The sequence below is a fragment of the Isoptericola hypogeus genome (genome assembly GCF_039531145.1).
Classification (GTDB): Bacteria; Actinomycetota; Actinomycetes; order Actinomycetales; family Cellulomonadaceae; genus Isoptericola; species Isoptericola hypogeus.
Genome location: NZ_BAAAPM010000003.1, coordinates 160,174 through 215,151, shown reverse-complemented (window position 1 = coordinate 215,151; position 54,978 = coordinate 160,174). Strand labels below are relative to the sequence as shown.

The 54,978-nt window shown below is 74.6% G+C and carries 57 protein-coding genes (2 of these 57 cut by a window edge); 34 read left to right on the top strand and 23 right to left on the bottom strand.

Annotated elements, in window-relative coordinates:
* Positions 1-763, top strand: partial view of a molybdopterin-dependent oxidoreductase gene (locus ABD254_RS03340; protein ID WP_344245650.1) — the 3' portion only. Its footprint begins 2,255 nt before the window's first position; the window shows 763 of its 3,018 coding nt (coding positions 2,256-3,018); the start codon falls outside the window, past its left edge; it ends in the stop codon at positions 761-763.
* Positions 764-841: 78 nt separating this feature from the next.
* Here the strand turns inward: ABD254_RS03340 and ABD254_RS03335 are convergent, their stop codons facing one another.
* Together ABD254_RS03335 and ABD254_RS03330 are read right to left on the bottom strand one after the other, a co-directional pair.
* On the bottom strand, positions 842-1,576 hold the full coding sequence (locus ABD254_RS03335; protein WP_344245648.1) for a nucleotidyltransferase family protein: 735 nt from the start codon (positions 1,574-1,576) through the stop codon (positions 842-844).
* On the bottom strand, positions 1,573-2,001 hold the full coding sequence (locus tag ABD254_RS03330; protein ID WP_344245646.1) for a winged helix-turn-helix transcriptional regulator: 429 nt from the start codon (positions 1,999-2,001) through the stop codon (positions 1,573-1,575). Before ABD254_RS03330 ends, ABD254_RS03335 begins: the two co-directional genes overlap by 4 nt.
* A 143-nt stretch (positions 2,002-2,144) precedes the next feature.
* On the opposite strand from ABD254_RS03330, the gene ABD254_RS03325 reads away from it, so the two are divergent.
* Positions 2,145-3,017, top strand: coding sequence for an SDR family oxidoreductase (locus ABD254_RS03325; protein ID WP_344245644.1), 873 nt, complete (start codon positions 2,145-2,147; stop codon positions 3,015-3,017).
* Between the two features lie 117 nt (positions 3,018-3,134).
* Positions 3,135-3,431, top strand: a complete 297-nt coding sequence (locus ABD254_RS03320; RefSeq protein WP_344245642.1) for a DUF3175 domain-containing protein — start codon at positions 3,135-3,137, stop codon at positions 3,429-3,431.
* An 89-nt stretch (positions 3,432-3,520) separates the two neighbouring features.
* On the opposite strand, the gene ABD254_RS03315 is transcribed toward ABD254_RS03320, so the two are convergent.
* The gene (locus ABD254_RS03315; RefSeq protein ID WP_344245640.1) at positions 3,521-3,886 is read right to left on the bottom strand and encodes a DoxX family protein; all 366 of its coding nucleotides are present in this window, start codon (positions 3,884-3,886) and stop codon (positions 3,521-3,523) included.
* A gap of 139 nt (positions 3,887-4,025) precedes the next feature.
* Between ABD254_RS03315 and ABD254_RS03310 the strand changes: the two genes are divergently transcribed.
* The gene (locus ABD254_RS03310; RefSeq protein ID WP_344245638.1) at positions 4,026-4,478 is read left to right on the top strand and encodes a winged helix-turn-helix transcriptional regulator; all 453 of its coding nucleotides are present in this window, start codon (positions 4,026-4,028) and stop codon (positions 4,476-4,478) included.
* A 12-nt stretch (positions 4,479-4,490) separates the two neighbouring features.
* Here the strand turns inward: ABD254_RS03310 and ABD254_RS03305 are convergent, their stop codons facing one another.
* Positions 4,491-4,856: a DoxX family protein gene (locus tag ABD254_RS03305; RefSeq protein ID WP_344245636.1), complete on the bottom strand. Its 366-nt coding sequence runs from the start codon at positions 4,854-4,856 to the stop codon at positions 4,491-4,493.
* Positions 4,857-5,093: 237 nt separating this feature from the next.
* On the opposite strand from ABD254_RS03305, the gene ABD254_RS03300 reads away from it, so the two are divergent.
* The gene (locus ABD254_RS03300) at positions 5,094-6,077 is read left to right on the top strand and encodes a hypothetical protein (RefSeq protein WP_344245634.1); all 984 of its coding nucleotides are present in this window, start codon (positions 5,094-5,096) and stop codon (positions 6,075-6,077) included.
* 28 nt (positions 6,078-6,105) lie between these two features.
* Here ABD254_RS03300 and ABD254_RS03295 read toward each other — a convergent pair whose 3' ends face one another.
* Complete coding sequence (locus ABD254_RS03295; RefSeq protein WP_344245632.1) at positions 6,106-6,594, bottom strand: HNH endonuclease; 489 nt, start codon at positions 6,592-6,594, stop codon at positions 6,106-6,108.
* Positions 6,595-6,813: 219 nt separating this feature from the next.
* Between ABD254_RS03295 and ABD254_RS03290 the strand changes: the two genes are divergently transcribed.
* Positions 6,814-7,458, top strand: a complete 645-nt coding sequence (locus tag ABD254_RS03290) for a dihydrofolate reductase family protein (RefSeq protein WP_344245630.1) — start codon at positions 6,814-6,816, stop codon at positions 7,456-7,458.
* Positions 7,459-7,558: 100 nt separating this feature from the next.
* Here ABD254_RS03290 and ABD254_RS03285 read toward each other — a convergent pair whose 3' ends face one another.
* Positions 7,559-8,662, bottom strand: a complete 1,104-nt coding sequence (locus ABD254_RS03285; protein WP_344245628.1) for a class I SAM-dependent methyltransferase — start codon at positions 8,660-8,662, stop codon at positions 7,559-7,561.
* Positions 8,663-8,788: 126 nt separating this feature from the next.
* Between ABD254_RS03285 and ABD254_RS03280 the strand changes: the two genes are divergently transcribed.
* Positions 8,789-11,599 carry an ATP-binding protein gene (locus ABD254_RS03280; protein ID WP_344245626.1) on the top strand — a complete coding sequence of 937 codons (2,811 nt, stop codon included), beginning with the start codon at positions 8,789-8,791 and terminating at the stop codon, positions 11,597-11,599.
* A gap of 15 nt (positions 11,600-11,614) precedes the next feature.
* Here the strand turns inward: ABD254_RS03280 and ABD254_RS03275 are convergent, their stop codons facing one another.
* The 3 genes from ABD254_RS03275 to aceA form a co-directional block, all read right to left on the bottom strand.
* Entirely contained in the window at positions 11,615-12,031 is a 417-nt protein-coding gene (locus ABD254_RS03275) for a hypothetical protein (RefSeq protein ID WP_344245624.1), read from the bottom strand.
* 115 nt (positions 12,032-12,146) lie between these two features.
* Positions 12,147-13,901, bottom strand: coding sequence for a malate synthase A (gene aceB / locus ABD254_RS03270; protein ID WP_344245622.1), 1,755 nt, complete (start codon positions 13,899-13,901; stop codon positions 12,147-12,149).
* Positions 13,902-14,027: 126 nt separating this feature from the next.
* The gene (aceA, locus tag ABD254_RS03265; protein ID WP_344245620.1) at positions 14,028-15,347 is read right to left on the bottom strand and encodes an isocitrate lyase; all 1,320 of its coding nucleotides are present in this window, start codon (positions 15,345-15,347) and stop codon (positions 14,028-14,030) included.
* A gap of 152 nt (positions 15,348-15,499) precedes the next feature.
* Here aceA and ABD254_RS03260 point away from each other — a divergent pair, with 152 nt between their 5' ends.
* Positions 15,500-17,008 (top strand): helix-turn-helix domain-containing protein, encoded by a 1,509-nt coding sequence (locus tag ABD254_RS03260; RefSeq protein WP_344245618.1) that lies wholly within the window; start codon positions 15,500-15,502, stop codon positions 17,006-17,008.
* A 180-nt stretch (positions 17,009-17,188) separates the two neighbouring features.
* Complete coding sequence (locus tag ABD254_RS03255) at positions 17,189-17,917, top strand: DedA family protein (RefSeq protein WP_344245616.1); 729 nt, start codon at positions 17,189-17,191, stop codon at positions 17,915-17,917.
* Positions 17,918-17,921: 4 nt separating this feature from the next.
* Here the strand turns inward: ABD254_RS03255 and nhaA are convergent, their stop codons facing one another.
* Complete coding sequence (nhaA, locus tag ABD254_RS03250) at positions 17,922-19,280, bottom strand: Na+/H+ antiporter NhaA (protein WP_344245614.1); 1,359 nt, start codon at positions 19,278-19,280, stop codon at positions 17,922-17,924.
* A 55-nt stretch (positions 19,281-19,335) separates the two neighbouring features.
* Positions 19,336-19,896, bottom strand: coding sequence for a DUF1697 domain-containing protein (locus ABD254_RS03245; RefSeq protein WP_344245612.1), 561 nt, complete (start codon positions 19,894-19,896; stop codon positions 19,336-19,338).
* A 298-nt stretch (positions 19,897-20,194) separates the two neighbouring features.
* Between ABD254_RS03245 and phoH2 the strand changes: the two genes are divergently transcribed.
* A complete protein-coding gene (gene phoH2 / locus ABD254_RS03240) occupies positions 20,195-21,595 on the top strand; it encodes an RNA 5'-3' helicase PhoH2 (protein WP_425553723.1) in 1,401 nt (466 codons plus the stop codon).
* Here the strand turns inward: phoH2 and ABD254_RS03235 are convergent.
* Positions 21,564-22,913: an FUSC family protein gene (locus ABD254_RS03235; RefSeq protein ID WP_344245610.1), complete on the bottom strand. Its 1,350-nt coding sequence runs from the start codon at positions 22,911-22,913 to the stop codon at positions 21,564-21,566. The two genes, phoH2 and ABD254_RS03235, sit on opposite strands and share 32 nt — an antisense overlap.
* A gap of 69 nt (positions 22,914-22,982) precedes the next feature.
* On the opposite strand from ABD254_RS03235, the gene ABD254_RS03230 reads away from it, so the two are divergent.
* Positions 22,983-23,471: a MarR family winged helix-turn-helix transcriptional regulator gene (locus ABD254_RS03230; RefSeq protein ID WP_344245608.1), complete on the top strand. Its 489-nt coding sequence runs from the start codon at positions 22,983-22,985 to the stop codon at positions 23,469-23,471.
* A gap of 294 nt (positions 23,472-23,765) precedes the next feature.
* Here the strand turns inward: ABD254_RS03230 and ABD254_RS03225 are convergent, their stop codons facing one another.
* Positions 23,766-25,208 (bottom strand): class II fumarate hydratase, encoded by a 1,443-nt coding sequence (locus ABD254_RS03225; RefSeq protein ID WP_344245606.1) that lies wholly within the window; start codon positions 25,206-25,208, stop codon positions 23,766-23,768.
* 71 nt (positions 25,209-25,279) lie between these two features.
* Here ABD254_RS03225 and ABD254_RS03220 point away from each other — a divergent pair, with 71 nt between their 5' ends.
* Positions 25,280-25,831 carry a DUF1697 domain-containing protein gene (locus ABD254_RS03220; RefSeq protein ID WP_344245604.1) on the top strand — a complete coding sequence of 184 codons (552 nt, stop codon included), beginning with the start codon at positions 25,280-25,282 and terminating at the stop codon, positions 25,829-25,831.
* Positions 25,832-25,916: 85 nt separating this feature from the next.
* On the opposite strand, the gene ABD254_RS03215 is transcribed toward ABD254_RS03220, so the two are convergent.
* The 3 genes from ABD254_RS03215 to ABD254_RS03205 are packed head-to-tail and all read right to left on the bottom strand — an operon-like array spanning position 25,917 to position 27,807.
* Entirely contained in the window at positions 25,917-26,552 is a 636-nt protein-coding gene (locus ABD254_RS03215) for a carbonic anhydrase (protein ID WP_344245602.1), read from the bottom strand.
* Complete coding sequence (locus tag ABD254_RS03210; protein WP_344245600.1) at positions 26,549-27,520, bottom strand: carbohydrate kinase family protein; 972 nt, start codon at positions 27,518-27,520, stop codon at positions 26,549-26,551. Before ABD254_RS03210 ends, ABD254_RS03215 begins: the two co-directional genes overlap by 4 nt.
* Positions 27,517-27,807, bottom strand: coding sequence for an exodeoxyribonuclease VII small subunit (locus ABD254_RS03205; protein WP_344245598.1), 291 nt, complete (start codon positions 27,805-27,807; stop codon positions 27,517-27,519). The genes ABD254_RS03210 and ABD254_RS03205 overlap by 4 nt, the downstream gene beginning before the upstream one ends.
* 116 nt (positions 27,808-27,923) lie before the next feature.
* Here ABD254_RS03205 and ABD254_RS03200 point away from each other — a divergent pair, with 116 nt between their 5' ends.
* On the top strand, positions 27,924-29,543 hold the full coding sequence (locus ABD254_RS03200) for an ATP-binding cassette domain-containing protein (protein ID WP_344245596.1): 1,620 nt from the start codon (positions 27,924-27,926) through the stop codon (positions 29,541-29,543).
* 59 nt (positions 29,544-29,602) lie between these two features.
* Here the strand turns inward: ABD254_RS03200 and ABD254_RS03195 are convergent, their stop codons facing one another.
* Complete coding sequence (locus ABD254_RS03195; protein WP_344245595.1) at positions 29,603-30,745, bottom strand: epoxide hydrolase family protein; 1,143 nt, start codon at positions 30,743-30,745, stop codon at positions 29,603-29,605.
* A gap of 62 nt (positions 30,746-30,807) precedes the next feature.
* Between ABD254_RS03195 and ABD254_RS03190 the strand changes: the two genes are divergently transcribed.
* The gene (locus ABD254_RS03190; protein ID WP_344245593.1) at positions 30,808-31,770 is read left to right on the top strand and encodes a helix-turn-helix transcriptional regulator; all 963 of its coding nucleotides are present in this window, start codon (positions 30,808-30,810) and stop codon (positions 31,768-31,770) included.
* On the opposite strand, the gene xseA is transcribed toward ABD254_RS03190, so the two are convergent.
* Entirely contained in the window at positions 31,736-33,034 is a 1,299-nt protein-coding gene (xseA, locus tag ABD254_RS03185) for an exodeoxyribonuclease VII large subunit (protein ID WP_344248476.1), read from the bottom strand. The genes ABD254_RS03190 and xseA overlap by 35 nt on opposite strands.
* Positions 33,035-33,142: 108 nt before the next feature.
* Between xseA and ABD254_RS03180 the strand changes: the two genes are divergently transcribed.
* Positions 33,143-34,198: a 4-hydroxy-3-methylbut-2-enyl diphosphate reductase gene (locus tag ABD254_RS03180; RefSeq protein WP_344245591.1), complete on the top strand. Its 1,056-nt coding sequence runs from the start codon at positions 33,143-33,145 to the stop codon at positions 34,196-34,198.
* A 130-nt stretch (positions 34,199-34,328) separates the two neighbouring features.
* On the opposite strand, the gene ABD254_RS03175 is transcribed toward ABD254_RS03180, so the two are convergent.
* Complete coding sequence (locus tag ABD254_RS03175) at positions 34,329-35,948, bottom strand: DNA recombination protein RmuC (protein WP_344245589.1); 1,620 nt, start codon at positions 35,946-35,948, stop codon at positions 34,329-34,331.
* Between the two features lie 79 nt (positions 35,949-36,027).
* Between ABD254_RS03175 and ABD254_RS03170 the strand changes: the two genes are divergently transcribed.
* From ABD254_RS03170 to ABD254_RS03125, 10 genes are all read left to right on the top strand, one after another.
* The gene (locus ABD254_RS03170) at positions 36,028-36,858 is read left to right on the top strand and encodes an ABC transporter ATP-binding protein (protein ID WP_425553631.1); all 831 of its coding nucleotides are present in this window, start codon (positions 36,028-36,030) and stop codon (positions 36,856-36,858) included.
* Positions 36,828-38,453: a hypothetical protein gene (locus ABD254_RS03165; RefSeq protein ID WP_344245587.1), complete on the top strand. Its 1,626-nt coding sequence runs from the start codon at positions 36,828-36,830 to the stop codon at positions 38,451-38,453. Before ABD254_RS03170 ends, ABD254_RS03165 begins: the two co-directional genes overlap by 31 nt.
* 60 nt (positions 38,454-38,513) lie before the next feature.
* Positions 38,514-39,560, top strand: a complete 1,047-nt coding sequence (locus tag ABD254_RS03160; protein WP_425553630.1) for a GNAT family N-acetyltransferase — start codon at positions 38,514-38,516, stop codon at positions 39,558-39,560.
* Positions 39,561-39,607: 47 nt separating this feature from the next.
* Positions 39,608-40,399 carry a DinB family protein gene (locus ABD254_RS03155; protein WP_344245583.1) on the top strand — a complete coding sequence of 264 codons (792 nt, stop codon included), beginning with the start codon at positions 39,608-39,610 and terminating at the stop codon, positions 40,397-40,399.
* A 25-nt stretch (positions 40,400-40,424) separates the two neighbouring features.
* The gene (gene ychF, locus ABD254_RS03150) at positions 40,425-41,510 is read left to right on the top strand and encodes a redox-regulated ATPase YchF (RefSeq protein WP_344245581.1); all 1,086 of its coding nucleotides are present in this window, start codon (positions 40,425-40,427) and stop codon (positions 41,508-41,510) included.
* 33 nt (positions 41,511-41,543) lie between these two features.
* Positions 41,544-41,825, top strand: coding sequence for a type II toxin-antitoxin system RelE/ParE family toxin (locus ABD254_RS03145; protein ID WP_344245579.1), 282 nt, complete (start codon positions 41,544-41,546; stop codon positions 41,823-41,825).
* Entirely contained in the window at positions 41,800-42,120 is a 321-nt protein-coding gene (locus tag ABD254_RS03140) for a HigA family addiction module antitoxin (protein WP_344245577.1), read from the top strand. Before ABD254_RS03145 ends, ABD254_RS03140 begins: the two co-directional genes overlap by 26 nt.
* A complete protein-coding gene (locus ABD254_RS03135) occupies positions 42,117-42,611 on the top strand; it encodes an HIT family protein (RefSeq protein WP_344245575.1) in 495 nt (164 codons plus the stop codon). The genes ABD254_RS03140 and ABD254_RS03135 overlap by 4 nt, the downstream gene beginning before the upstream one ends.
* A gap of 119 nt (positions 42,612-42,730) precedes the next feature.
* On the top strand, positions 42,731-43,348 hold the full coding sequence (locus tag ABD254_RS03130; RefSeq protein ID WP_344245573.1) for an AraC family transcriptional regulator: 618 nt from the start codon (positions 42,731-42,733) through the stop codon (positions 43,346-43,348).
* 78 nt (positions 43,349-43,426) lie between these two features.
* On the top strand, positions 43,427-43,957 hold the full coding sequence (locus ABD254_RS03125) for a VOC family protein (protein WP_344245571.1): 531 nt from the start codon (positions 43,427-43,429) through the stop codon (positions 43,955-43,957).
* Positions 43,958-44,089: 132 nt separating this feature from the next.
* Here the strand turns inward: ABD254_RS03125 and ABD254_RS03120 are convergent, their stop codons facing one another.
* Positions 44,090-44,686, bottom strand: a complete 597-nt coding sequence (locus ABD254_RS03120; RefSeq protein WP_344245569.1) for a PadR family transcriptional regulator — start codon at positions 44,684-44,686, stop codon at positions 44,090-44,092.
* Between the two features lie 74 nt (positions 44,687-44,760).
* On the opposite strand from ABD254_RS03120, the gene ABD254_RS03115 reads away from it, so the two are divergent.
* Both ABD254_RS03115 and ABD254_RS03110 read left to right on the top strand, forming a co-directional pair.
* Positions 44,761-45,414, top strand: a complete 654-nt coding sequence (locus ABD254_RS03115) for an NAD(P)-dependent oxidoreductase (RefSeq protein WP_344245567.1) — start codon at positions 44,761-44,763, stop codon at positions 45,412-45,414.
* Entirely contained in the window at positions 45,411-45,836 is a 426-nt protein-coding gene (locus ABD254_RS03110; RefSeq protein WP_344245565.1) for a hypothetical protein, read from the top strand. Before ABD254_RS03115 ends, ABD254_RS03110 begins: the two co-directional genes overlap by 4 nt.
* A gap of 139 nt (positions 45,837-45,975) precedes the next feature.
* Here ABD254_RS03110 and ABD254_RS03105 read toward each other — a convergent pair whose 3' ends face one another.
* Positions 45,976-47,091, bottom strand: a complete 1,116-nt coding sequence (locus ABD254_RS03105) for a N(5)-(carboxyethyl)ornithine synthase (protein ID WP_425553722.1) — start codon at positions 47,089-47,091, stop codon at positions 45,976-45,978.
* Positions 47,092-47,394: 303 nt separating this feature from the next.
* Here ABD254_RS03105 and ABD254_RS03100 point away from each other — a divergent pair, with 303 nt between their 5' ends.
* The gene (locus ABD254_RS03100; protein WP_344245561.1) at positions 47,395-47,853 is read left to right on the top strand and encodes an SRPBCC family protein; all 459 of its coding nucleotides are present in this window, start codon (positions 47,395-47,397) and stop codon (positions 47,851-47,853) included.
* Positions 47,854-48,014: 161 nt separating this feature from the next.
* Entirely contained in the window at positions 48,015-48,812 is a 798-nt protein-coding gene (locus ABD254_RS03095; RefSeq protein WP_344245559.1) for a phosphatase PAP2 family protein, read from the top strand.
* On the opposite strand, the gene ABD254_RS03090 is transcribed toward ABD254_RS03095, so the two are convergent.
* Positions 48,776-48,964, bottom strand: a complete 189-nt coding sequence (locus tag ABD254_RS03090) for a hypothetical protein (RefSeq protein WP_344245557.1) — start codon at positions 48,962-48,964, stop codon at positions 48,776-48,778. The two genes, ABD254_RS03095 and ABD254_RS03090, sit on opposite strands and share 37 nt — an antisense overlap.
* A 196-nt stretch (positions 48,965-49,160) precedes the next feature.
* Between ABD254_RS03090 and ABD254_RS03085 the strand changes: the two genes are divergently transcribed.
* Positions 49,161-49,763 carry a hypothetical protein gene (locus ABD254_RS03085; RefSeq protein ID WP_344245555.1) on the top strand — a complete coding sequence of 201 codons (603 nt, stop codon included), beginning with the start codon at positions 49,161-49,163 and terminating at the stop codon, positions 49,761-49,763.
* 1 nt (position 49,764) lies between these two features.
* On the opposite strand, the gene ABD254_RS03080 is transcribed toward ABD254_RS03085, so the two are convergent.
* Positions 49,765-50,637, bottom strand: a complete 873-nt coding sequence (locus tag ABD254_RS03080) for an alpha/beta hydrolase (protein WP_344245553.1) — start codon at positions 50,635-50,637, stop codon at positions 49,765-49,767.
* Positions 50,638-50,703: 66 nt separating this feature from the next.
* On the opposite strand from ABD254_RS03080, the gene ABD254_RS03075 reads away from it, so the two are divergent.
* The 4 genes from ABD254_RS03075 to ABD254_RS03060 form a co-directional block, all read left to right on the top strand.
* Positions 50,704-51,456, top strand: a complete 753-nt coding sequence (locus tag ABD254_RS03075; protein WP_344245551.1) for a TetR/AcrR family transcriptional regulator — start codon at positions 50,704-50,706, stop codon at positions 51,454-51,456.
* A 58-nt stretch (positions 51,457-51,514) separates the two neighbouring features.
* Positions 51,515-52,315 carry a GNAT family N-acetyltransferase gene (locus ABD254_RS03070; protein ID WP_344245549.1) on the top strand — a complete coding sequence of 267 codons (801 nt, stop codon included), beginning with the start codon at positions 51,515-51,517 and terminating at the stop codon, positions 52,313-52,315.
* Between the two features lie 17 nt (positions 52,316-52,332).
* A complete protein-coding gene (locus ABD254_RS03065) occupies positions 52,333-52,539 on the top strand; it encodes a hypothetical protein (protein ID WP_344245547.1) in 207 nt (68 codons plus the stop codon).
* Between the two features lie 84 nt (positions 52,540-52,623).
* Positions 52,624-54,978 carry the 5' portion of an FtsX-like permease family protein gene (locus tag ABD254_RS03060; protein WP_344245545.1) on the top strand. It continues 666 nt past the right edge of the window, so the window shows 2,355 of its 3,021 coding nt (coding positions 1-2,355); the start codon lies at positions 52,624-52,626; its stop codon lies beyond the right edge, outside the window.

The following is a 54,978-nucleotide window of genomic DNA, read 5'->3' as shown; positions in this document are numbered from 1 at the left end:
CCTCGGGCAGCAGGCGCGGGACGTCGTCGTGCGGCAGTCGGACACGGACCTGGTGGAGCACGACACGGGCGCGTTCGGCTCGACCGGGACGGTCGTGGCGGGCAAGGCGTCGCTCGCGGCCGCGACGGAGCTGGCGGAGCGGCTGCGCGTCGTCGCGGCGTCGCTCACGGGCGCGGCGCCGGCGGACTGCCGGCTGGTCCCTGGCGCCGTCGAGTGCGCGGGGCGCGAGGTGCCGCTCGCCGAGCTCGCCCGGCACGCCGACGCGGCAGGCGTGCGCCTGGTCGCGGAGGGGCGCTGGGGCGGCACCCCGCGCTCGGTGGCGTTCAACGTGCACGGCTTCCGCGTCGCGGTGCATCGCGGCACCGGGGAGATCCGCATCCTGCAGAGCGTGCAGGCCGCGGACGCGGGGGAGGTCGTCAACCCGCGCCAGTGCCGCGGCCAGGTCGAGGGCGGCATCGCGCAGGCGCTCGGCGCCGCGCTGTACGAGGACGTGGTGATCGACGACGCCGGGCGCGTCACGACCGACATCTTCCGCCAGTACCACCTGCCGACCTTCGCGGACGTGCCGCGCAGCGAGGTCTACTTCGCGCGCACCAGCGACTCGACCGGGCCGATGGGCGCGAAGTCGATGAGCGAGAGCCCGTTCAACCCCGTGGCGCCGGCGCTGGCGAACGCGCTCCGCGCCGCGACGGGCGTGCGGTTCACCGAGCTCCCGCTCGCCCGGGACAAGGTCTACCTGGAGATCAAGGCAGCGGCGTCCTGACCGCGAGATCGAGGTACGCGTCGCGAAGTCGAACCACCGAAGGTCGATCTCGGGACGGGCACGTCGATCTCGCGGTGGTTACCGCAGCAGGTCGAGGTCGGCCTCGGTGTCGACGTCGCGCCCGTCGCCGGGATGGGTGACGACGTCGATCAGGTCGGCGTGGGCGTCGAGCCAGTCGCGGGCGCCGCGGTCGCCGATGGCCGTCGCGACCGCCTCGGCCGCTACTGCGGGGTCCAGGACGATCGGGTGCGCGCGCCCTCGCCGGGCGTTCGGCTCGCGGGCGGGGGGCGGTGACGCGGCGCTGGACGGCGCGGACATCGATTCGCCGGACGGTGCCGGTCGCGCGGCGTCGGCCCAGCGGGACACGGTCACGCGACCGGGACGGTGCGCGGCCAGCAGTCGCGCGACGTCGTCGGGCCGCACGCCAGGCTGGTCGACGTGCGCGACGACGACCCGCGCGGCGCCGGCGTCCAGCGCGGCCGCGACGCCGGCCCGCAGCGACGACGCCATGCCCGTGGCCCACGCCGGGTTCACGACGACGGCGACCCGACCGGACCGGGGACCGGCGGCCTCGCGGGGATGGGCGTCGTCGGGCCGGCGGGGCCGCTCCTTGAGGCCGGCCTCCGACCGGACGCGGTCGGCCTGCGCCCCGAGGACGACGACGACCGTGTCGCAGCCACCGTCGGCGAGGACCTCGGCCACGTGCTCGACGAGCGGCCGGCCGCCGTGGGGGAGCAGCGCCTTGGGCCCGCGGCCGAGGCGGGCGCCCGCGCCCGCCGCCAGCAGGACGGCGACGGTAGGTCCGGTCGTCACGCGGTCGCCCGGCCCGTCGTCTCGCGACGACCGTCGTAACGCTCCTGGGCCGCGATGACCTCGTCGACGGCGCCCTCGAGCACGTCGATGAGCCCGATCAGCCGGTCAGCGACGCGGCGACCGAGGTCGGTGAGCGAGTACTCGACGTGGGGCGGGATGGTGGTGCGCACCTCGCGCACGACGATGCCGTCTCGCTCGAGCGTCTGCAGGGTCTGGGCGAGCATCTTCTCGCTCACGCCGTCGATGCGGCGACGCAGCGCGTTGAAGCGCACGGCGCCGTCTCGCAGCCCGGCGACGGTGAGCACGCCCCAGCGGCCCGTGACGGCCTCGAGCGCCTGCCGCGACGTGCAGTCGCGCGCGAAGACGTCGGCCACCATCGCGTCGGAGGGGCCGGGGCCGGTCGGGGTGAGGGCGTCGGGGGTCACCGCTCCAGGGTACGGTGCGGCGCTTCGGAACGCACTGTGACGCAGAAGGCACGGCTCGATGGTTGGCACTATCAAAAAGTAAGTGCATCCTGGAGGTGCCCGCCGCGATCGGCGGGCACCCGACAAGCCACAGGAGCACCGTCATGACCATCGCCGTCACCGGAACCAGCGGCCACCTCGGCCGGCTCGTCGTCGAGTCCCTCCTCGCGCGCGGCGCCGCACCCGCGGACGTCGTCGCGCTCGCCCGGACCACGGGCAGGGTCGCGGACCTCGCCGAGCGGGGCGTCGTCGTCCGCGAGGCCGACTACGACCGCCCGGAGACCCTCGGGCCCGCGCTCGACGGCGTCGACGTGCTGGTGCTCGTCTCCGGCTCCGCGGTCGGGCAGCGCGTGCGCCAGCACGGCGCGGTGATCGACGCGGCGAAGGGCGGCGGCGTCGGCCGCGTCGTCTACACGAGCGCCCCGCACGCCGACACCTCTCCGCTGGTCCTCGCGCCCGAGCACAAGGCGACCGAGGAGCTGATCGCCGCGTCCGGCCTCTCGACGACGGTCCTGCGCAACGGCTGGTACACCGAGAACTACCTCGGCGACGTGCAGCAGGCCCGCGAGACCGGCGAGATCGCGCACAGCACCGGCGACGGGCGGGTCGCCAGCGCGAGCCGGTCGGACTACGCCGAGGCCGCCGCCGTCGTCGCCCTGGACGCGCACCGCGACGGCGCGCACGACGGCTCCGTGTTCGAGCTGTCGGGAGACGTCGCATGGGGCTTCGACGAGCTCGCCTCCGCCGCCGCGGACGTCCTCGGCCGGCCCGTCAGCTACCGCCGCCTCACCCCCGAGGAGCACCGCGAGCAGCTGCTCGCCGCGGGGCTCGACGAGGGTACCGCCGGGTTCGTCGTCGCCCTCGACGGCAACACGCGCGACGGGCTGCTCGCCGAGACCTCGGGCGACCTCGCCCGCCTGATCGGCCGCCCGACGACGCCGCTCGCGGAGGGCCTGCGTCGCGCGCTGGAGGCCTGACGCCCCGCGGCGCCGGACGGCGACAGCCGCCGGCGCCGCGCTGCTCCTCGAGGCCCGGTGCTCCCGGGCGGGGAGCGCGAGGACGCGAGCACGCCGTCGGCGTCCTAGCGTCGGGGGATGACGAAGCGGGACGACGGCGAGTCCGGGGAGCGGTGGTCGCAGGACGTCACCGAGCACTCGGACGCGCTCGACCTCGAGGAGGACGTCTTCACCTGGGACGACCCGGCGCGGATCGCGGCGTCGCTCAAGCGGTCGGCCGAGGCCAGCGAGCGGCGCAAGGGGTCGCCGTACCAGTCGGCCATGTCGATGCTGACGTTCTACGTCAACCGGGCGGGGAAGACCCTGCCGGCCGCGCAGCGCGAGGTGCTCGAGCGTGCCAAGGACGAGCTGCGGAAGGCGTTCGGCAGGGACTGACGCGCGGTCCCGCCCGCCGAGCGGCGAGTGACAGGCGCCAGGCGCCCCTGCCCGCCCTGCGCCGGCCGGAGCCACCTGACGCCGTCGCGTCAGAGGCCCGCGAATCGGCCGACGGCGACGAAGACGGCGAGCGCGAGGAGGACGACGTTCACCGGCACGGACTTCGCCTCGCCGAGGCGCATGTGCAGCGGGATGGCGCCGACCTGGGTGAGCGCGAGACCGACCGCCGCGACCGGGGTGAGGACGGGCGCGACACCGGTCGCCCAGGGGAGGATCAGGCCGACCGCGCCGAGCACCTCGAGCCAGGCCAGGGTGCGGACGGCAGCGATCCGCTCGGGGGTGACCCAGCGCATCTGCTTGCTCAGCGCGTCGACCGGCTTGGTGGCCTTCATGAGCCCGGCGGCGAGGAACATGACGGCCAGCAGGCCGGAGGCGATCCACAGGGCGACGTTCATGCGTGATCCTTGCGAGACGGGCCGTGACGACCCGTCTGGTCAGTCACTCTTTGTGCCTGAGAGCATGATGGGTAATCTCAGCGACTCCTACAAAAGGCACACGGATGTGCCCGAGGCGCACCGGACGAAGGGCACGAGCATGAGCGCAGTCGAGACCGACGCGGTTGCCGCCGCGATGGCCGAGCTCCTGGAGCGGCAAGACCTCGGCCTACCCAGCGCCTGCGAGGCCACCGAGGCCACGGGCGAGGTGCGTTCGGTGCTCGACCGGGTGGGCGACAAGTGGAGCGCCCTCGTGCTCGGCACGCTCGCCCCCGGGCCGCGGCGCTTCACCGAGCTGCTGCACGGTATCGAGGGGATCTCGCAGCGCATGCTCACCCTCACGCTCCGCCAGCTCGAGCGGGACGGCCTCGTGAGTCGCACGGTGCACGCGGTCGTCCCGCCGCGGGTCGACTACGCGCTCACGGACCTCGGGCGGACCCTCTTGCCGCCCGTCATCGCCCTGGTCGAGTGGGCGTTCGGGCACACCGCCGAGATCCGGGAGCACCGGGAGCTCTACGACGCCCGGCGCGCCGAAGGTCGTGCCACGCCCTGAGCGGGCGAGGGCTCACCAGCCGGCGAAGCGGCCGACCGCGACGAACGCGGCAAGCAGGAGCAGCAGCACGTTGATGCCGAGCTGCGACGTCTCCTGCCGGCGCACGTGCACCATGATCGCGAGCACCTGCAGCAGCACCAGGCACGCGGCCGCGATCGGCGTCAGCACGGGCACGACGTCGGTCAGCCACGGCAGGATCACGCCGAGGGCGCCGGCGATCTCGCACAGGCCGATGAACCGGACCACGACGTCGGGGAAGTCCTCGACCCAGCCCATGCGGGACCGCAGCCGCTCCTTGCCGCGGACGAGCTTGACGAAGCCCACCATCAGGTAGCGCGCGGCCAGCAGCCCCGCGGCGACCCACAGTGCGATGTCCATCGGACCTCCACGCCGTCGTGCAGCAGTCGGAACCGTCGCGGGCGTCGTCCGCGACGCGGCGCCCGGGAACCGGTCGGTGACCGGCGGGGGGACGCCGTCGTACCTGGTGGCGAACCTACCGCGCACCGGCGGCGCGGGGAACGACCCGGGCCGCCGGGTGTCGCCGGTGTCGCCGGGTGATCGATCCGTCGCCGTCCGGGTGTCGTGCTCGGGCCGTTCGCCCGATATCTTCTGGTCGTGACCCGAGCGAGCGAGACCCTCCCGTCCCTGTCGGCGCTGCCCGCCTGGCTGGTGCCGTCGGTGTACCTGCACTGGTCGGGCGACTGGCTGCGCGAGTCCGTCGCGATCGCGACGCGCTCGCGCGAGCACTCCCTCCCGGGCGGCCCCGACGGTCCGCAGCGGGGCGACGTCGTCGTGACGGTGCTCGGCGAGGCCGGCGTGGTCGCCGCCGTCGAGCTCATGGGTGCGACCGACGGCGAGAGCTGGGTCTCGGACGACCTCTTCGGCCCGGACCGGCCGATCGTGTGGGCCGACCTCTTCGAGGGCGCCGACACCTACACGGGATCGTCGGGGTGGCTCCCGGCCGAGCACGCGCGCCTCGTCCTCGACGGCGTCGCCGAGCAATTCCGCGGCGGGCCCGTGCACACCCTCGACCCGGGCGACTGCGGCACCGGCGTCACCGCGCCCGACGTGCACGCGCTGCGCATCCTCGGCCACCGCGCCGTCACGGGCTGGGCGATGCGCCGCGAGGAGCGGTGCGCGTCGTGCGAGCGGTTCGTCGACGTCCACCAGATGCGTGCGCACGACGACGGCGCCGTCCGGCTCGGCACCACCACGGCGGGCGGGCGCACTCTCGAGCAGGTCGTGCGCGACGTGCACCTGCTGTGCGAGCCCTGCCACGACCTCATGCACGCGCACAGCGTCGCCGCGCAGCGCGCCCGGATGCGCCCGCAGTGCCCGGGCTGCGGGGCGCGCGGGCGCACCAAGCGCGTCGTGTGGGGCATGACGTTCCAGGACGACGTGATGAACGCCGAGCCGGACGTCGTCTACGGCGGGTTCGAGGTGCCGGTGCCCACGCCCGAGTGGTACTGCACCGCGTGCCACGCGAACTTCGGGAGCTCCGTCATCGCGTCGCGGGCGCTCACGTCGGCCGGGACGGGCGAGGTGCCGGGGCCGACCCCGCTCGTCACCGACCTGCCCGGCGACGAGCCGGCGGCCTGACGGCGGGTCGCCGGGCGGCCGCGGGCCCTCAGGCCACGGCCGGCACGGGCGCCGGTGCCGCCCGCCGGTGCCGGCGCACGAGGCCGTGCTCGGCGGGCGGGACGAACGGCGCCAGGCGCAGCGGCATCCCCGCCTCGAGCGGGGTGCGGTCGGCCTTGAGGTGGTTGCACGGCACGCACGCCGCCACGAGGTTGAGCCACGACGAGTCGCCCCCGCGCGAGCGGGGCACCACGTGGTCGACCGTCTCGGCCGGGCCGCCGCAGTAGGCGCACGCGCCGTCGCGCCGCTTCACGCCCTCCTTGGTGACGGCGGGGCGGCCCGCGCCGCGGTACCGCCAGCGCATCGCCACGTAGCGGACCAGGCGCAGCACGCGGGGGAGCGGGTACGGGCCGAAGCGGTGCCCCTCGACGGCCTCCTCGACCACCGCGACACCCCGGACCAGCATCGTCACGGCATGCTTCACCGACACCCGGTGCAGGGGCTCGTAGCCCGCGTTGAGGACGAGCACGTCGGCCACGGTCGTGCTCCCTCCTGGCGGGGCGCGCGGTCGGCGCGCGGGGCGGCTCCTGGGCGAGATCGGGGGCGTCCTGCTGTGAGGCGGGTCACAAGGGCCCGCCGAGGTGAAAGTATGCCGCAATCCCGCGGAAGTCCAGGGCCTGGGAGCCCGTGGCGTCGGGCGATGAGTCTGCGATGCCGCACCGGTCCACCCCGTCGAACCGCTCCCAGGGAGGACGACATGAGGCTCAGCGTCAACATCTTCACCTCGCTCGACGGCGTCGTGCAGGGCCCCGGAGGGCCCGACGAGGACACCCGCGGCGGGTTCGACCGAGGCGGCTGGTTCATGCCGTACACCGCCGACCCCATGTTCGGCGGGATCGTCGACGGCTGGTTCGCGCAGGCCGACGCCTTCCTGCTCGGCCGCACCACGTACGACATCTTCGAGGCGTACTGGCCGCAGGTCACCGACCCGCAGGACGCCGTCGCGGCGAAGATCAACGCCGGCCCCAGGTACGTCGTCTCGTCGACGCTGCGCGAGCCGGCGTGGGCGGGCACGACCGTGATCGACCCGGCGTCGTCCGACCTCGCGACCGAGGTCCGGGCGCTCAAGGACGCTCCGGGCGGCGAGCTGCAGGTGCACGGCAGCGCGCGGCTCGCGAGCTCCCTGCACGACCTGGGCCTGGTCGACGTCTACCGGGTCTTCGTCGCGCCCGTCGTCGTGGGCGCCGGCGCGCGGCTGTTCGACGTCGGCGCCGCGCCGTCCGGGTTCGACGCGACCCGGTCGCAGATCGGCGACGGCGGGCTGGTGTACCTGGAGCTCGAGCCGCGGCCGTTGGAGGTCGCCGAGTCGCAGATCGTCGACGGCAGGAACGAGCTGCGCTGACCGGCGCCGAGACGGCGACCCGCCGGCCGACCCCGCGATCAGGCCCTCGGGCCGGGATCGCGGGGCCGACCGCCTGGTCGCCGTCAGGTGAGCGGCGTCGTCACCTCTTCGCCTCGAAGACGAGGTTGAACGGCGTCTGCGCGACCTCCCGGAACCGGGTGAGCCCGCCGGCGGTCAGGACGTCCCGGATCCTGGCGGGTCCGGCCTGCGTGCCGAGCGCGAGCCCGACGTCCTGGGCGAGCGACGTCGGCGTGCACAGCAGCGTCGAGAAGCCGTAGTAGGTGCGGCCGACGGGGTTGAGGTTGTCCTCGACCCGGTCGCCGGCCATCGGCTCGACGATCATCCAGGTGCCGTCGTCTGCCAGGGCGTCGCGCACGTGCCGGGCGGCGCCCACCGGGTCGCCCATGTCGTGCAGGGCGTCGAACATCGTCACGAGGTCGAAGCCGGTGCCGGGGAACGTCTGGGCCGACGCGACCTCGAACCGGACGCGGTCGCCGACGCCCGCGGCGTCGGCGCGCTCCCGCGCGGTGCGGATCGACGCGTCGTGGTAGTCGTAGCCGACGAACGTGGACTCCGGGTAGGCCTCGGCCATGAGGATCGTCGACGAGCCGTGGCCGCACCCGACGTCGGCGACGACCGCGCCCTGGCGCAGCTTGTCCACCGTCCCGTCGAGGGCGGGCAGCCACGCCTCGACGAGGTTCGCGTGGTAGCCGGGCCGGAAGAACCGCTCGCACCCCACGTGCACGTCGGGGCCGTGCTCGTGCCAGCCGAACCCGGCGCCGGACCGGGCGGCCTCCAGGATGTGCTCGGTGTCGTGCACGGTGCCGAGCGCGAGCTGGAACAGGCCGGGCAGGAAGGCGGGGCTGTCCTCGACGGTCAGCGCCACGGCCTGCTCGGGCGGGAGCGTGTAGCGGCCCGACGCCGGGTCGTAGGTGACGTACGCCCCGGCGGCCTGGGCGTTCAGCCACTCGCGGGCGTACGGCTCGGCGGTCCCCGTGCGCTCCGCCAGGTCGGCGGGCGTGCTCGGGCCGTGGGCCGCGAGGTCCCGGTAGTAGCCGAGCTTGTCGCCCATCACCACGAGGGCGGCGTTCAGGGTCGCGCCGGCCTCCTCGACGGCGCGGAACACGAACGCCATCAGGGTGTCGGGGTCGACCTGCGGTGCGGGCTCGGTGGTGGCCGCGCCGGTCGTCTGGGTGTCCGTCATCGTTCTCTCCGTCGTGAGTACGCCGGCGTGGCCGGCAGGGTGCCCTCAGCGCCGAACGTAGGTCGCAGGGGGTGACATCGCGTCAGGGGCCCCACCTGGTCCTGCGGCGCTGCCTAGACTCGAACCGTGCTCCTGGGGCGCGACGCGGAGGTCGCGACGATCGACCGGCTCCTGGCCGGGGCCCGGCTCGGGACGGCGGGGACCCTCGCCGTCCTGGGGGACCCGGGCGTCGGTAAGAGCGCCCTGATCGAGCACGCGGCCGCCCGGCTCGGGCCCGAGTTCCGCGTCCTGACGGCGACCGGCACCGCCGCCGAGGCCGGGCTCGCGTTCGCGGGTCTGTCGCAGCTCTTCGCCCACGAGCTGGACCTGCTCGGCGGGCTGCCGGCGCGGCAGGCGGCCGCCCTCGCGGCGGCGCTCGCGGTCGGCGACGTCCCGGACGGCGGCGGGGGCGCGGACGGCGACGCGGACGGCGAGGCCGGCAGCGACCGGCTCGCCGTCGGCGCCGCCACGCTCGGGATACTGACGCGGCGCGCGGAGACCGGGCCGGTCGCCGTCCTGGTCGACGACCTGCACGACCTCGACGCGCCGTCGACCCAGGCCCTGCTCTTCGCCGCGCGCCGGCTGTCGGCGGACCGCGTGGCGGTGATCCTCGCCGCCCGGACCCCGGAGATCGGCGCGCTGGTCGACGGCCTGCCGGCGCTCGTCCTCGACGGGCTCACCGAGGCCCCGGCGCGTGCCCTGCTGGAGCGGACGGTCGGGGCGCCCGTGACCCGCGACCGGTTCGCCGAGCTCTACGACCGCGCGGCCGGGAACCCGCTCGCGCTCATCGAGCTCGCGACCCATCCGGAGCCGCTCTGGCCCCAGGTCCCCGGCATGCCGTCGACGGTCCCGGAGACGATCACCCGCGCCTTCGCCCGCCGCGTGCGGCGGCTGCCCGTCGCGACGCAGGACCTGCTGCTCGTCGCGGCCGTCTCGGGCGGGGACGCCTCGGTCACGGCTGGGGCGGCGGCCGCCCTCGGGCTGGACCCGGCGTCGCTGGGCGCCGCCGAGGACGCCGGGCTGGTGACGTCGGCCGCCGGGAGCATCGCGTTCCGGCACCCGCTGCTGCGGTCCGTCGTCTATTCCGGGGTGCCGGCCACCCGGCGCCGTGCCGTGCACCGTGCGGTCGCGGACGCGCTGCCTCCCGGAGACGAGGACCGCCGGGCCTGGCACCTGTCGGAGTCGGTCTGGGACCCCGACGGGCAGGTCGCCGGCCTCCTCGCCGCCGCGGCCGAGCGCGCCGTCGGACGGGCCGGGTACTCCGTCGCGTCGACGGCGTACCAGCGGGCGGCCACCCTCAGCACGACCCCGGCGGAGCGGGACGACCGCCTGCTGCGCGCCGCGGGCACCGCCTGGGCGGCGGGGGAGGCCCCTCGGGCGGTGTGGCTGCTCGACGACCTGGCAACGCAGCAGCCGCCGCCCGCCGTCGCGCGCTCGGCGCTGGAGCTGCGTGCCACCGTCGCGGCCCGGACCGGCGCGCTGGGCGAGTCGGTCGCCATGCTGCGACGGCTCGCGCGGGACACGCCGTCGCCGGACGACCGCGTGCACCTCCTCGCCGACGCCGCGCTGACGTCGTTCTTCCTCGGCGCCACCGCGACCTCCCTCGAGCTCGCGGACGACCTCGAGGAGCTCCTGCCGTCGGTCACGACGTCGCGGGCCCGCGCCCAGGCGCTGGTCGGCTGCGGCATCGCCCGGGTCCTCGCCGGCCGGGGCGGGACCGCCGAGATCGAGGCGGCCGTCCCCCTCCTCGAGGCGGACGACGGGCTCGCCTCCGACCCGCGGTGGTGGCAGTGGCTCATGCTCGTGCCCCTGTACCTCCGGGACGCGTCGGACGGGACCGCGCTCGGGCGTCGGGTCCCGGAGGTGAGCCGCGTCGCGACGACGGCCGACCTCCCGGTGCTGCTGTTCCTGCGGGCCCGCGGTCACGCGGCGGGCGACGAGTGGGACCGTGCCACGGCGGAGTACTCCCTGGCGGTCGACATCGCCCGCGAGACCGGTCAGCAGGCCCCGCTCGCGGCGGCGCTGGCGGGCCGGAGCTGGCACGAGGCCCGGCAGGGGGACGCCGACCGTTGCCTGGCGGATGCCCGAGAGGCCCTCGTGCTCTGCCACGAGGGCGACATGCACCTCCTCCAGGCCTGGGTGCGCTTCGCGCTGGGCGACCTCGCGCTGTCGCGCGGCGACGTCGCGGTCGCCGTGCAGGAGCTCACCGGGCTGGAGGGGCTGCTCGCGGGTCACGGGATGGACGACGTCGACCTCGCGCCCGTGCCCGAGCTCGTCGAGGCCCTGCTGCGGTCGGGCGAGGTGGCCGGCGCGCGCCGTCGGGTGGCCCCGTTCGTGGCCGCGGCCGAGGCGAAGGGCCAGCCCTGGGCGAGGGCGCGGGCGTACCGGGCGAAGGCGCTCGTCGGCCCCGACACCGACGTGGACGAGGCCTTCTCCGAGGCCCTCGCCCTGCACGACCGGACGCCGGACGTCTTCGAGACGGCCCGCACGCAGCTCGCGTTCGGGGAGCGGCTCCGTCGTGCCGGGCGCCGGGTCGACGCGCGGGAGCGGCTGCGGGCGGCGCTCGCGACGTTCGAGCGTCTCGGGGCCGTGCGCTGGGCGGACCGGGCCGCCGCGGAGCTCACCGCGACCGGCGAGGTCGTGCACCGGTCCGGGGACGGCTGGCGTGCGGGGCTCACGCCGCAGGAGCTCCAGGTAGGTCTCCTGCTCGCCGACGGGCACACCACTCGCGAGGCGGCCGCCGCACTCTTCCTGTCGCCCAAGACCGTGGAGTACCACCTGCGCAAGGTGTACACGAAGCTCGGCATCCACTCGCGCGAGGAGCTCGCCGCGTCGATGACCGGCACCGCCGCCGCCGGTGCGACGCCGGGGCAGCGGGCCGGGCCCCGGCACGCCTGAGCGCGGGGCGCCCGGTCAGGCGTCGTCGAGGGTGAGGGGCCGGACCACGCCGTCGGCCGCGACGAACACCCCGCGGACACGGCCGCCCGGGTCGGCCCGCAGGGCTCGGTTCCACGCGCGGTCCGCCGCGCCGATCGCGGAGTCGCCGGGCCGCCCGAGGACGGCGACGATGCTGCCGCCGGGCGCGTGCTCGTCCAGGACCTCCCGCATCAGCGTGCCGAGGTGGCGCGTCAGCTCGACGTCGGGGGCGGCCGGCGCGTCGTCGACCGGCACGACGACGCCGACCACCCGGTCGTCGGCGTCGAGCCAGGTGAGGGTGAGGTCGCGCTCGCCGGGGCGGCTCGCGTCGGCGAGCCAGGCGGCGAGCTCGAGCAGCTCGGCGTCGTCGGAGATCCGGTCGCCCGGGCGGAACGGTTCGATGCGTGTGTCCATGCGCCGACACCCTGCCCGAGCCGGCCGCCGTCCCGCTCCCGTCGTCCACAGCCCCTGTCGCCGGTCGAGCCCGTCGAGACCTGTGGGTCTCGACAGGCTCGACCAGCGAGAGCGCTCAGACGGCGAGGTAGCGGGCGTAGGCGCCGGTGGTGAGGAACGGCGGGAACTCCTCGCCGAGGGCCACCTCCCGGAAGATCGCCGCGGCGTCGTCGAACCGGTCGCCGGCCGAGCGCGGCAGCCCGACGAGCACGGAGCGCAGCACCGCCTCGCACCGCGCCCGGGTGATGGGCACGCCGTCGTCGGTCGTCGTGCCGGACGCGACCCACTGCCACACCTGCGACCGCGAGATCTCCGCGGTCGCGGCGTCCTCCATGAGGTGGTCGATGGCGGCCGCGCCCACCCCGCGCAGCCACGACTCGACGTACCGCACGCCCACCGAGACGTTGGCGCGCAGGCCCGCCTCCGTGACGGTCGCGCCGGAGCGCCGCGCGGACGCGACGTCGAGCAGGTCCGCCTGCCCGACGGCGACGTCGTCGCGCATCCTGGTCACCTGGTTCTCCGACTCGCCGAGCACCTCGTCGAAGGCGCCGCGCGCCACCTCGACGAGGTCGGGGTGCGCCACCCAGGTGCCGTCGAAGCCGTCGTGGGCCTCGCGGGTCTTGTCCGCCCACACCTGCGCGACGGCGCGCTCGGTCACCTCGGGGTCGCGGCGGTCGGGGACGAACGCGCTCATCCCGCCCATCGCGTGCGCACCGCGCCGGTGGCACGTGGCCACGAGCAGCTCGGTGTACGCCCGCATGAACGGCGCCGTCATCGTGACCTGCCCGCGGTCGGGCAGCACGTACGAGTCGCCACGGGTGCGGAAGCACTTGATGACGCTGAACAGGTAGTCCCAGCGGCCGGCGTTGAGGCCCGCGCAGTGGTCGCGCAGCTCGTGGAGGATCTCCTCCATCTCGAACGCCGCCGGCAGGGTCTCGATCAGCACCGTCGCGCGGATCGTGCCGCGCGAGATGCCGAGCGCGTCCTGCGCCACCTCGAAGACCTCGTTCCACAGCCGCGCCTCCCGGTAGCCCTCGAGCTTCGGCAGGTAGAAGTACGGGCCCCGCCCGCGCGCGACCAGCTCGCGCGCGTTGTGGAACAGGTACAGCCCGAAGTCGACCAGGGTGCCCGACGCCGGCTGCGTCGCGCCGTCCGTGCCGGTGTACGCGAGGTGCGACTCGAACAGGTGCCAGCCGCGGGGCCGGAAGACGATCGTCGGCAGCTCGGTGAGGTCGCTCGAGCGCAGGTCGTACCGCGTGCCGGCGCCTGAGGTGAAGGTCAGCGTGCCGCGGATCGCGTCGCGCAGCGCGAGCTGGCCGTCGACGACGTTGCGCCAGGTCGGGGACTGCGCGTCCTCGGCGTCGGCCAGCCAGCACCGGGCGCCGGAGTTGAGCGCGTTGATCGTCATCTTCGGATCGGTCGGGCCGGTGATCTCGACCCGCCGGTCCGCCAGCCCGGGGGCGCCGGCCGACCCCGCCACCCGCCACGACGGGTCGTCGCGGACCGGGCGCGTCGCCGGGTTGAAGTCCGGGTCCTCGCCGTCGGCGATCCGGCGCATGCGCCGCTGCCGCTCGAGCAGCAGCGCGGTGCGGTCGTCGGCGAACCGGTCGTGCAGCAGGGCGAGGAACGCCAGCGCTTCGGGGGTCAGGATCTCCTCGTCGCGCGGTCCCAGGGGGGCGGCGACCGTGACCGAGCCCTCGGCGAGCGTGGCGCCGCCCCACGCCGAGGCGTCAGGGGCGATGTCGGCGAGCGACGTGCCGGCGTCGGGCGCGCGGTCCGGCCGTGCGTCGGGGTTCGGGGGAGCGGTGGGCGGGGCGGCGAGCGTGGTCATGATGGCCTCCAGGGGCGGGAGGTAGTGCCTGCGGCGTTGCGGTAGGACCCCACGGGCACTACCGCGGCGCCGCAGGCACTCCCTCACGGAAACGGGGGTGAGGGGTCGGTTGCGGACGGGGACACCTCAGAACTGGGCGGCCTCGGTGGAGCCGGCGAGGGCGAGGGTGGCGGCGTCGGGGTTGAGCGCAGTCGACACCCGGTCGAAGTAGCCGGTGCCGACCTCGCGCTGGTGCCTGGTCGCCGTGTAGCCGCGCGACTCGGCGGCGAGCTCGGCGTCCTGCAGCCGCACGTACGCGGTCATCTGCTCGCGGGCGTACCCGTGGGCGAGGTCGAACATCGAGTAGTTGAGGGCGTGGAATCCTGCCAGGGTGATGAACTGGAACGCGTAACCCATCGCGCCGAGCTCCCGCTGGAACCGCGCGATGGTGTCGTCGTCCAGGTTCTTCCGCCAGTTGAACGACGGCGAGCAGTTGTAGCTCAGCAGCTGGTCGGGGAAGTCCGCCTTGACGGCCTCGGCGAACCGGCGCGCGAGGTCGAGGTCCGGCGTGCCGGTCTCCATCCAGATGAGGTCGGCGTGGGGCGCGTAGGCCTTGGCGCGGGCGATGCACGGCTCGATGCCGTTCGTCACCTCGTAGAAGCCCTCGGCGGTGCGCCCGCCGGTGAGGAACGGCCGGTCTCGCTCGTCGACGTCGGAGGTGAGGAGGGTCGCGGCCTCGGCGTCGGTGCGGGCGATGATCACCGACGGCACGTCGGCGACGTCGGCCGCGAGGCGCGCCGCGTTCAGGGTGCGCACGTGCTGCTGGGTGGGGACGAGCACCTTGCCGCCGAGGTGGCCGCACTTCTTCTCGCTCGCGAGCTGGTCCTCCCAGTGCACGCCCGCCGCGCCGGCGGCGATCATGGCCTTCATCAGCTCGTACGCGTTGAGCGGGCCGCCGAAGCCGGCCTCGGCGTCCGCGACGACGGGGGCCAGCCAGTCGCGGGTGGCGGCGCCGTGCTCCGACACGTCGATCTGGTCGGCGCGCAGCAGGGCGTTGTTGATGCGGCGGACGACGGCCGGCACCGAGTTCGCCGGGTAGAGCGACTGGTCGGGGTACGTCTGGCCGGAGAGGTTCGCGTCGCCGGCGACCTGCCAGCCCGACAGGTAGATCGCCTGCAGCCCGGCCCTGACCTGCTGCACGGCCTGGTTGCCGGTCAGTGCGCCCAGCGCGTTGACGTAGTCCTCGGTGTGCAGCTGGCGCCACAGGCGCTCCGCCCCGCGCCGCGCGAGCGTGTGCTCCTCGCCGACCGAGCCGCGCAGTGCGACGACGTCCTCGGCGCCGAAGGTGCGCTCGATGCCGGCCCAGCGCGGGTCGGACGCCCAGCGCTCGGCGAGCTGCGCGGCGCTCTGCGTCTGGTCGCCGGGGCGCGGCGCGGTCGTGGTCCGGTGCTCGAGGGTCGCGGTCATGAGGGGTGCCTCTCGGTTCGGGTGCTGCGTCTCGGGTGGTGCGTCGTGACCACGACCCTCGCGCGCCGCGCCACCACCGGGCCAGTGATCCGAAGGAGAAGTTTCAGGATTCTTCTCCTGGACGGAAGGCGTGGCGCATGTCACCCTCGACCATGGCCATCTCGACCTCCACCGCCGCGGATACCCGGGACGGCGCCGCGGTGCCGCTCGGCATCCCCATCGACGGCGAGCCCGACGCGCTGACCATCGGCCGCCGGGTGCGGCACCTGCGCACCCGGCGCGGCATGACCCTCGAGGAGCTCGGCGCGGCCATCGGACGTGCGCCGTCGCAGGTCTCGATGCTTGAGAACGGCAAGCGCGAGCCGACCATCGCCCGCCTCCAGGCGGTGGCCCGCGCGCTGGGCGCGAGCGTCGACGACCTGCTGTCGCCACAGGCGCCGTCGCACCGCGACGCCCTGGAGATCGAGCTGGAGCGGGTGCAAAGAGGCCCGCTCTTCTCGGCGCTGGGGGTGAAGCCGGTGCGGGTCGGCAAGTCGCTCCCGACGGACGCGCTCGAGACGATCGTCGCGCTGCAGCGGGAGCTCGAGCGGCTGCACTCCGAGCGCGCGCTCACGCCGGAGGAGGCCCGCCGGGCCAACACGGAGCTGCGCGCCGACATGCGCGCCCAGGACAACTACTTCCCGGACCTGGAGGTGGTCGCGCGCGGCCTGCTCGACGACGTCGGGCACGCGCGCGGCCCGCTGCCGCAGCGCGCCGCGGGAGAGCTGGCGGCCCATCTCGGCTTCACCATCCACTACGAGCCCGACCTGCCGCAGTCCACCCGCGCGGTGATCGACCGGAGGTTCCGGCGGGTGTACCTGCCGAGCGACGGCATCCGTGGTCGCTCCGAGGCTCGCTCGGCGGTGCTGCAGGCCCTGGCCTCCCACGTGCTGGACCACGCCGAGCCCCGCGACTACCGCGAGTTCCTGCGCCAGCGGGTCGAGGCGAACTACCTGTGCGCGGCACTGCTCGTCCCCGAGCGCGACGCCGTGAAGCGGCTGCGCGAGGCCAAGGAGGCCCGGTCGATCTCGCTCGAGGACCTGCGCGACGCCTTCGCCGTCTCGTACGAGACGGTGGCCCACCGCTTCACGAACCTCGCGACCCGGCACCTCGGCATCGGGGTGCACTTCATGAAGGTCCACGAGTCCGGGGCGATCCACAAGGCGTACGAGAACGACGGCGTGCGCTTCCCCGCCGACGCGCTCGGCACCGTCGAGGGGCAGCACGTGTGCCGGCACTGGACGGCGCGGGTGGTCTTCGGCATCGCCGACCGCCTCAGCCCGTACTACCAGTACACGGACACGCCCACGGGCACCTACTGGTGCACCTCGCGGGTGACCGACACGGCCGACGGCCGGTTCTCCGTGAGCGTCGGCGTGCCGTACGCGCAGGTCAAGTGGTTCCTGGGCCGGGAGACGACGGCGCGGGCCACGTCGCGCTGCCCCGACGGGTCGTGCTGCCGCCAGCCCGCGCGACCGCTGGCCGAGCGGTGGGGCGGGCACGCGTTCCCCAGCGCGCGCCCGCACGCGTCGATGCTCGCGGCGATGCCGTCGGGCGCGTTCCCCGGCGTCGACACGACGGAGGTCTACGAGTTCCTGGAGCGGCACGCCCCGATCGCGTGAGCGACACCGCCCGGCCGCCGCGGCCTGGCGGCGCGCAGCGGCGGGACGGTGGTGCTCGGGATCAGGCGACGACGTCGTCGACGCGGACGCCGGGGGCGAGCTGGGCTCGGGGTTTCCTCAGGGTCGAACCGGGGGATCACCTCATGGCCAGGCCGTGCCGGGTCGCGGAGCGTGGGAGGCATGATCGACGCGATCGCCACGCTGTGGGGCCAGGCCGAGGCATGGCTGCTGGCGCTCGTGTCGTCCGCGTGGGCCTACCCGACGCTCTTCGCCGCCACCGCGGCCGACGGCCTCTTCCCTCCGATGCCGGGCGAGACCGTCGTCATCATGCTCGCCGTGGGCGCGCAGTCCGGCGGCGGGGTGAGCCTCGTCCTCGTCGTCCTCGTCGCCGCCCTCGGGGCCTGGTGCGGCGACCAGCTCGCGTTCTCGATCGGCCGGGCGCTCGGCACGCGGCGGGTGCCGTTCCTGCGCGGCCCGCGCGGGCGCCGCGCCGTGCAGCGAGCCGCGCGCTCGCTCGACCGGCGGGGTGCCTCGGTCGTGCTCGCGGCGCGGTTCGTCCCCGTCGGGCGCACGGCCGTCAACGTCACGGCAGGCGCCGTCGGCTTCTCCCGGCGCCGGTTCATGGCGCTGTCGGCCGTCGCGTCGGCAGCATGGTCGGGGTACTCCGTGCTGATCGGGCTCGTCGTCGGCCGACAGCTCGGCTCCCAGCCGCTGCTCGCCGTCGCCGTGGGAGTCGTGACCGGGGTCGCGCTGGGCGCCGTCCTGGACCGCGTCGTCGCCGCGCGGTACGCCCGGGCCGCGGCGCCGCGGGCCGGGACCCGCGCGCCCGGGCAGGGGGTCGCGGTCCCCGTGGTGCTGGAGCCGGAGCCGGCCGCCTGCGCGTCGGCCGCGCGCGCGACCGACGCCTGAGCCGTCAGTGCTCGAGCCGGTCCTTCTCGTCGCCGATGTAGTCGGTGACGAGGTCCTCCTGCCCGTCGAGGTTCATGTCCGACGTGCGGCCCTGGCGGGCGTCCCAGCGCAGGGTGAGCGCGCCGAGCACGGCCGCCACGACGCTCGCCAGCAGGATGGCCGCCTTGGCGCCGTCCGTGTGCTCGGAGCCGTGGCCGAACGACAGCTCCGCGACCAGCAGCGCGACGGTGAACCCGATGCCGGCGAGGAACGCGACCGGCAGCAGGTCGCGCACCCCGATGCCCTGGGGCAGCCGCAGCGGCGTGAGCCGCGTGACCAGCGCCGTCGTGCCTAGCACGCCGACCACCTTGCCGACCACGAGGCCGACCGTGATCCCGGCGACGACCGGCTGGCCGAGGATCTCGCCGACGCCGCCGCCGTCGACCAGGTTCACCCCGGCCGCGAAGAACGCGAAGATCGGCAGCGCGAGCCCCTGAGACCACGGCTTGACGGCCCGCTCGTAGCGGTGCGTCCGTGGCTCGGCCTCGCCGTGCATCGGCCGGGCCGCCACGGTGAAGCCCATGAGCACCCCGGCGACGGTGGCGTGCACGCCCGACGCGTGCATGAGCGCCCAGGTGACCGCGAAGAGGGGGACGAGCACCCACCAGCGGGGGTTGCGCGAGCGCACGTGCCAGCCGAACAGCACGACGCCCACCAGCGCGAGCCCGAGGAACAGGAAGCTGATCTCCTCGGTGTAGAACACGGCGATCACGATGATCGCCAGGAGGTCGTCGACCACCGCGAGCGTCAGCAGGAACGTGCGCACGGCCGTCGGCAGGCCCTTGCCGAATACGGCGAGGACGCCGACGGCGAACGCGATGTCGGTCGCCGTGGGGATCGCCCAGCCCTCCAGCGCGCCGGGGTCGCCCAGCGCCACCACGATCACCGAGTACAGGATCGCCGGGACGGCCATCCCGCCGACGGCGGCGAGCATGGGGACGCCCGCCTCCTTGGGGCTGCGCAGGCTGCCGGCGACGAACTCGTGCTTGAGCTCGACCCCGACGACGAAGAAGAAGATCGCGAGCAGGCCGTCGGCGGCCCACGTGGCGAGGCTCAGGTCGAGGTGCAGGGCGGCGGGCCCCACGACCGTCTCGGTCAGGGTGGTGTACGCGTCGCGCCAGGGGGAGTTGGCGAAGATCAGGGCGAGGACCGCGGCTCCGATGAGGAGCGCCCCGCCGGTCGTCTCGCGGGAGACGAACCTGCGGAGGCGGGCGGGGAAGGACGGGGTCGCGACGTCGGGGCTCAGGGCGCTGCTCCTGTCGGATAGGGGTGCGGACGATGCCGGCGTCACAGCCGGCGTCGCCGACCAGACTTCCCGGCTCACCGCGGGTCAGCCTACCGGCCGGCAGGCAGTGGCTCGTGGACGCCGGCCGTCCGGCTCACGCCGCGGCGGCGGTCTCGCGCGCCATCGTCAGGAGCCGCGTCGTCGTGTTCCAGTTGCGCGCCGTCGTCCAGGTGCCGGCGGCGCCGTCGACGGCGGCAGTGGTCACCCGCGAGGCCCCGATGCCGTCCACGTAGTGCACGAAGAGCACGCCCTCGGCGACGGCGAAGAGCTCGCGACCGCGGTTGGCGAGGTCGAGCCGGGCGATGCCGGCCCCGTCGACGAGCGCGGCGCCGACATGCACCTGGAGGTGCGACGGGTCGTCGCGGGCCGCGGCCGGGAACGGGTTGGCGCGCACGACGGCGTCGAGACGGCTCGCCGTCAGCGCGACGGCCGGCACCGACCCTCCCGTCAGGCTCTCGAGCGCCGCGGAGACCCGGGCGGCGACGTCGTCGGCCCGCTCGGGGGCCACGGCGACGAGGTTGCCGCTGTTCGCGTGCGTGCGCGCCCCCGCCAGGCCGGCGTCGGCGGCGGCCTGGCGCAGGTCGGCCGCGGAGACGCGGCGGTGCGGGCCGAGGTTGACCCCCCGGAGGAGGACGACGTAGGTGGTGGCGGCCATGCACCCATGCTGCCCCTTGTCGGGGCAGACCGGCACCTCGCGGGCGCCCACGACGGGCCTGCCGCGCCGCGCCGCCGTCCGTCGCGGGGGAGGCGGGCGCGTGAACAGTGGATGACATTGTGCGACCCGCCGGGACAGTGGGTGGTGGCGCGAATCACAGCGTCGTAGTTTGACGGCAGGGACGGCAACCAGCCGTCCTCCGGGAGGCCAGCCGATGGGGTTCACGCTCCGCGCAGGAGGGCCGGCACCGGCCCTGCACGTGCGGCGCCCCGGGCCGGCCGCCCGCCCACCCACGAGCATGGAGTGCGCCGTGGACCAGAACGTCACCTCCCCCCAGGGATCCTCCGCCACCGACCGGGCGTCGTCGGGACCCGACGCCCCCGCCGGCCTCCGCACGTTCGTCATCGACACGTCGGTGCTGCTGTCCGACCCACGGGCGATCTACCGCTTCGCCGAGCACGACGTCGTCCTGCCGGTGGTCGTCGTGACCGAGCTGGAGGCCAAGCGGCACCACGCCGAGCTGGGCTACTTCGCGCGCAGCGCCCTGCGGATGCTGGACGACCTGCGCGTGCGGCACGGCCGGCTGGACGCCCCGATCCCGGTCGGCGAGGAGGGCGGCACGCTGCGGGTCGAGCTCAACCACACCGACCCCGAGGTACTGCCCGCCGGCTTCCGGCTGGGGGACAACGACACGCGCATCCTGTCGGTCGCGGCCAACCTCGCGGCCGAGGGACGCGACGTCACGGTCGTCTCCAAGGACCTGCCCATGCGCGTCAAGGCGTCGGCAGTGGGGCTGCAGGCGGAGGAGTTCCGCCACGAGCTCGCCGTGGACTCCGGCTGGACCGGCATGCGCGAGGTCGACGTCGCGGACGAGCAGATGAGCGAGCTGTACGACGCCGGGGAGGTGGACCTCGCGTCCCTCGACCCGGCGGTCCTGGAGGCTGCGTCGCCGCTGCTGTGCCACACGGGTCTCGTGGTCCACTCCGCGCGCGGCTCCGCCCTCGGGCGCGTCACCGCGGACAAGCGGATCAAGCTGGTCCGGGGCGACCAGGACGTGTTCGGCGTGCACGGGCGCTCGGCCGAGCAGCGGATCGCGATCGACCTGCTGCTCGACCCCGAGATCGGCATCCTGTCGCTCGGCGGCCGCGCGGGCACGGGCAAGTCGGCGCTCGCGCTGTGCGCCGGGCTGGAGGCGGTGCTGGAGCGTCGAGAGCACCGCAAGGTCATCGTCTTCCGGCCGCTGTACGCGGTGGGCGGGCAGGACCTCGGGTACCTGCCCGGGTCGGAGTCCGAGAAGATGAACCCGTGGGCGCAGGCCGTCTACGACACTCTCGGGGCCCTCGTGTCGCCGGAGGTCGTCGACGAGGTGATCGGCCGGGACATGCTCGAGGTGCTCCCGCTGACGCACATCCGCGGGCGCTCGCTGCACGACGCGTTCGTCATCGTCGACGAGGCCCAGTCCTTGGAGCGCAACGTGCTGCTCACGGTGCTGTCGCGGATCGGGCAGGACTCGCGGGTGGTGCTCACGCACGACGTCGCGCAGCGCGACAACCTGCGGGTGGGCCGGCACGACGGCGTCGCGGCGGTGATCGAGGCGATGAAGGGCCACCCGCTGTTCGCGCACGTGACCCTGACCCGCTCCGAGCGGTCGCCCGTCGCCGCGCTCGTCACGGAGATGCTGGAGTCGCTCGAGCTGTAGCGGTGCGGCGGGGGTGGATCAGCACGACGGCGAGCACGCCGAGCGCCACGCCGACGACGGTGTCCACGGCCCGGGAGAGGGCGATGCCCGCCGGGTCGGCCGCGACGCCGAGGGACGTCATGAGCAGCGCCATCGGCGTGATGGTGAGCATCGCCAGCCCGTAGTGCCGCCCGACGACGATCTCGGTGACCACCTGGAGCACCACCACGACGGCGCAGGTCGCGGCGAACGACAGGTGCGCCGCCAGCAGCGGCCACGCGAGCAGCGCCCCCGCGACGGTGCCCGCGCCGCGCTGCAGGGCCCGCACCACCGCGTGGTGCGGCGTCGTGCCCTGCAGCGTCGCGGTGGAGCCCAGCTGTGCCCAGGCGGGGTGCCCGAAGCCCGCCACCAGCGCGACGGCCCCCGCGACGAGCCCCGCGACGACCACGCGGACGCCGCCGAGGCGCCAGCCGACCGCGGGCCGGACCTCGCGCGCGGTGTCGCGCAGCCGCCGGCGCGGCGGCAGCTCCTCGGCGGGGCTGGTGCCGGCCCCGGCGGGGCAGCTCCCGATGTCCGCGCGCCGGGCGTCGAGCGCGCCGGCGATCGCGGCGAGCTCGGCCGCGAGGACGCGGGCGACGTCGCGGGTGCGCCGGTGCGACAGGTCGTCGGCGAGGACGCCCCGGGCGTGCGCGACGGCGCCCCGGGCGGCCTCCGAGGCGACGTCGTCCCCGGCCTCCCTCGCCCGCCGGACGGCGTCGGCGGCGCGACGCACGGCCAGCCGGGCGGGCGCGCTCGGGCGCACGAGGTAGCCGCTCATCCCGACGAGCCAGGCGATCGCGGCCCCGGCGGCGAAGGTCGCGCCGCGCTCGGCGACGTCGGACCACGCGAGCGGCCCGGCGATGCCGCCGGCCGCGGCGAAGACGACGATGGTGGCGCCCGGCGGGCCGGTGCGCACCAGGGTGCACCCCACCGTGGCGCCCCCGGCGATCAGAGCCACCACGGCGAGGGTGACGGCCAGGGGCGCGCCGGCGGCGGTGAGGGAGGCGGTGGCCACGAACGCCGCGGTGAACAGCGTGCCGACGGTCGCCAGCAGCGCGGCGCGCCGCCGGTAGGGGTCGTACCGGCCGTACAGGATGGTGAGCGCGCCGAGGGCGGCGAAGCCGGCGAGGTCGGGCCGGCCGGCCGCGGCGCACAGCGCGAGCGTGGTCGCGGCGGCGGCGCCGACGCGCAGCGCGGCGGCGACGGTGGCGTCGGCGGGGTGGACGCGCAGCGCGGCGCGCAGGTGGCGAGGGTCGAGGACGTCGCGGGCGGTGGCGAGCACGGGGGAGGTGGCGGGCATCGTCGACCACGATAGTTCACAGGTAAAACATCTGGGAACTGATGTGACGCACGCCCTTATCCTGGGCCGATGGACTACATCGAGCGGGTCCGGGAGCAGTGGGCCGAGCGTCTTCCCGGGGTCGACACGTCACCCGCCGAGGTGGGCGCGCGGGTGCGCCGGGTCGCCGGGCTGCTCGAGGAGGCGATGGCCGAAGACCTCGCGGCCCGCGACCTCTCCCGCGGAGAGCTCGACGTGCTGACGGCCCTGCGGCGCGCCGGCCGGCCGCTGCGGGCGGGGGAGGTCACGACGATGACGGGGGCGCCCGGCGCGTCGATGACGAAGCGGCTCGCGCGGCTGGAGCGGGCTGGCCTCGTGGAGCGCACGGTGCTGGAGCGGGACCGGCGCGGCGTCGTCGTGGCGCTCACCGCCCGGGGCGAGGAGCTCGCCGACGAGCTGTTCCCGCGGCAGGTCGAGCACGAGCGGGCGGCGGCCGCGGACCTCTCGGACGGGGAGCGGGCGGAGCTGGCCCGGCTGCTCGCCGTCGTGCTGCGAAGGCTCGACCCGCGCGACTACTGACCGTGCGGCCGCCGACCCGGCCTCCGCGGAGCGCGTCGCCGGTCGTGCGGGATGCGGGGGAGGCGCGCCGTCCCAGATGGAACCCCCCAGCCCCGCAAGCTCGGCGGCGCGCCTCCCGCGTGACGCCGACCATAGCAGGTGAGGTAAGGCTTACCAAACACCCGTCTCGCGGGTTGGCGCGTCGGCGTGCCCGCACCGACGCCTCGCCGCGCGGCGTCGGGGTACGCAGACGGCGCGAGCTCCGCTGCCGAGCTCGCGCCGTGTGCGTCCCGGACGCCCTTGCGGGGTCGAGGGTCAGGCCTGCGGGGGCTTCGTCATCGACAGCACGTCGAGGGCCGAGTCGAGCTGGGCCTCGGTGACCTCGCCCCGCTCGACGAAGCCGAGCGCCACGACGGCCTCGCGCACGGTGAGGCCCTCCTTGACGGAGTGCTTGGCGACCTTCGCCGCCGCCTCGTAGCCGATCACGCGGTTGAGCGGCGTGACGATCGACGGCGACGACTCGGCGTACGCGCGGGCCTTCTCGACGTTCGCGGTGATGCCCGACACGGTCTTGTCGGCCAGCACGCGCGAGGCGTTCGCGAGCAGCCGCACCGACTCCAGCACCCCCTGCGCGATGACCGGGATCTGCACGTTCAGCTCGAACGAGCCGCTGGCCCCGGCCCAGGCCACCGTGGCGTCGTTGCCGATCACGCGGGCGGCGACCATGAGCACGGCCTCGGGGATCACGGGGTTGACCTTGCCCGGCATGATCGAGCTGCCCGGCTGCAGGTCGGGGATGGCGATCTCGCCGAGGCCGGTGTTCGGGCCGGAGCCCATCCATCGCAGGTCGTTGCAGATCTTGGTGACCGAGACCGCGACGGTGCGCAGCGCGCCCGACAGCTCGACCAGCCCGTCGCGCGCCGACTGCGCCTCGAAGTGGTCGCGCGCCTCCGTGAGCGGCAGGCCGGTGTCCTCGCGGAGCAGCTCGATGACGCGCTGCGGGAACCCGGCCGGGGTGTTGATGCCGGTGCCCACCGCGGTGCCGCCGAGCGGGACCTCGGCCGCGCGGGGGAGCGCGGACTCGAGGCGCTCGATGCCGTACCGCACGGCGGCGGCGTAGCCGCCGAACTCCTGGCCGAGCGTGACGGGGGTCGCGTCCATGAGGTGCGTGCGGCCCGACTTCACGACGGTCGCGAACTCCGCGGCCTTCGCCTCGAGCGCCTCGGCCAGGTGGCCGAGCGCCGGGACCAGGTCGCGCACGACGCCGGCGGTCGCGGCCACGTGCACGGACGTCGGGAAGACGTCGTTCGAGGACTGCGAGGCGTTGACGTGGTCGTTCGGGTGCACCGGCTTGCCGAGCGCGTTCGTCGCGAGCGTGGCGAGCACCTCGTTGGTGTTCATGTTCGACGACGTGCCGGAGCCGGTCTGGAAGACGTCGATCGGGAAGTGCGCGTCGTGCGCCCCCGAGGCGACCTCGTCGGCGGCGGCGGCGATCGCGTCGGCCACGTCCGCGTCGAGCACGCCGAGCTCGGCGTTGGCACGGGCGGCGGCCTTCTTGACGCGCGCGAGCGCCTCGATGTGCCCACGCTCGAGGGGGGTCCCCGAGATCGGGAAGTTCTCGACGGCGCGCTGCGTCTGCGCCCGGTAGAGCGCGTGCGCCGGGACGCGCACCTCGCCCATCGTGTCGTGCTCGATGCGGAACTCTGTCTCGCCCGCGCCGGCCGCGCCGGTGCCGGGGACGACGGTGTCGGAAGTCATGTCTCTATCGTGCCGCACGCGGACGACCCGTCCGCCGTGACCCGGGTCACGCCCTCGGTCATGATGGCCGGGTGTCCTACACCCACGCGGTGTTCTACCGCGCCATGAACCTCGGCCACCGCGGCAGCCCGGTGCGGGGGGTGCTCGAGCAGGCGCTGCGCGACGCCGGGGCCCGCGCGGTGCGGTCGTTCCAGACGAACGGGACCGTGCTGCTCGACCTGGAGGTCGCCGGTTCCGCCGAGGCCCTGGTCGCCGCCGCGGCCCCGTCGCTCGCCGCCCGCGCCGGCTACGCGGGTGCGGGCCTGGTCCGGTCCCTCGACGAGCTCGCCGCGGCGGTCGAGGGCGACCCGTTCGCCGTCACGCGCGACGAGCGCACCTACCGCGAGACCGTGACGCTGGTCGACGGCGGAGCGCCGCTGCCCGTCGCGCTGCCCTGGACCGACCCCCGCGACACGCTCGACCTCGTGGCCGCCCGCCCCGGGCTGGTGCTCGCCGTCGTCCGCGGGGGTCCGGGCGCCGGCGGTGACCCGAACGGTCACGTCGAGCGGCTCACCGGCGGCGTGGCCACGACGCGCACGCTCGGCACCGTGCGGCGCCTGCTCGCCGCGGCCGCGCCGGACTGACCAATCGTCGGTCGAGCCTGCGCCGTCCTGAGCCCGTCGAAGGGTCGATCCCACGAACTGGGTCTCGACGAGCTCAACCCCCGGGTCACGCGGCCACGGGCTCCTCGCCCACGTCGCCGGCGACCTCCACGAGGCGGGCGCTGCCGTCGTCCAGGTCGTACACCACGCCGACGACGGCGGTGCGCCCCTCGGCGATGCCCGTGGCGATCGCCGCGGAGTAGCCGCGCAGCATCGCCACCGTGTGCTTCACGTGCTCGGTGCGCAGCACGTCGGGGTCGATCGGCGTCTGCACGCCCTGGCGGCTGGTGAGCTCCGCGATCGACGGGATGACCCGGTCGACCACCGCGCGCACGAAGCCGGGCGGCTGCTCGCCGGTGGCGAGGGTGTGCGCGGTCGCGGCGATCGCCCCGCAGGAGTCGTGGCCCAGCACCACGACGAGCGGGGAGCTCAGCACCTCGGTGCCGTACTCGATCGACCCGATCACGGTCGTGTCGACGACGTGCCCGGCCGTGCGGACCACGAAGACGTCCCCGAGGCCCTGGTCGAAGATGATCTCGGCCGCGACGCGGGAGTCGGAGCAGCCGAAGATCACCGTGTGCGGGTGCTGGCTGGTGCGCAGCTCCTGGCGGCGCGCCGCGTTCTGCGACGGGTGCGCCGGCTGGTCGGCGACGAAGCGGTCGTTGCCGGCGCGCAGCCGCGCCCAGGCCTCTGCGGGGGTCATGCGGTCTCCTCCTCCGGGTCGGCGCTGACGCCGTCGATACGTACGCGGTCGGGACCGACGAGGTCCGTCGGCCAGGGCGGGTTCGCGCCGGCGCGGGAGACGGTCACGGCGGCGACCGCCACCGCGCGGACGAGCATCCGCGCGGTCGCCGCGCGGTCGATCCCGCGCAGCGCCTCGCGCCGGTGCGCGCCGAGCAGGTCCGCGCCCCACAGCCAGTCCAGCAACGCACCCATGAACGAGTCACCGGCGCCGACCGTGTCCACGACGTCCACGCGGGGCGCCTTCATGGTGACCTCGCCCGCCGCGGTGACCGCGGTGGTGCCCGAGCCGCCGAACGTCACGACCACCACCGCGGGCCCGGTGCGCTGCCAGGCCCGCGCGACGTCCAGCGGATCGGTGCCCGGTGCGAGCCACGCCAGGTCCTCGTCGCTGACCTTGACCACGTCGGCGAGCGCGACGAGCTCCTCCACCCGGGGCCGCACCTCGGCGGCGTCGCCCATGAGCGCCGGGCGGGCGTTGGGGTCGTACGTGATCGTCGCGGTGGCACGGGCCGCCTCGACGAGCCGGCGCACGTCCGCCGCGCCGGGGGCGAGCATCGCGGCGATGGAGCCGGTGTGCACCGCGAGGGTGTCCGGCGCCGCGGCGGTGCCCTCGGGCACCCGCCACTCGAGGTCGAACTCGTAGGTCGCCGCGCCCTCCGCGTCGAGGGTCGCCTGGGCGACGCTCGTCCGCGCGGCCCCGTCGCTCCCCGGAGCGAGGGCGACCGCGGACTCCGCGAGCCAGTCGCGCACGGTCGCGCCGCGCTCGTCGTCGCCCAGCCAGGTCGCGAGCCGCACGTCGCGGCCCAGGCGACCGAGCGTCAGGGCGACGTTCGCGAGGCTGCCGCCGGGGTGCTCGGCACTGCTGCCATCGGTGCGGTGGACGACGTCGACGAGCGCCTCGCCGACCGCCAGCACGTGCGCGCTCATGCGTCCTCCCCGTCGTCGTAGCCGTCCTCGGTGCCGGCTCCCGTGTCGCCGTCCGCGCCGGGCACGGCGCCGCGCTGGGCGGCGGCGAGCCGTTCGCGGGCGCCGTCGAGCCATTCCTGGCAGCGCGCGGCGAGGGCCTCGCCGCGCTCCCAGAGGGCGAGGGAGGTCTCCAGCGGCTCGCCGCCCGCCTCGAGCCGGCCGACGACGTGCACGAGCTCGTCGCGGGCCGCCTCGTACGACAGGGTCGAGACGTCGGCGGGGGTGTCGGGGGATGTCGCGTCGGTCACGGGGGACAGTCAACCCCATCGGACCGACACGACGCCGGGGTGTCCGTCCGCCGTGCCCGCCCGTCGGCAGGAAACTCGTTTGCCCGCGGGTGCGGTCGCGAGAGACCCTTCGTGCCATGGGACATCTCGAGGTGGCGCACGTCGAGCACGTGCTGCCCGACGGTCGCACGCTGCTCGACGACGTCTCGTTCCGCGTCGGCGAGGGCAGCGCCACCGCGCTGGTGGGGCCCAACGGCGCGGGCAAGACGACGCTGCTGCGCCTGCTGGCGGGCGAGCTGCCCACCCAGGCGGGGGCCGTGACCGTCGGCGGCGGTCTCGGCGTCATGCCGCAGTTCGTCGGCTCCGTGCGCGACGCGACCACCGTGCGCGACCTGCTCGTCTCCGTCGCGCCGCCGCGCGTGCGCGACGCCGCCCGGGCCGTCGACGCCGCCGAGCTGGCCGTGATGGAGGTCGACGACGAGCCCGCGCAGATGGCGTACGCCCAGGCCCTGGCCGACTGGGCCGAGGCGCGCGGCTACGAGGCCGAGACGCTCTGGGACGTGTGCACCACCGCGGCCCTCGGGATCCCGTTCGAGCAGGCCCGGTGGCGCGAGGTGCGCACGCTGTCCGGGGGCGAGCAGAAGCGGCTCGTGCTGGAGGCGCTGCTGCGCGGGACCGACGAGGTGCTGCTGCTCGACGAGCCCGACAACTACCTCGACGTGCCGGGCAAGCGCTGGCTCGAGGAGCAGCTGCGCGCCACCCGCAAGACCGTCCTCTTCGTCTCGCACGACCGCGAGCTGCTCGCCCGCGCCGCCGACCGCATCGTGGCGCTCGAGGTCGGCCCCGCCGGCACGGACGCCTGGGTGCACGGCGGGTCGTTCGCCACCTTCCACGACGCGCGCCGCGAGAGGTTCGCCCGCTTCGACGAGCTGCGTCGCCGCTGGGACGAGAAGCACGCCCAGCTCGTGCGGCTGGTGCTCGACCTGCGGCAGGCCGCGGCGAACAGCCCCAAGATGGCGTCGCGGTACTCGGCGGCGCAGACGCGCCTGCGCAAGTTCGAGGAGGCCGGGCCGCCGCCGGAGCCGCCGCGCGAGCAGGACATCCGGATGCGGCTGCGCGGCGGCCGCACGGGGCTGCGCGCCGTCACCTGCGAGCGGCTCGAGCTCACCGGGCTGATGAAGCCCTTCGACCTCGAGGTCTTCTACGGCGAGCGGGTGGCGGTGCTCGGCTCCAACGGCTCGGGCAAGTCGCACTTCTTGCGCCTGCTCGCGGGCGACGACGTCGCGCACACGGGCGAGGCGCGGCTCGGGGCGCGCGTCGTGCCCGGGTTCTTCGCGCAGACGCACGCCCACCCGGAGCTGTTCGGGCGGGACCTCACCCAGATCCTCTGGGAGGACCATGCCCGCGGCCGGGGCGCCGCCATGTCCGCGTTGCGACGGTACGAGCTCACGGTGGCCGCCGACCGGCCGTTCGACCGCCTCTCCGGCGGGCAGCAGGCGCGGTTCCAGATCCTGCTGCTCGAGCTGTCCGGGTGCACCGCGCTGCTGCTCGACGAGCCGACGGACAACCTCGACCTCGAGAGCGCCGAGGCGCTGCAGACCGGGCTCGAGGCGTTCGAGGGGACCGTGCTTGCGGTCACGCACGACCGGTGGTTCGCGCGCGGGTTCGACCGGTTCCTCGTCTTCGGCGCCGACGGCGTGGTCCGAGAGACCGCCGAGCCCGTGTGGGACGAGGGGCGCGTCGCCCGCGCCCGCTGACGCTGGTCGAGCCTGTCGAGACCCGGCACCGTGGTCTCGACAGGCTCGACCGCCAGTTCTCACGACCTCCCGGCGAAGAACGCGCGGAGGTCGGCGGCGAGCAGCTCGGGCTCCTCCATCGCGGGAAAGTGGCCGCCCTCGGCGTGCTCGACCCACTGCGAGATCCCGCCCCAGGCGTTGAACACCTTCGCCATCAGCGGGTGCGTGTCGAACACCGACCACGCCGACGGCACGTCCGAGGCCGCGAGCCAGTCGAGCCCGGAGTGCGAGGCCTCGTAGTAGAACTGCGCGCTCGACGCGCCGCTGCGGGTGAACCAGTACAGCGAGACGTTCGTGAGCAGCTGGTCGCGGTCCACGGACTCGTCCGGCGTCGGGTGGGCGGGGTTCGTCCAGGTCTGGAACTTCTCCGCGATCCACGCGAGCTGGCCGACGGGCGAGTCGGTCAGGGCTGCGCCGATCGTGTCGGGCCGGTGGTTCTGCATCTCGAAGTAGCCGTGCTCCGCGGCGTCGCGGCTGCGCACGGCCTCGATCTCGGCGAGCTCGTCGTCCGTCAGGCCGTCGGGGGCCGGGAACTGGTCGCCCACCATCCCGAGCGACCGTCCGTCGCTCCCGACGTGGGTGCCGATCACGCGCTGCGGGTAGAGCGCGGCGAGCCGGCCGGTCGTGCCCGCGCCGATGTCGGTGCCGTGCACGGCGAACCGCTCGTAGCCGAGCCGCGTCATGATCTCGGCGTACGCCTCGGTCGCGCGGGCCACCTCCCAGCCGGTGCCCGACAGGGGCGTCGAGAACCCGAACCCGGGCAGCGACGGGACGACCAGGTGGAAGGCGTCGGTCAGCAGCGGGACGAGCCGCTGGTACTCGACGAACGAGCCCGGCCACCCGTGGCACAGGAGGAGCGGCACGGCGTCGGGGTTCGCGGAGCGGACGTGCATCACGTGGAAGGTCTGACCGTCGACGACGGTCGTGACCTGCGGGTAGCGGTTGAGGGCCGCCTCCTGCGCGCGCCAGTCGAACCCGTCGCGCCAGTGGTCGGCGAGCTCCTTCAGGTACGCCGGCGGGATGCCGCGACCGAAGTCCGTGCGGTCATCGCGGCCGGGCACCGGGATCGGCCGGCGCGTCCGTGCGAGCCGGTCGTGCAGGTCGTCGAGGTCGGCCTGGGGGATGTCGATGCGGAACGGTGTGAGTGCGCTGTTGTCGGTCATGAGTCCACGGTCGCAGGCAATGCGGCAGGAGAGCTTCCGCAATTGCTGGCAGGATCGAGAACATGTTGGAGACCTCGGCCCGCCTGCTCGAGCTGCTGTCGTTGCTGCAGGTCAGGCGCGACTGGACGAGCGCCGAGCTTGCCGGCCGGCTCGAGGTGAGCACGAGGACGGTGCGCGCCGACATCGGCAAGCTGCGCTCGCTCGGCTACCCCGTGGACGCGCGCCCCGGCGTCGCGGGCGGGTACCGGCTGGCCGCCGGGACGGCGATGCCTCCGCTGCTGCTCGACGACGACGAGGCGGTCGCGGTCGCGGTCGGGTTGGGCGTGGTCGCGTCGCGGAGGCTGGGCGTCGAGGAGACGTCGCTCACGGCGCTCGCCAAGCTGGAGCAGGTGCTCCCCGCGCGCCTCCGGCACCGGGTCGAGACGGTGCGCGAGGCGACGAGCGTGGTCCCGGGAGCCGACCCGTCCCTCGACCTCTCGGTGCTCGGCTCGGTCGCGGCCGCGATCCGCGGCCACGAACGGCTCCGGTTCGACTACACGACGCCTGGGGGAACCGCGTCGCCGCGCGTCACCGAGCCGCAACGGCTGGTGAGCTGGGGGCCGCGCTGGTACCTGCTCGCGTGGGATCTCGACCGCGACGACTGGCGCGTCTTCCGCGTCGACCGCCTGGTGCCGCACGCGCCCACGGGCGCGCGCTTCCGGCCGCGCACCATCCCGGAGGACGCCGTCGTCGAGTACGTCGTGGGTCGGGTCAACAAGGCCGCCTGGAGGTACCGCGCCCGGGTCCTCGTGCACGCCCCGGCCGCCGAGGTCGCCGCGAAGATCCTCACCCCGCTCGACATCGAGGAGGTCGGCGAGTCGGCGTGCCGTGTCGAGCTCGGTTCCGACGACCCGGACCAGCTCGCGCTGTGGATGACACAGCTCGGCGTCGACGTCGAGGTCGTCGAGGGCGACGAGCTCGCGGCGGCGTTCGAACGCCTCGCGACGAGGTTCAGCCGTGCGGCGCGGCGTCAGCCGTCGCCGTGACCTCCGCGTCGAGCGCGCCCACGGCGAGGCGCAGGCGCAGCGCGTCGCCGACGGCGACGTCGCCGGGGGAGCGGACGACGTGCCCGTCGCCGCGCTGCACGACGGCGTAGCCGCGCTCGAGCGTCGAGGCGGGGGAGAGCGCCCTGACCTGGGCCGCGAGTCGGCCCACCTCGCCGGAGGCGCGCAGCAGCGCGGCGTCGAGCAGGTGGCGGGCGTGCCGCACGTGCTGGCCGACCTCCCGCTCGCGCGCGTCGACCATCGACTGCGGGGTGGCGAGCGCCGGCCGGGACCGCACCGCGTCGAGCCCGTGCTGCTCCCGGTCGAGCCGCGACGCCATGGCCGCCCGGATCCGCTGACGCGCCTGGGTGACCCGGGCGCGCTCCTCGGCGACGTCGGGCACGATCCGCTTCGCGGCGTCGGTGGGGGTGGAGGCTCGGTAGTCGGCGACCAGGTCGAGCAGCGGGGCGTCGGTCTCGTGCCCGATGGCGCTGACCAGCGGCGTCGTGCAGGCGGCCGCCACGCGCACGAGGGCCTCGTTGCTGAACGGCAGCAGGTCCTCCACCGAGCCGCCGCCGCGCGCCACGACGAGGACGTCGACGTCCCGGCGGGCGTCGAGCTCGGCGATCGCGGCGCTGACCTCCCGCACCGCGTTGACACCCTGGACCGCGACCTCGCGGATCTCGAAGCGCACCTGCGGCCAGCGGGAGCGGGCGTTGACGACGACGTCGTGCTCGGCCTTCGACTCCCGCCCGCAGACCAGCCCGACGACGGCGGGCAGGAACGGCAGCGGCCGCTTGCGGTCCACGTCGAAGAGCCCCTCGGCCGCCAGCACGCGCCGCAGCTGGTCGATGCGCGCCAGCAGCTCGCCGACGCCGACCTGGCGGATCGCCGTGGCGCGCAGCGACAGGCGCCCGGCCTTGGTCCAGAACTCGGGCCTGGCCTGCACGACGACGTGGTCGCCCACCTCGGGCTTGTGGTGCAGGCCGTCGAAGGCCCGGGTCAGCATGTGCACGGGCAGCGACGCCTCGACGTCGGTGTCGCGCAGCGTGACGAACTGCATCCCCGCCCGGCCGCGGTACGTGTGCTCCACGACCTGGCCCTCGACCCAGACCGTCGACATCTTCGCGACGTACTCCCGGATCTTCTCCGACAGCAGGCGCACGGGCCAGGGCCGCTCGGCGGTGGTGTCGCGCGCGAGCACGGGCAGCGGCTGCGGCGCCTGCCGCGCGTCGCCGGGGGGCCCGCCGGTGCGGTCGGGGTACAGGTCGGTCACCCGCCCCAGCATGCCGCACGCCACCGACGCTGAGGCCCGTCACAGCGGGCGGCGAGCGCCGTCACAGACCGTCCACACCCGCCCACCTAGACTGACCGGGTGACTGCGACCGCACCGGCCCCCTCGAGCACCACGGCGATCGAGCCCCCCACCAAGCGCGTGCTGCTGGCCGCCCCGCGCGGCTACTGCGCGGGCGTCGACCGCGCCGTCGTCGCGGTCGAGAAGGCCTTGGAGACGTACGGCGCGCCCGTGTACGTGCGCAAGGAGATCGTGCACAACAAGCACGTCGTGGAGACGCTGCGCGACCGGGGCGCGATCTTCGTCAACGAGACCGACGAGGTGCCCGAGGGCGCCCGGCTCGTGTTCTCCGCGCACGGCGTCTCGCCGGCCGTGCGGGAGTCCGCGGCCGCGCGGAGCCTCGACACCATCGACGCCACCTGCCCCCTGGTGACGAAGGTGCACAAGGAGGCCGTGCGCTTCGCCAAGGACGACTACGACATCCTGCTCATCGGCCACACCGGTCACGAGGAGGTCGAGGGGACAGCCGGCGAGGCGCCCGACCACGTGCAGGTCGTCAACTCCCCGGACGAGGTCGACCAGGTACAGGTCCGCGACCCGCAGAAGCTCGTGTGGATCTCGCAGACCACCCTGTCCGTGGACGAGACCATGGAGACGGTCCGCCGGCTGCGCGAGAAGTTCCCCGAGCTGCAGGATCCGCCGAGCGACGACATCTGCTACGCCACGCAGAACCGTCAGGTCGCGGTGAAGAAGCTCGCGCCGGAGTCCGACCTGGTGATCGTCGTGGGCTCCGCGAACTCCTCGAACTCGGTGCGCCTGGTCGAGGTGGCGCTGCAGGCCGGCGCCCGCACCTCCTACCGCGTGGACCGCGCGGCCGAGATCGACGAGTCCTGGCTCGACGGCGTCGGGACGGTCGGCGTCACGTCGGGCGCCTCCGTCCCCGAGATCCTCGTCCAGGACGTCATCGCCTACCTCGCCGAGCGCGGCTTCGGCGCCGTCGAGGAGGTGCGGACCGCCACCGAGGACCTCATGTTCTCGCTGCCGCGCGAGCTGCGTGCGGGCCTCAAGGCGGCCGGTCAGGACGACAAGCGACCCCGCCGCGAGAGCCGCACCGCCCTGCCCGTCGAGCCCGCCTGACGCGTCGCCGGAAGGGCTTGTCGAGAGCAGGTCTCGACGGGCTCGACCAGCGGGTCCGACCCGTCGAACCAGCGGTCCGACCCTTCGACAAGCTCAGGACGGCGCAGGCGCGACCCGCACGTGGGCGGCCTCAGCCGGCGGCGGAACCCCGGGACGTGCCGCCGGACTGCTCGCCCGCGGCGCGCTCCAGGGCCTCGCGGTCCGCCGCAACCAGCGAGTCGACGGAGGCACGGTCGTCCCCGACGGCCCGCTCGGCGACGGACACATCGCCGAGCGCGACGACGGCGCCCTCCTCCACGGCGAGCAGCTCGGGGCGCGTGATGGGGCGCGGCACCTCTTGCAGGCCCTTGACCTCCTCGATCGCGTCCTTGGCATCGACGACGTCGAGCTCGACCATCCGGCGGGCCGACACGAGCACGTTGCGCTCGAGGGAGCCGATCATCGAGTTGTAGGCCTTGGTCGAGCTCTCCAGCGAGCGTCCCATCCGGGTGATGTGGCCGGTCATGGTCACGATCCGCGAGTGCAGCTGCTTGCCGACCTTGAGCACCTCCTGCGCGTTGTCGGCCAGCGCCTGCTGCCGCCACGCGAACGCGACGGTGCGCAGCAGCGCGAGCATGGTCGCGGGGCTCGCGAGCAGCACGTTCTTGCGCGCCGCCTCCTCCATGAGGGACGGGTCGCGCTCGAGCGCGGCGGCCAGGAACGCCTCGGCAGGCACGAACATGACGACGAACTCGGGCGCGTGGTCGAACAGGTCCCAGTACCGCTTCGACGCGAGGTCGTCCACGTGCTTGCGCACGTGCCGCACGTGCGCGTCCATGCGCTGCTCGCGCACGGCGGGGTCGGTGGCCTGCTGCGCCTCGAGGTACCCGAGGAACGCGACCTTCGAGTCCACGACGACGTTCTTGCCGCCCGCGAGGTTGATCACCATGTCGGGGCGCAGCACCTCGCCGTCGTCGTTCGTGGCCTGCACCTGGACGTCGAAGTCGACGCGCTCCATCATCCCGGCGGCCTCGACGACGCGCTGGAGCTGCAGCTCGCCCCAGGCGCCGCGCGTCTGGGAGGAGCGCAGGGCGGTGACGAGGTCGCTGGTGCCCTGCCGCAGCTCGGCGTTGACCATCGTGAGCTGGCGCAGGTGCTCGCCCAGCGCGGAGGACCCCTCGGCGCGCGCCTTCTCGGCGGCGGCGACCTCGGCACGGACCTTCTCCAGGCTCTTGCCGAGCGGGTCGACCAGGGCGCGGATCGCCTGCTCGCGCTGCGCGAGGGTCTCGTCGTTCTTCACCGTGCTGGCCTTGAGCCGCTGCTCGGCGAGCTCGAGGAACTGCTTGTTGCTGGAGGCCAGGACGTCGCCGGCCACGCTGCGGAACCGCTGCGCGGCGGCCTCCTGGTCGCCCTTGGCCTCGTCGAGCTGGCGCTGCAGGTCCTCGCGGACCTGGGCGAGCAGCCGTTCGGCCTGCTCGCGCGTCTCCCCGACGCGGCGGTCGGCGTCGTCGCGGGCGCGGACGAGGTCGCGCTCCGCCTGCTCGCGCTGGCCGGCGAGCAGGCGCTCCGTCTCGGCGGCCGCCTGGTCGAGGCGGCTTCGCAGCTCGGCGGCGTCGCGGCGCGCGGACTCGAGCTCGCCGTGCGCGCGGATGCCTTCCAGCTGCTCCGACCGCCCGGCCTGCGCCGCGCGGTTCGCGTGCCAGAGCCAGCCCACGAGCACACCCACGGCAAGGGAGCCGACGGTGAGGAGCAGAACGGTGGTCGTCGTCATGGGCGACACGGTGTCACGGGGCACCGACACGACCTGCCGGGCGGGCCTGGCGCGTCGTCAACCACCCTAGGCTGGACGGGTGACCGACCCCACACCCTCGCCGGGCCCGGCGGAGCCCGTGCCAGCAGCACCCCCGCCCGACCCGTCCGCCGCGCTCAGCCTGCGCGGGCTGTGGAAGCGCTTCGGGGAGAAGGTCGCGGTCGCCGGCATGGACCTCGACGTCCCCACGGGCTCGTTCTTCGGCCTCGTCGGGCCGAACGGCGCGGGCAAGACGACGTCCCTGTCCATGGCCACCGGCCTGCTGCGGCCCGACTTCGGCACGGTCGGCGTGCACGGCACCGACCTGTGGGCCCACCCCGACGAGGCCAAGGCCACCCTCGGCGTGCTGCCCGACGGTGTGCGGCTCTTCGACCGGCTCACCGGCGCGCAGCTCCTCACCTACGCCGGCCTGCTGCGCGGGCTCGACCGTGCCACCGTCGCCGAGCGCACGGAGGACCTGCTCGCCGCGATGGACCTCGTGGCCGACCGCGACACGTTCGTCGTCGACTACTCCGCCGGCATGACGAAGAAGGTCGCCCTCGCCTCCGCGATGATCCACGCCCCGCGCGTGCTCGTGCTCGACGAGCCCTTCGAGGCGGTCGACCCGGTCAGCGCCGCGAACATCCGCGACATCCTGCGCGCCTACGTCGCCGACGGCGGCACCGTGGTGGTCTCGAGCCACGTCATGGACCTCGTGCAGCGGATGTGCTCGCACGTCGCGATCATCGCGGGCGGGCACGTGCTCGCGGCGGGCACGGTCGACGCCGTCCGCGGCGAGCAGACCCTCGAGGACCGCTTCGTGGACCTCGTCGGCGGGCGCCGGGAGTCGGAGGGACTGGCGTGGTTGCGCAGCTCGTCCGCCTCAAGCTGACCCTCCTGGCCAACGCGTTCCGGCGGAGCGTGTGGCAGACGATCGGGCTGGTCGTGGCGTCGCTGTACGGGCTCGCGGTGCTCGTGCTGGTGGTCGTGGCGGCGGTGGCGGGCGGCACGCTCGACGCCGCGACGACCGGGCAGGTGCTGACCGTCGTGGGCGGCTTGGTGATCCTCGGCTGGTGGGTGGTGCCGATCTTCGCGTTCGGCGTCGACGCCACCCTCGACCCGCAGCGGTTCGTCACCTTCGCGATCCCGCGGCGTCGGTTGCTCGCCGGCCTCGCCGCCGCGGGCGTGGTCTCGGTGCCGGGTGCGGTGACGGCGCTCGCCGCCCTCGGCGTGTCGTTCGCCTGGTGGCGCGAGCCGCTCGCGCTGCTCGCCGCGCTGGTCGGGGCGGTGCTGGCCGTCGCGCTGTGCGTCGTGGGCTCGCGCGCGACGACGACGGCGCTCGCCCCGCTGCTCGACTCCCGCCGGTACCGCGAGGTGCTCATGGTCGTCGCGGTGGTCCCGATCGTGCTGATCGGCCCGGCCTTCGGGTGGATCGCCGAGAACGTGGAGAAGTCGGTGGACGGGGCGTCCGTCCAGGTCTCCGTCGACGGCGGGTCGGGTGCCGCGCTCGGCGACGCCGTCGGGCCCTTGGCGCGGCTCGTCGCGTGGACGCCGTTCGGCGCGCCGTGGGCGCTTCCCTCGGCCGTGCACGACGGCGCGTGGGGGCTCCTGGTCGCGCGGCTCGCGGTGGCGGTCGCGACCCTGGCGCTGGTGTGGCTGGTGTGGGACCGGGCGCTCGCCCGCGCGCTCGTGACGCCGCGCGGCGGGGCCGCCGCCGGTGCCGGCAAGGGCCTCGGCTGGTTCTCCCGCCTGCCCGCCACCCCCACCGGGGCGGTGGCCGCGCGCTGCGCCACCTACTGGGTGCGCGACCCCCGGTACGCGGCGTCGATCGCGATCATCCCGCTCCTGCCGGTGATGATGCTGGTCGTGGGCCTGACGAGCGGCGCCGGCGGCAGCCTGATGCTCGTCGTCGCGCCCCTGGTCGCGTGGCTGCTGGGCTTCGGCATCTCCAACGACGTCGGATACGACAGCACGGCGTTCGCGCTGCACGTCGCGACCGGCGTGCCCGGCCGCGCCGACCGGTGGGGCCGCGTGCTGCCCGTGCTCGTGGTGGGACTGCCGCTGACGGTCGCGTTCGCGCTCGTGGGCTGCGGCGTCGCCGACCGGTGGGACGCGCTGCCCGCGATGCTCGGCGTCTCGTGCGGCACCCTGGCGACGTCGCTCGGGATCTCCAGCGTGGTGTCCGCCCGGCTCGTCTACCCGGTCCCCAAGCCGGGAGAGAGTCCGTTCAAGACGCCGCAGGGCGCCACCGTGGCCACGATGGTCGCGCAGATGGCGGCGATGGGGATCATCTTCGTGCTGAGCATCCCCACGCTCGGGCTGGCTCTGCCCGCGATCCTGCTGCCGCAGCCCGCCCTGGGGTGGGCCGCGCTCGCCGTCGGTGCGGCGGCCGGGACGATCGTGCTCGTCGTCGGCGTGCGGTGGGGCGCGCGCGTGCTCGACCGGCGCCGCCCGGAGCTGCTGCAGCAGGTCATGGCGTTCCGCTGACCCTCGCGGCGTCCGCCGCACGGTCACCGGCCGGGGGCGCGCCGAGGGCCCTTTGACACAATGGGCCGCGTGAACCCCGCCAGCGCGCACCCCACCCTGCCCGACGGCTGGACCACGTCGACGCCCGACGTCGGCGACCTCCCGCGCCTCGCCGAGCTGCGCGGCGCCGCGGCCGAGCCGTGGACCGGCTCGCGGGACGTGGACGCCGGCGCCGTGGCGGCGGAGGTGACGGGCCCGATGTCGTGGACCCGGCGGCAGGTGGTCGCCCGCGACCGGGGCGGCGTCGTGCGGGCGTGGGCGTCCGCGCACGACCGGGCCGCCGGCCGCGTCGTGGTGGGGCTCGACGTGGACCGGGCGGCTCCGGAGGCCGGGCTCCTCGCGTCGTGGGGCCTCGCGTGGGCGGAGGAGCGGGGTCGGGAGCTCGCTCGCCAGCGCGGGCTCGCGCGCACCCAGCTCGACGCCGGCGCGTACGCGGGCGACGAGGACCAGCGCGGCTGGCTCGACGCCGCGGGCTACGCCCACGCCCGCTCCTGGCTGCAGATGAGCCGCCCCGTGTCGCCCGAGGAGGCGCGACCGGGAGTGCTGCCCGACCCCCGGCCGGGCGTGACGGTACGGCCGGTCGCGACCCACGAGGACGGGCTCCCGGTGGCCGAGGACCTGCAGACCGTGCACCGCGTGCTCGAGTCGGCCTTCGAGGACCATTTCAACTCCTACCGCGAGAGCTTCGGGGAGTTCGTCGTGCGGCTGCGCAGCGACCCCGGCCACCGCTGGGACCACTGGTGGCTCGCCCTCGTGGGCGACCCCGACGACCCGCACGCCACGCCCGAGCCGATGGGTGCCCTGGTGGGCGCCGCCCTGCCGTCCGGGGCGTCGGGCAAGGAGGGCAGTTACGTCGAGTACCTCGGCGCCGACCGCCGGGCCCGCGGCCGCGGCGTGGCCACGGCCCTCCTGTTCGCCGTCGTCGCCGACGCCGCGGCGCGCGGCCGCGACCGCGTCGGGCTGGAGGTCGACGCCGACAGCCCCACGGGCGCGGCCGCGCTGTACGAGCGCTGGGGCTGGCGCACGCGGTACGTCACCGAGTCGTGGCACCGGGAGATCGAGGCCTGACGGCGAGGCAGGCGGGCGTGTCGGAGGCCGCTCCTATCGTCGGCCGCATGACCACGACTTTCGGGCCGGACGACGAGCTGCAGGGCGCGCGGTTCGTCGAGGCCGACCTGACGGGCGCACGCTTCCGTCTCGCCCGGCTCGACGACGTGCGGTTCGACCAGAGCTTCATGCCGCGGGCGGTGATGCGGGGCGTCGACCTCACGGACGCCGACATCGACGGCGAGATCACCGGGCTGCGCGTCAACGGCGTGGACGTGGCGCCGCTCGTCGAGGCGGAGCTGAACCGCCGGCACCCGGGCCGCGAGCAGGCGCGATCCGCGGACCTCGCGGAGCAGCGTGCGTCGCTGGACGCTGCGCTGCGCGCGTGGGACGCGCACCTCGCCCGCGCGGCCGCCCTGGCGCCCGGCGCCGTCGACGTCTCGGTCGACGGCGAGTGGTCGACGGCGCAGACGCTGCGGCACCTGGTGTTCGCCATGGACGGCTGGGTTCGGTACGGCCTGCTGGGGATCGACGACGCCTTCTGGTACGCGGGGCTGCCGTTCACCGAGTACGAGCCCGAGGTCGCGTCCCTCGGCGTCGACCTCGCGGCCGCGCCGACCTGGGAGGAGACCATCGCGGCCCACGCCGACCGTGTCTCCCAGGTGTACGCCGCCTACGACGACCTTGCCGGCACCGACGTCGCGGCCGACGCCCCGCGAATCCCGCCGTGGTACCCGGAAGGCCTCACCCGTGCGGTGCACCAGAGCCTCGGCGTCGTCGCCCGGGAGCACTGGGCGCACCTGCAGTTCGTCGAGCGCGACCTGGCAACGCTCGAGGAACGCGCCCGGGAGGCCCGGTAGTGCGCGGCACGTAGACTTTCCCGACGTGGCACTCACCATCGGCATCGTCGGCCTGCCCAACGTCGGCAAGTCCACCCTCTTCAACGCCCTGACCCGCAACCAGGTGCTCGCGGCGAACTACCCGTTCGCGACGATCGAGCCGAACGTGGGCGTCGTCCCGCTGCCGGACCCGCGCCTCGACGAGCTCGCGAAGGTCTTCGGCAGCGAGCGGACCCTGCCCGCCACGGTGTCGTTCGTCGACATCGCCGGCATCGTCAAGGGCGCGTCCGAGGGCGAGGGGCTCGGCAACAAGTTCCTCGCGAACATCCGCGAGGCCGACGCGATCTGCCAGGTCACCCGCGTGTTCGACGACGGCGACGTCGTCCGTGTCGAGGGTTCGGTGGACGCCGAGGGCGACATGGAGACGATCTCGACCGAGCTGATCCTCGCGGATCTCCAGACGCTGGAGAAGGCGCTCCCGCGGATGGAGAAGGAGGTCAAGATCAAGAAGGGCGACGCCGCCCTCCTCGAGGCCGCCAAGACCGCCGAGAAGATCCTCGAGTCCGGCACCACTCTCTTCCAGGGTGCGAAGGCCGAGGGTCTCGACCTGGCCGACATCGCCTCTCTGCAGCTGCTGACGGCCAAGCCGTTCATCTACGTCTTCAACACCGACGACGCCGGCCTCGCCGACACGGGCATGCAGCAGCGCCTGCGCGACCTCGTCGCCCCCGCCGACGCCGTCTTCCTCGACGCGAAGTTCGAGGCCGAGCTGGTCGAGCTCGAGCCGGAGGACGCGCGCGAGATGCTCGCCGACTCGGGCCAGGAGGAGGCCGGGCTCGACCAGCTCGCCCGCGTCGGGTTCCACACCCTCGGCCTGCAGACCTACCTCACCGCCGGCCCCAAGGAGTCGCGCGCCTGGACGATCCGCAAGGGCTGGACGGCCCCGCAGGCGGCGGGCGTCATCCACACCGACTTCGAGCGCGGCTTCATCAAGGCCGAGGTCATCTCCTACGACGACCTCGTCGAGGTGGGCTCGGTCCAGGCCGCCCGTTCCGCCGGCAAGGCGCGCGTGGAGGGCAAGGACTACGTCATGCAGGACGGCGACGTGGTGGAGTTCCGGTTTAACGTCTAGCGTTATTGACGGACTCCGTCATACACTGATCTCGTGATCAGATCGTTCGGGAGCAAGGACACCGAGCGCATCTGGCATGAGCAGTACGTCAAGCGCGTCGATCGGGCCGTGCAACGGGCGACCCTCAGGAAGCTCGAGTTGATCCATGCGGCGAAGGACGTGGAGGACCTGCGGATCCCACCAGGGAACCGCCTGGAACGTCTGGTCGGCGATCGTCGTGGTCAGCACAGCATTCGAGTGAACGCGCAATGGCGTCTCTGCGTCGTCTGGAGAGAGGGAGGTGCGGAAGATGTCGAACTCGTCGACTACCACTGAGGCCGACCTGATCGAGCCGATCCATCCTGGAGAGATCCTGATGGAGGATTTCATCGAGGGTTTCGGGATCACGCAGAACAAGCTGGCGGTCTCGATCGGTGTGCCGCCGCGTCGGATCAACGAGATCGTGCACGGCAAGCGCGGGATCACGGCGGACACGGCGATCCGACTGGCGCGGTACTTCGGGACTTCTGAGGAGTTCTGGATGAACCTGCAGTCGAACTATGAGCTGCGGCTCGAGCGTCGGGCGCTACGTGACAAGGTTGCCGCGATCACACCCCTCGCGGTCGCATGAGCGACTGGCGTTCGGATCGCGTGGGGTCCGCGCTCGCCGGAGAGAACCCGACCGTGCTCGCGGAGCTGGACCATTCGTTCGCGGTCATCGGGGACGTGCAGTGGCTGCCGGGGTACTCGCTCGCGCTCACGAAGGTTCCGGAAGTCGATCGGCTCTCCGATCTGCCACGGGCGCAGAGAATCGGCTACCTGGCTGATGTCGATCTTCTCGCGTCGGCCGTCGAGAACGTGTGCCGTCGTCGAGACGAGGCGTTCCGTTGCGTGAACGTGGAGATCCTCGGGAACGCGGATGCCTTCCTGCACGCCCATATCTGGCCGCGGTACGACTGGGAGTCAGCATCGCTGCTGAAGAAGCCGGTGTGGCTCTACCCATCGGAGAACTGGTCCGACCCACAGAACGCTCTGAGCCCAGCTCATGACGGACTGCGATCAGACCTTGCGGCAGAGGTTGCTTTGTATCGGAATTCGGTCGAGTTCCACTTCAATGTCTGACTGCTCACGGATGCGCGGCGTCCATCAGGCAGCCGCGTCGATGGCCCAGTGGTGAGTGACAGCCGCGGATGGAGCGCATGTACGAGGAGCATCGTCCCGACTCTCCCGTGCTGGCGTGCGTGTGGCAGGCGCGGGCGACGAAGGATGAGCGCTACCTCGTGCCTGCGGTCGAGTACTGGGACCTGTGGTTCGCCCGCGAGCCAGGCGGAGAGCTGCTCGCTGGACTGTCGGGCCCGACCCTGGGTCACCGCTGGATCCGCTCGACGATCGGAGAGCACAGCTGGGGCGTCCAGCTGAAGGCTCATGTCGTCCTGCCCGGAGTGAGCAAGCAGCTCCTGCTCGGCGGGGAGCAGCAGCTCGTCGTCGAAGCCGGGCACGTCACACTTGCGCAGCACGCAGTGCCGTTCCCGGAGTTCGACGACCTCGAGGCCTTCACCGATCGACTGCTGGAGCTCGACGTCCTGCGCTGCGACGACGACGTCCGGCGGATGCTCACCGGCGATGACGCGGGCTACTCGGAGCGGCACCGGCAGCGCCGGGTCCGCGCCGCGACAGGGCTCACGCGAAAGCAGATCGAGCAGCTGTCGCGGGCGCGTGGAGCGTTTGCCCTTCTGCTGCAGGGTGTGCCGCCGATCGAGTGCGCGGCACGGTGCGGGTTCGCTGACCAGGCTCACCTGACTCGCTCGCTGAGGGCTTTCCACGGCCAGACGCCGGCCCGGGTGCTGTCCGGTCGATGATGGCGGAAACGTTCAATACCTTGACCTTCGCTCGGTGATGGACTGGGGGCCGCATCCACCCCCACTACAGGAGCATCGATGTCTGCACCCGCCGCCCCCGAGGGCTACGCCACGGTCAACCCCTTCATCATCACGAGCGACGCCGATGAGCTCGCTCGATTCGTCGTCGAGGTCTTCGGCGGCACGGAACGTGCGGAGGCGCGCACCGTCGACGACGACGGCCTGCTGCTGCAGGCCGAGGTGCGTGTGGGCACGACGACCATCATGTTCGCCGAGCGCAAGCCGGACTGGCCGTTCACACCGAGCCTTCTCCAGGTCTACGTCGAGGACATCGAAGGGGTTCTCCAGCGCGCCCTCGCTCGCGACGCTCGGCTCATCACGAGGCCGACCGACTTCTTCGGGACCCGGTTCGCTCGGATCCAGGACGCGAGCGCGAACATCTGGTGGATCTGGCAGCACGGAGAGCTGGTCTGGGACGAGCAGTCCGACGAGAAGGACTGGACGACCGACGAGCAAGGCGAGGGATGGGGAGCGTCCTCGCCCGAGCTCGCCTACATCCACGACACGCTGCTCGAGGCGATGACCGCTCTGCGCGACCCGAAGGCCTGAGATGCGCGTCGTCCCGCCGGGGCGCCCGGCCACGTCCGCTGCCGCCAGGGCTCCAGCGCCTCGGGCGTCGGCCGGACCCCGGCCGTCACCTCCTCGACGACGTTCGACGGCGAGCTCGTCCCTCGGTGAGGTTCATTCCGTGGACGAGCTGCGCGGCTCGTCGTCGGCCACCGGGCGGTCGTCCGCCAACGTGTGCGCTCCCGCCCGGAGCCGGTCGAGAAGCTGCGCGGTCCAGGCGATCTCGGCGCTCGCCGTCTGATCCCAGTACCGGATGGCTTCGACGTGGTGCCCCCAGTCGTCGTCCGGGGTCTGCTCGTGCTCCCGGACGACACGTTCGCGCTTCGCACGGAACGCGTCGAGGCGTTGCTCGAGCAGGAGGATCGCGCGGACCCGCGGCAGGGACGGCAGGAAGCCGATCGCCGCGACGGCCGCTCCCGGGCTGGCGTCGTCGGCCGCGAGCGTGCGCTCGAGCAGCTCGACGAACGCACGTCGCCCCTCGTCGGTCGGGCGATACCGGGTGCGCGCCGGTCCGGCGGATCGGGCGTCGTCGTCGGCGTGCTCGAGCAACCCCTCCGCGGTCAGCTGCCGCAAGGCGTGGTAGATCGAGCCCTGGCCGATGCCGCCCCACAGGTCGACACGCCAGGACTCGAGGTCCTTGCGCACCTGGTAGCCGTGCGCGTCGCCGCGGTCGATCACCGCGCCGAGCACGAGCAGTCGCGTGGCCGACATCTGCACCCCCTTGCGATTCCGGCGCCCCTGGGTGACGCTAGTACAACTTTACTAGACGATCGAGGGGTTCAGGGGTGCACATCGTCGTGGCAGGTGCGTCCGGTCGGACCGGACGCAGGATCGTGGACGAGGCGGTTGCCGCGGGTCATCGGGTGACGGCGCTCGTACGGGACGGCGCCGGCATGGCCGAGCCGGCGGCCGTGGGCGTGCAGGTGGCGGAGGTCGTGACGGACACGTCGCTGGCCCTGCCGGCCGATGCCGACGCCGTCATCTCGGCCCTGGGCATGCGCGACGGCCGCGGCGCGCCCGTGTGCGAGCCGGGCACCGCGAACCTGGTGGCCGCGATGTCGCGCGCCGGCATCACGAGGATCGTGACGGTCTCCGCGGTGCCGGCACATGCCTCCGGGCGAGGTGAGCCGTGGTGGTTCCGCGGCGTCCGGACGCTGGTGCGTCGGCGCATGCCGCAGGTGTACGACGACATCGAGGGGATGGAGCGGGTGCTGCGCGCCAGCGGGCCCGAGTGTCGGTGGACGGTCGTGCGGCCGGGCTACCTCACTGACGGTGAGCCCACCGACTACCGGTTGCTCGCGGAGCGCAACGCCACGACGAGCACGCACCGCGTCGATCTCGCGCACGCGACGGTGGCGCTCGCCGCCGACGACGGTGCCGAGCGGCGTTCGTACGGGATCCGGAGAGGTCGGACGCGACGGGCTGCGACAGGCGCGTGACGGCACGCATGGTGCGACTCGGGTTCCTCGCGGACGGCGTGTGGAAGGCGCTCGTCGGCGTCGCGATGCTCGCGCTCCTGCGGGCCCTCGTCGACGAGCTCGGTGCGCCGGGGTGGCTGCTCGGCGTCACCGCGGCGGCAGTGTTGGCCAGCGCCGCGGCCGAGGCGGCGTACGCCGTGCGGAACGGTGCGGGGACGCACACGAAGTACCTCGTCGCCTACGACTCCGGCTGGGTCCTGGTGTCGGTGCTGGCCCTGGTGCTGGCTCGTTCGGACGTCGGCCTGGCCTGGGTGCTCTGGCTGGGCTACCAGCTCGTCGCCGCGCCTCTGCTCGCGGTGATCTTCGCTCGGGGCGCCCGGGTCGAGGGAACTCCGGCGTCGACTGTTCCCCGCCGCCGTCCGGGACGATACTGGCGAGCGTGAGCCTGTACGAGGACGTCGGGGGCTCGGCGACTACTTCGAGCGGTCGACGGTCGCCATGCGCGCCTACGGCGGCGGCCGCGACGACGTGCCAGCGGGGCTTCCCTTCCCGTCCGCGTGACGGCTCGGCTCGGCTGCCGGGTCAGTACACCGACGCGGTCGGGGCGTGCGGATAGGCCCGCTCGCGACCCTGAAAGCTGAGGATGCTCGGGTTGATGATCTCGCCGTCGCGGATCTCGATCGCCCGGGAGATGGTGAGGCTCTCCGCCCATGCGGCGGGCCCCTCTACGACCGTGCGCAGGAACGGCAGGATCGCCTCGCTGATCTCCCAGGTGGCCGAGTTCCACAGGTACGACGGGCTGTGGTCGACGGCGTAGTAGTTCACGCCGTCGCCGACCGTGAACATCGGCTCGTCGAACGTGGTGGGCCTGGCCCACTCGAAGCCCATCCCCTCGTCGCACGAGACGTCGACGATCAGGCTTCCCGTGCCGAACGTGCTCAAGTCCTCGGTCCGCAGGTAGGTCAACGGTGCGGCGACGTCCTGGAGGGTGCAGTTGACCACGATGTCGTGCGACGCCAGGAACTCCGGGAGCAGGACGTCGCCGTCCTTCGTGAGAACCGTGGAGAGGTGGGTCGGGCCGTCGTCGGTGTTGAGCTGGGTGATGTGCGCGCTGTGGATCGGCGAGCCGACGGCCGCGACGCCGCGCTGCGTGAGCACCTGGATGTCGTGGATGCCGTGCGCCTTCAGTGCGGTCACCGCGCCCCGCGCGGTCGCGCCGAAGCCGATGACGACCGCGCTGAGCCGTGGCCCGTAGTCGCCCGTCGAGCCGACCAGGTTCATCGCGTGCAGCACGGAGCAGTAGCCGGCGAGCTCGTTGTTCTTGTGGAACACGTGCAGGCTGAAGTCGCCGCTCCGGGTCCAGTGGTTCATCGCCTCGAAGGCGACGAGCGTGAGCCGACGGTCGATCGCCGTCTGCGTCATCCCGGCGTCCTGCACGCAGTGCGGCCACCCCCACAGGACGCGGCCCTCGGGGATCGCGGCCACGTCCACCGCCTGGGGCTTGGGGAGGAGCAGGACGTCGGCGGACTCGATGACCTCGGAGCGTTCCGCGACCCTGCCCACGCGCGACTCGACGTACCCGGGCTCCAGCTGGAAGTCGGCGCCGTAGCCACGCTCGACGGTCATCCGCGCGCGCAGGTCCGGGTCGATGCGGTCCAGGTGACGAGGATGTATCGGTAGACGCTGCTCGTTCTCCATGGAGGAGCCCGCGAGCAGCCCGAGGGTGAGCAGGACGTCGCTCGGCGGGGCGCCGTTCAACGACGTGGCGGGGACAGCAGAGGACGGTCGGGCGGCGCCGGACATCCGGACTCCCATCATCGGGGAACCGGGGTTAGCTCCTGACCGGAGCGTACGCTCCACCGCCACCGACCGTGCACGCGACGTCGAGACGTGCCTCCACGCAGCGGGTGGCGGACCAGCTCGATCCCATGGTGACCGCCGATAGCCTGACCCCCGGAACCGTCCCGTTCCACGTCCGAGCGCGACCCTGGAGTCGACGGCATGCAGACCATCGTCCTGACCGCCCACCTCGCGGCGCCGCCCGAGGCGTGCTTCGAGGAGAGCCTGTCGGTGGACGCCCACACGGCGTCGATGAGCCGGTCGGGGGAGCGCGCGGTCGGCGGCGTGACCACCGGCGTCATGCGCCTGGGCGACACCGTCACGTGGCGCGCCCGGCACTTCGGGCTGCCGTTCACGATGACGTCGGTCATCAGCGCGCACGACGCACCGCACCGGTTCGTGGACGAGCAGGTCGCCGGGCCCTTCGGGCGCTGGTGGCACGAGCACCGCTTCGAGGCGGTCGACACCGGCACCGTCATGACCGACGTCGTGGAGTTCGCGTCCCCGGCCGGGCCGTTGGGCCGGGCGGTCGACCACCTCGTCCTGACGCGGTACATGACGCGTCTGCTGCGGACGCGCAACGCGTGGCTCGCGGACGCAGTGCGCGGCCCACGCGGCTGACCCCCTCGACGACGACGTCGCGGTCGCGCCCGGGCGGGTGGCAAGGCCCGGTGCTCGCGGCATGAACCGCCTGTGAAGAGTGGTCGGGATCACGGCTCCTCGTCGAGCCGACTGCCAGGAACGGCGCTTAGCCTCGTGGGCGTATGTTGCCTCGAACAGCAGTGCCGACGCGCCCCGCCGACACCGTGCCGCCGCCCGAACAGGCGGCGGGCCGGCCCGCGCGTGCACGGCTCGCGGGCGCCACCTCGACGCCGGTCCTCGCGCTCGCGCTGGTGGGGGTGACCCTCTTGGCGGCGGGCCCGTTCCAGCGGGTGGACGAGGCCGCCCACGGGTTCTGGGCGCAGCGCCTGACGCCCGGGTTGCGGCCGTTCATCCAGGGCGTCCTGGACCCGATCGCGGGGCAGGCGGTCTGCCTGCCCGTGCTGGCGGCGGTCGGCATCACGCTCGCGTGGCGGCACCGCACCTGGCAGCCGGTCTGGTGCGTGGTCGCGGCCGAGGGCGCGTTCTACGGCGGGGTGGGCCTGCTCAAGGTGGTGCTGGCGCGGCCCGCACCCACGACCGACGACCCGGACCTGTTCGACGGCGGACTGCGCCAGCTCGGCTGGAGCGGCATCAGCTTCCCCTCCGGGCACGCTGCGGAGGCCGTGCTGATCTACGGGACGGCGGTGTACCTGGTCGGGCGCTGGACGACGGCGTCCGCGCGGACGCTGCGCCTCCTGACCGCCGGCGTCGCCGCCGTCGCCGTCAACGCCGTCGTCGTGTCCTACTACCTCGGCTGGCACTGGATCAGCGACCTCGCGGGCGGGTTGCTCGCCGGCGGCCTGCTGCTGCGCCTGCTGGTCGCGGCCGACCATCGCGACTGGCGCCCGCGGGGCGACGACCGGTCGGTCGGCTACGCGCCCGCACGGGCGGGGTGCGACCGTCAGACCACGACCGCGGCACCGGCCAGGGCGAGGTAGACCCCGCCGGCGGTGCGGCTCATGCCCCGCTGCGCGCGACCGGAGGCGCGCAGCCGCCCGGACAGGCGGTGTGCCACGAGGGCGTAGCCGGTGTCCACCAGTGCCGCCAGCAGCACGAACAGGAGCCCGAGCGGCGCGAGCTGGGCCGCCACGGCGGCCTGGCCCGGGACGACGAACTGCGGCAGGAACGCGAGGGCCTGCCCTCTGTGACACCGCCCGGTGCGCTTCGCCCGGTCCGGTTGCCGATGACGACCGCCCCTGCGACGGTGCCGGTGTGCCGTTCCTCGCCGTGACCGTCGGAGCGACCACCGCCGTGACCACGGCCGGCGTCGGCCGGAGAGCGCCGGCATGAGCGGCGCGCTCGCCGGGCTGCGCCGGGCATGGGGCGAGTTCGTCGGCCCGGAGGCGACGCCGGTCAACCACGTGCTGACCGCCGCGACGACCCTGGCCGGCGCCGTCGCGGCCCCGGTGGTCGCCAGTCGTCGGGGTGCGGATACCGGCCGTGCGGTCGCCGCGTGCCTCCTCGCGGTCGATCTCGCCGGAGGCGTGTACGTCAACAACACGCGGGCCTGCGCCCGGTGGTACGAGCGGCCGGGGCAGGGAGACGCCGCGCACCTGAAGTTCGCCGCCCTGCACGTGCACCCGGCGGCCGTGGCGTGGCTGGACTCGGGCGCCGTCAGGTCGGCCCGGCGCCGGGTCCCCGGTCCCGTGTGGGCCGCCGCCCACTACGGGTACCTGATGGCGTCGACCGTCATGATCCGGCGCTTCGCCTCCCGCCGGCGCCCGCTCGGAGCGGCCCTCACGGTGGGCGGGCTCGTCCTGGACGGCCTGCTCGGCCCGTCGCCCCGCGCCCCGTGGTTCGCCTGGGCCTACTACCCGAAGCTGCTGCTGGGCCACGCCGGTGCGTCGTGGTGGTCGGACGACGACCTGCGCGCCGCGCCCCGCCCGTAGCTCAGCCCGCCGTCACGCCCCGGGGCCCGAGGAGCGTGCGCGACAGCCAGGGCACGAGCACGGGCAGCACGGCGTCGGCCTGCATCGCGGACAGGTGGTCCTTGCCGGGCAGGACGTCGACCTGCCAGCCGTGCGCCTCGAGCTCGGCGCGATGCTGCGCCACCGCCCCGGCGATGACCACCTCGACGTCGCCCCAGCCCGGGCCGTAGGTGATGTCGTCGTCGGCCCCGACGGCCACGAGCCGCGGCACCCGGAGCCCGAGCGACGCCCGGTCGTCGAAGCCCTCCAGCGACTCATAGAGCGTGACGTACTGCCCCGTCAGCTCGGGGGGCCGGGTCATCTCCACGGAGTCCCAGTCGCCGGGTTCCGGGGCGGGCCCGGGCTCGGCCGGCGGTGCGTCGCGGTGAGCCAGGGCGAGCGCGTGCGCCGCCCGCGTGACGGCGAGCATCGCGGGGTACGGCCCGTCCAGCGGCGGGTAGCCGCCCATGGCCAGGGCGGTGAGCCGGTCGGTGTGCAGGGCGAGCTGCAGCCCGGCCAGCGCGAGCCACGAGTAGCCGTAGTACGCGAACCGGTCGGCGCCGGCCGCGTCGGCGACGGCGAGCAGGTCGGCGGCGACGGCCGCGGCCGTGAGGGTGCCCGGCTTCGGGCACTCCGCGAGATGGCCCTCGTAGTCGGCGGCGACGACCCGGAACCCGGCGTCGGCCAGGCGGGCGGCGAGGGTGTGCCCGAGGTCCGGGTCGGCTCCCCAGGCCCGCATCGCCTCGGCCTGCGGGCCCTCGTTGATCGCCGTCCCGACGGGCAGCAGCACGGCGGGGCCGTCGCCGAGCGTCGTGACGTCGAGCGTGGCGCCGTCGTGGAGCCGTGCGGTGGGCATGGGAGCCTCCTCCGGGGTTGGGGACGATAACTCTATACACTGTATGCCGATGAGAGGATGGCGGCAATGAGCCAGGCACCGGACCCGATCGAGGCGCACGTGCGCCGGCTGTGGCGGCACCGGGGCGTCGAGCCGGCGGCGCCCCGCCGCGGGCCGCGGCGCCGGCTCGCCCTCGACGACGTGCTCGACGCCGCGGTCGCGGTCGCCGACGCGGACGGGCTCGCCGGGCTCTCCACCCGCGCGGTCGCGGGCCGCCTCGGCCTCACCGCCATGGGCCTCTACCCGTACGTCGGGACCAAGGAGCAGCTGCTCGCCCTGATGGAGGACCACGCCTCCGCCCTGCCCTCCTGGGACGACCCAGGCCCCGGCCTCGTGGACGACCTGGCCGCCTGGGCGGAGCGCCTCTTCGACCTCTACCGGCACCACCCGTGGCTGGCCGAGCTGGCGTGGTCCGAGGCGCCGGGCGGACCGCACCAGCAGGACTGGCTGGAGCGGCTGCTCGGGATCCTCGAGCGCCGGCGGACCCCGCCGGCGGCGCGGGCCGCGGTGGTGACGGCGCTGTACGCCGTCGTGCGGGCCACGGCACAGACCGACGCGGCGTACGGGCGCGCGGCAGCCTCGGGCGTGGCGGCGGCGTGGCTGGAGCGGGCGCGGGCCACCCGGCGGGTCGTGGGCGACCTCGCCGACCGCTACCCCCGTAGCCACGCCCTGGGTCAGCACGCCCCGCACGACTGGCGCGACGCGCCGCGGGCGTCGGTGCGGCACGTGGTCGAGGTGCTGTGCCACGGCCTGGGGACGGCCGGCGCACCGCGCGCGTGACGCCCTGGCGAAATCCGTTGCCATCTCCCGTCGGCGCCTGGAAACGTGACCCCCCGTGATGACGACCACGCCCGACACCGAGCGGCTGCTCGCCGCGTACGACGCCCAGCTCCGCACCGACGCCGAGACCCCGAGCGCGGTCCGCGTCGTGCGGCTCGGGCCGCTGCGGCTCGTGACCTTCCCCGCGGGCCGAGGGTTCGTGACCTATCAGGACCTCGGCGGCGCCGACGCCGCGACCGTCCGCGGGTTCGTCGCCGCGGCGCTAGCGCACTACCGCGCGGACGCCGAGGTCACGCGCGCCGAGTGGAAGACGCGCGGCCACGACCACGCCCCGGGCCTGCACGACGCGCTGGTCGACCACGGCTTCGTGCCCGAGGACCCCGAGTCGATCATGATCGGCCCGGCCGAGGCCCTCGCCGCCGAGGTGCCGCTGCCGGGCGGTGTGACGCTGCGCCGCGTCACCGACGAGGCCGACGTGCGCGCCATGTCCGCCATGTCCGACGAGGTCTTCGGCGACGACCCGGCCACCTCGGGGCACGCGGACGCGATCCTGCGCCGCCAGGAGCGGGACCCGGACATGGAGCTCTGGGTCGCCGAGGCCGACGGCCTGATCGTCAGCGCCGGGCGGCTCGAGCCCGTCGCCGGCACCGAGTTCGCCGGGCTCTGGGGCGGCTCGACGCGCCCCGAGTGGCGCGGCCGCGGCATCTACCGGGCGCTCACCGCGGCCCGCGCCCGGTCCGCGCTCGCGCGCGGCAAGGTCTACCTGCACAGCGACTCGACGGAGTTCTCCCGCCCGATCCTGGAGCGGTCGGGGCTGGTCAAGGTCTCCACCACGACGCCGTACCTCTGGCACCGGTAGCCCGGGGCGACGTATCCGTGGGCCTGCGTGACGATCCCTTCGAGTACCGGGTCACTCGGGACGGCGCCGTGCTGGTGCGCCGGGGTGGGCGGCTCGTCGTGACGGTCGCCGGGGCGCGGGCCGAGCGGCTCGTCGCGCTCCTGGGCCACGACGACGAGACGGACCAGCAGCTGCTCGCCCGCGCGACCGGCAACTACCGGCGCGGCAACGAGCGTCGGCGCTAGGGTCGGGGCCGACCGCGACGGAGCGGACCCCGCGGACGTCCGCGGGAGGGACGGAGGACGAGTGGGCGGGCAGCGGAGCGCGCCGTGCGCCGCGACGAGGGCGGCGGCCTGATGGGCCGCGCGCGGCTGCTGGCACGCCGCGGCGCCGCCCAGCGCGGCCTCCTGGCGCTCGTGCTGCTGCTGGTCGCGGCGGTGGGCGCGGCGGTCGGCGCCACGGTGGCGTCCGTGCAGGACGCCCAGACCGCCATCGCGCGCGAGGGCCTCGCCGGCGAGGGTCGCGAGGCCGCGACGCTCGTCGTGCAGACCCGCCTGCGGCCGTCCGAGTCCGCCGCGCAGGCGCAGGACGAGGCCGTGCGTGGCACGGTGCGCGACCTCTTCGCCGGCGCCCCCTACGAGCTGCGCCGCGAGGTCGTGCCCGACACGGACTCCGACGACCCCTTCCTGCGCTGGACCCTGGCCCCGGACGTCGCCGCGACCGGGCCCGAGGACCTGCCCGTCCTGGCCGCCGGCGCCCAGCGGCTCCAGCCCCTGCTGCACGACGACGAGGCCGTGTCGGAGCGGGGCGTGACGGTGACCGGCGATCTGCCCGAGCGGGCGGCCGCGGCCCGCGTCGCCGCCCGGGCCGCGTCGGCCGTGACCCTGGTGCCCCTGATCCTGCTCGCCCTCGTCGGCGTCGTCGCCGTCGCCCAGGTGGCGCGCCTCCTCGCCGCGACGCGCGAGGCGGAGGTGCGCCTCCTGGTGGCCCGGGGCGCGTCGGCGGCCCAGGTGACGGCGGCGGCCACCTGGGAGGCGGCGGTCGTCTGCGCGCTCGCGGCAGGGGTGGGTGTCGCGGGGGCGGGCGCCTGGCTCGCGGCCCGGGGTGCACCTGGTGGTGCTGGCGAGGCCGTGGGCGGGGTCCTCGGCAGCGCGGGCGCGGTGGCCGCGCTCGCCGCCGTCACGCTGGGCGTCGCGGCGGGGCTGCAGGCGCGGGCCGCGGCGGCGGGCCGCCCGGCCGAGCTCTCGGGCCGTGGACGGCAGGCGGCGGCGGTCGGCACGGTGGTGCTCACGCTGGTCGCGGCGGGGGTGACGCTCTGGCTGCTCCTGCGGTACGGGTCGCCGCTGGTCCCGACGCCGGACGGCGGCCGGACCGATCCCGCGGCCGCCGCGGCCCCGGCGCTGGCCCTCGCCGCCGCGGCCGTGGTCGTCGTCGCCGCGCTCGGCCCGCTCTCCCGCGGGTGGGCGGCGCTCGCGAGCCGGTCGCGCGGCGCCGTCGGCGTGCTGATCGCCCGGCAGGTGGCGCGGCGGCTCGTGGTGGTCGCGGTGCCGGTGGCGCTCGTGGTGCTGGCGGGCGGGTCGGTCGTGCTCGCCGCGACCTACGCCGGCACCTCCGAGCGGCTGCGGGGCGACGCCGCGATCGTCGCGAACGGCACCGACGTGCGCGTGGTGCGTGCGGACGGCGCACCCGTGGGCGCGGACGCCGTCGCCCGGCTCGCCGGGCTGGACGGGGCCCTCGCCGCCGTACCGGCGATGGTGGTGGACGCCGACATCGACCACCGGCCGGTCGCGACCCTCGGCCTGCCCGCGGGGCCCGGGACGGCGGGCGACGTGGTCCGGGTCCCGGACGGAGGCACCGACCCCGCGGCGACGCTGTCCGGGCTGGCGGGGACCTCCCCGTTCGCCGCGGCCCCCGCGCTGCCCCCCGGTACCGAGGAGGTCACCCTGCGCGTCACGGGCGCACTCACCGTCGGCGAGGTCTCGGCCACGGGGCCGATCGGGCGGGAACTGGCCTGGGCCGACCTCGCCGAGGCCGCCCGGGGGGACGAGTTCCTGGCGGGGGCGCTCGCCCTTCTGGAGGGCTCCGAGGTCGCGCTGCGGGTGTGGCTCGCCGACGCGGAGGGCCAGGTCGTCCCCGTGGAGGCCGGGACGCTCGGCTACGACCTGGACGGTGACGGCGACCCCGGGACCACCGACGCCGGGGTCCTCGGCCCGCGCGCGAGCACCCACGACCTGACGATCCCGCTGCCGCCGGGACTGGCTGCCGAAGGGCTCGACGAGGGGCCGCGGCTGGTCGGCCTGGACGTGGTGGCCGCGGGGTCGGAGTCGTGGGTCGCGCAGCTCGACCTGAGGGTCGACTCTCTCACCGCCGACACCGGCACGGGAGCGGACCCGGTGGTGCTGGACCCCGCGGACTCCCTGTGGGCGCCGGCGAGCGACCTCGGCCCCGGCGACCCAGGGGCGGCGCCGGAGCAGGCCGAGCTCGGGGTGTCCCTCGCGCTCGCCTCGAGACGGCCGTCCGTGCACCGGCTGCTGACCTCCGGCGCCGAGAGCGACCGGGTGCCCGTCGTCGTGTCGCGCCCGCTGGCCGACCTGCTGGACCTCGAGGTGGGGGAGCGCACCGAGCTGCCCGCGGGGCCCGTCACGCTGCAGGGCGAGGTGGTCCGGATCGTCGAGTCGGTGCCG

Excerpts from the sequence above, each read along its gene's own strand:
- ABD254_RS03325 (WP_344245644.1), top strand. The coding sequence starts at position 2,145 with ATGACCATCGCCGTCACCGGAACCAGCGGCCACCTCGGCCGGCTCGTC.
- ABD254_RS03320 (WP_344245642.1), top strand. The coding sequence starts at position 3,135 with ATGACGAAGCGGGACGACGGCGAGTCCGGGGAGCGGTGGTCGCAGGAC.
- ABD254_RS03315 (WP_344245640.1), bottom strand. The coding sequence starts at position 3,886 with ATGAACGTCGCCCTGTGGATCGCCTCCGGCCTGCTGGCCGTCATGTTC.
- ABD254_RS03310 (WP_344245638.1), top strand. The coding sequence starts at position 4,026 with ATGAGCGCAGTCGAGACCGACGCGGTTGCCGCCGCGATGGCCGAGCTC.
- ABD254_RS03305 (WP_344245636.1), bottom strand. The coding sequence starts at position 4,856 with ATGGACATCGCACTGTGGGTCGCCGCGGGGCTGCTGGCCGCGCGCTAC.
- ABD254_RS03290 (WP_344245630.1), top strand. The coding sequence starts at position 6,814 with ATGAGGCTCAGCGTCAACATCTTCACCTCGCTCGACGGCGTCGTGCAG.
- ABD254_RS03285 (WP_344245628.1), bottom strand. The coding sequence starts at position 8,662 with ATGACGGACACCCAGACGACCGGCGCGGCCACCACCGAGCCCGCACCG.
- ABD254_RS03275 (WP_344245624.1), bottom strand. The coding sequence starts at position 12,031 with ATGGACACACGCATCGAACCGTTCCGCCCGGGCGACCGGATCTCCGAC.
- aceB (WP_344245622.1), bottom strand. The coding sequence starts at position 13,901 with ATGACCACGCTCGCCGCCCCGCCCACCGCTCCCCCGAACCCCGACGCA.
- aceA (WP_344245620.1), bottom strand. The coding sequence starts at position 15,347 with ATGACCGCGACCCTCGAGCACCGGACCACGACCGCGCCGCGCCCCGGC.
- ABD254_RS03260 (WP_344245618.1), top strand. The coding sequence starts at position 15,500 with ATGGCCATCTCGACCTCCACCGCCGCGGATACCCGGGACGGCGCCGCG.
- ABD254_RS03255 (WP_344245616.1), top strand. The coding sequence starts at position 17,189 with ATGATCGACGCGATCGCCACGCTGTGGGGCCAGGCCGAGGCATGGCTG.
- ABD254_RS03245 (WP_344245612.1), bottom strand. The coding sequence starts at position 19,896 with ATGGCCGCCACCACCTACGTCGTCCTCCTCCGGGGGGTCAACCTCGGC.
- phoH2 (WP_425553723.1), top strand. The coding sequence starts at position 20,195 with ATGGAGTGCGCCGTGGACCAGAACGTCACCTCCCCCCAGGGATCCTCC.
- ABD254_RS03235 (WP_344245610.1), bottom strand. The coding sequence starts at position 22,913 with ATGCCCGCCACCTCCCCCGTGCTCGCCACCGCCCGCGACGTCCTCGAC.
- ABD254_RS03230 (WP_344245608.1), top strand. The coding sequence starts at position 22,983 with ATGGACTACATCGAGCGGGTCCGGGAGCAGTGGGCCGAGCGTCTTCCC.
- ABD254_RS03225 (WP_344245606.1), bottom strand. The coding sequence starts at position 25,208 with ATGACTTCCGACACCGTCGTCCCCGGCACCGGCGCGGCCGGCGCGGGC.
- ABD254_RS03215 (WP_344245602.1), bottom strand. The coding sequence starts at position 26,552 with ATGACCCCCGCAGAGGCCTGGGCGCGGCTGCGCGCCGGCAACGACCGC.
- ABD254_RS03210 (WP_344245600.1), bottom strand. The coding sequence starts at position 27,520 with ATGAGCGCGCACGTGCTGGCGGTCGGCGAGGCGCTCGTCGACGTCGTC.
- ABD254_RS03200 (WP_344245596.1), top strand. The coding sequence starts at position 27,924 with ATGGGACATCTCGAGGTGGCGCACGTCGAGCACGTGCTGCCCGACGGT.
- ABD254_RS03195 (WP_344245595.1), bottom strand. The coding sequence starts at position 30,745 with ATGACCGACAACAGCGCACTCACACCGTTCCGCATCGACATCCCCCAG.
- ABD254_RS03190 (WP_344245593.1), top strand. The coding sequence starts at position 30,808 with ATGTTGGAGACCTCGGCCCGCCTGCTCGAGCTGCTGTCGTTGCTGCAG.
- ABD254_RS03175 (WP_344245589.1), bottom strand. The coding sequence starts at position 35,948 with ATGACGACGACCACCGTTCTGCTCCTCACCGTCGGCTCCCTTGCCGTG.
- ABD254_RS03160 (WP_425553630.1), top strand. The coding sequence starts at position 38,514 with ATGGGCCGCGTGAACCCCGCCAGCGCGCACCCCACCCTGCCCGACGGC.
- ABD254_RS03155 (WP_344245583.1), top strand. The coding sequence starts at position 39,608 with ATGACCACGACTTTCGGGCCGGACGACGAGCTGCAGGGCGCGCGGTTC.
- ABD254_RS03140 (WP_344245577.1), top strand. The coding sequence starts at position 41,800 with ATGTCGAACTCGTCGACTACCACTGAGGCCGACCTGATCGAGCCGATC.
- ABD254_RS03135 (WP_344245575.1), top strand. The coding sequence starts at position 42,117 with ATGAGCGACTGGCGTTCGGATCGCGTGGGGTCCGCGCTCGCCGGAGAG.
- ABD254_RS03125 (WP_344245571.1), top strand. The coding sequence starts at position 43,427 with ATGTCTGCACCCGCCGCCCCCGAGGGCTACGCCACGGTCAACCCCTTC.
- ABD254_RS03120 (WP_344245569.1), bottom strand. The coding sequence starts at position 44,686 with ATGTCGGCCACGCGACTGCTCGTGCTCGGCGCGGTGATCGACCGCGGC.
- ABD254_RS03105 (WP_425553722.1), bottom strand. The coding sequence starts at position 47,091 with ATGGAGAACGAGCAGCGTCTACCGATACATCCTCGTCACCTGGACCGC.
- ABD254_RS03100 (WP_344245561.1), top strand. The coding sequence starts at position 47,395 with ATGCAGACCATCGTCCTGACCGCCCACCTCGCGGCGCCGCCCGAGGCG.
- ABD254_RS03085 (WP_344245555.1), top strand. The coding sequence starts at position 49,161 with ATGAGCGGCGCGCTCGCCGGGCTGCGCCGGGCATGGGGCGAGTTCGTC.
- ABD254_RS03080 (WP_344245553.1), bottom strand. The coding sequence starts at position 50,637 with ATGCCCACCGCACGGCTCCACGACGGCGCCACGCTCGACGTCACGACG.
- ABD254_RS03075 (WP_344245551.1), top strand. The coding sequence starts at position 50,704 with ATGAGCCAGGCACCGGACCCGATCGAGGCGCACGTGCGCCGGCTGTGG.
- ABD254_RS03070 (WP_344245549.1), top strand. The coding sequence starts at position 51,515 with ATGACGACCACGCCCGACACCGAGCGGCTGCTCGCCGCGTACGACGCC.